Consider the following 57,671-nt stretch of genomic DNA (forward strand, 5'->3'; position numbering starts at 1 on the left):
TGGGCTTCAAGGGCGTTGCGGTTGTGCAGGCGGGTAACAAAATCGTGGGTGGCGAGGTAATTGAGGCGGTCTTGCATGTAGCGCCGCTCGTTGATTTCCTCGCGCAGCTGGCGGTTGGCGATAGTGAGTTCGGCCGTGCGTTCGCGCACCTTACCTTCCAGCTCACGGTTGAACGATTTCAACTCCGCAAGCATAGCCTGCCGCTCAAGTTGATGGCGCACACGCGAGCGCACTTCATCGGCATTAATCGGTTTGGTGATGTAATCCGCTCCACCAACGCGGAAGCCCTGGCTGATATCGTCGGCGCGGGCAGTAACAAAAATAATCGGGATTTCGGTGGTGGCCAGTTCAGCCTTAAGGCGGGTACAAACTTCAAAGCCGTTCATGTCCGGCATCATGACATCAAGCAAGATCAAATCCGGTAGACGCCGTGTAGCCAACTCCAACGCGCGCTCACCCGAGGTCGCCACCATCAATTGGCAATCCAAATCCTCCAGAATGCCACTGAGGACATCCAGATTTTCGGGGGTATCATCAACCAACAAAATGCGCGTCGAACTCGGCATAACCATTTAATCCCTGACTGTCGTTGTCATCGGATAATAGCAGATGGAAAAAGAATAGCTACGCGCCGTTTATGAAGATTTGTTAGGGTAATTCTTGTGCAAAGGGATTGGTGTTCTAAGCATCCAATTCTGCGGCAGGTATTAATGGCTGGGTGACGCCTCACCATCACCAAATGTTTCAATTATGCGTTCGCGCTCTTCTTTTTGTAGCGCATCGATACGAGTGTCGAGAATTAATTCGAGATTATCCAATTGGGTCGTTCCCAAAATGCAGCTGGCGACTGCCGGATTTTGCAACACGTACGCAAACGCAGTCTGCGCGGGGGCTTGCGAGTGAATACGGGCAATTGTGTTGCGCATTGCCGCTGCACCCAACATTAATTTTCGGCTGGACGGTTTAAAAAGTGCACGTGCGAGATACCAAATATCTGCAGTGCGCTTCAGCTGCAACATGCGATTTGTAGACAAATGCCCTTGCGCCAGCACTGTTCCTGCAAGGACACCAATGCCGGCATCGTGCATTGCGCTTATCACTGGCTCGCGATCTTGCTGTAATGCGCTGTAATCAATTAACGCGACATCAAACAGGCCGGGGTGCTTGGCAAGGTGTTGCATAGTTGAGCGCGAATGGGTGTTGATCCCCAAAAAACGAAACATGCCCGCGCGCCGCATTTGCTCAAGCGCGGTAAATAATTCATCGGTAAGTTGATGCTCACCAATTCCATGCAACTGGAAAATATCCAGATAATCGCAATGCAGATTGCGCAATGATTGTGCGCAACACTGCTCGATGTGTGCGGGGGAAAAATCACGTGCTTCGCCGTGAATACCGGCTTGTCCGGTCACTGTACCGGCTTTGCTGGAGATGATGAGGTTTTCGCGTGGCCACTGGCTGAATGCGCGCTGCAGGATGCGCCCCAGCCTGGGTTCAGCATGATAGCCAGAATAATTAATACCGGTATCGAAAAAATTGACGCCACGCTCCAAGGCGCGGCGCACAATTTTCTCTGCCTCAACTTCGGGAAAGCGGCGATTACCCCAAAAACCGGAGCATCCCAAACCTATGTGGGAAACCGCCAATCCGGTGCGACCGAGTTGCCTGCGAGGCACAGCATCACTCATGCTTATCCCGTTAAAACTTGTTCGGCAGGTTAATGATTATTTACGAAATAACAGCGCCGCAATGCCCACAACAGCCAGTGCAATGGTTGAGGGAGAGATATCAGACAGTGCCACATTTTCTACCAGCATCGGAGCTAAATCTTGCCAGAGAAAATATCCGGCAGCCGCAAAGGCGAGCAATGCAATCGCCGTACGGCGTTTTTGTTGCTGCTCATTTGCATTGCGTTTGGCAATGTCATTCGACAGTTGTTCCATGCGCTCAGAAATTTGCGGCAATTGTTGCAGGCTGTTGAAAACCAGATCCGGTACTTGTGGGAATTTTTCCATCCACTCGGGTGCGTAGCGTTTCAGCTCGCCCCACAGGGTTTTGGGATGGAAACGGTTTTTAAGCCAGCGCTCCAGAAACGGATGCGCAGTTACCCATAAATCCAGATCGGGATAAAGTTGGCGACCAAGGCCTTCAATATTGAGCAGGGTTTTCTGCAGCAACACCAACTGTGGCTGCACTTCCATATCAAAGCGGCGCGCGGTGCGGAACAAACTCAGCAGCACATTAGCGAAGGAAATTTCTTTGAGCGGCTTTTCGAAAATCGGCTCGCACACAGTGCGGATTGCCGCTTCCAATTCTTCTACGCGAACAGTCGCTGGCACCCAGCCGCTTTGCACATGCAGCTCGGCTACCTGGCGATAATCGCGGCGGAACATAGCGAGCAGGTTACGCGCTAAATAATATTGGTCTTCGCGCGTGAGCGATCCGACAATCGCCATATCGACGGCAATGTATTGCGGCAGTTGCGGATTTTTTGTGGCGACAAAAATATTGCCGGGATGCATATCAGCGTGGAAAAAATTGTGCTCAAACACCTGGGTGAAAAAAATCTCTACGCCGCGTTCGGCGAGTTTTTTCATATCGGTTTGTTGCGCGCTGAGTGCAGCCACATCGGTCACCGGAATACCGTAGATGCGTTCCATCACCAGCACATTGCTGCGCGTGTAATCCCAGTAAACCTCCGGCACATAGAGCAACGGCGAGTTTAAAAAGTTGCGGCGCAATTGCGAGCCGTTGGCGGCTTCGCGCTGTAAATCCAGCTCATCGAAAATGGTAGTGCGGTAATCCTGCACAATCTCAACTGGATGCAGACGCTTGCCATCGAGCGTATTTTTTTCGACCCAACGCGCAACCAGTAATAACAACTGCACATCTTTGGCGATAATTTTTTCAATGCCGGGGCGAACCACTTTAATAACCACATCGCGACCGTCTTTAAGCACCGCAGTGTGCACTTGCGCTACCGATGCTGATGCAAGTGGCGATGCTTCGTAGCTGGCAAAAACATCACTGACTTTTGCACCCAGTGATGTTTCAACGATGCGCTGGAATTCGTCGTTGGGAAAAGGTGCAACGTTATCTTGTAAGTGATTCAGCTCACGCACTATATCGTCTGGTACCAGATCCGGACGGGTCGATAGCAACTGGCCGAATTTTACAAAGATCGGCCCCAGATCTTCACAGGCGCGACGCAGACATTCGCCGCGCGCCATTTTTTCGCCACTGGCTGTACGCGGTTGAGGAAATAGCTTGAAGAAAAATAATGCAGCGCGCGCGGCAAAGGGCAGGCCTTCGGGCAGCAATTTATCCAGACGGTAACGGGCGAAAACGCGCAGGATTGTTAGTAAACGAAAAAACACCATCACGGATTTGACTTCTCTTTCATAATTTTTTCGACACGCGCAGCGGCGCGATCCACTGCCAAACGCAGGTTATCTACCTGTTGGTAAAAATCATTGAGCTCGGCTTTGCCCGGCACAGTTTTTAATTCTTCGGTGAGGAATTCGCTGGTGAGGCGCTGGCCGTTTTTAGCGCGGTCTTTTGCCCAGCTTAATTTTGCGCGGATCAATTGTGCGGTTTGGTGGCCGATAATATCGCCGGTAAATTGGCTGAGCATTTCTTCCCAATCGATATCGAGATTTTTAACCAGCCGCTGCATATCGGCGAGCAGCGCCAAATCGCCCAGCACCGTTACACCGCTGTCTTTCAGATTGTGGATTTCTGTTTGCGACAATTGCGCAAGTGCAAGCAGCGAGCCGCTGATGCGGGTGTCCACATCGCCGTCCCAATTGCTCATCAAACGCAGTTCATCATCCATCGGCATCATAAAAATGTTGATGCCGGGCGTGGTGATATGCAGGGCGATAATTTTGCCGTCCAACTGCGCAAAGCCGATGCGCGTGGCAGGATCATAACGCAGCGCGGCGTTAATCATTTTTTCCGCGCTGGCGAGCGCAGCGATAGTGAACGTGTTGGCCATCAGGGTTTGATGCCTTTGTGTAGCGCAACAATACCGCCGGTCATATTGTGGAATTCAGTGCGCACAAAACCGGCGTTATCCATCATCTCTTTCAGCGTTTGCTGATCCGGATGCATACGGATGGATTCGGCGAGGTAGCGATAACTTTCCGCATCGTTGGTGACCAACTTGCCCATAAACGGCAGCACTTTGAATGAATAGGTGTCGTAAACCTTGCTGAGAATTTCGCTTTGCGGTTTGGAGAATTCCAGCACCAGCAAACGCCCGCCCGGTTTTAATACGCGCTGCATCGAACGCAGGGCCATGTCTTTGTCGGTGACATTGCGCAGGCCGAAAGCGATGGTAATGCAATCGAAGGTGTTATCAGGGAACGGTAGGAATTGCGCATCGCATTGGGCGAAATTGATATTGCCGGCGATACCGCGATCAGTGAGACGGTCGCGACCTACACCGAGCATAGAGGCGTTGATATCGGCCAACACCACTTGCCCATTGGCGCCGACCAACTTGGCGAATTGATAACTCAGGTCGCCGGTGCCGCCGGCGATATCCAGCACTTTATGACCGGCGCGTACGCCTGAGGCCTCGATAGTAAAGCGCTTCCACAGGCGATGGATGCCGCCCGACATCAAGTCGTTCATCACGTCATATTTGGCAGCGACCGAGTGGAATACTTCGGCAACGCGGTCGGCTTTTTCATCGACCGGAACTTCCTTAAAGCCAAAGTGGGTGGTTTTTTTATCGCTCATAGTGGAATCCAAAGGCAGGCAACCCAAGCGGGCAGGGTGGCGGCATTGTACTGGCATTGCGAGGCCATTGCACAGCCGCAGATCAAGATGAAGGCCAGAGCGGCTGCAGCAAATTTAGATAGTTTTTCGGCGGGCATTGCGTAAAATCCTCGCCCTGAATGCAATCCATCCTCTATTACAGCGCCCCGCGGAAGGAAAAACTTATGCGCGCCCTCGGCTTGATCATTTTCGTGTTGTTGGCGAATTCCAGCGTCGCCAATGAACTCAAACCCTTTACTACCGATGGTTGCTCGCTATGGATGGACGGCACCCTGGAACAACCCAATCTCTGGCGTCACTGCTGTGTCGCCCACGATCTCGACTACTGGCAAGGTGGCAGCGAGGACAAGCGCAAACAATCGGATGAGCGGATTCTCGCCTGTGTCAAAGCGGCGCAGGGTCCGGGCATGGCCAACTATATGTATTCGAATGTGCGCTGGGGCGGCAGCCCTTATTGGATGAACCATTATCGCTGGGGTTATGGCTGGAGTTATTTTGATGGAATCTGGCCGCGCGGCTATAAAGAGCCAACCGCGGAAGAGCAGCAGCAAATCGATAAGCTGATGCCGCAAGCGCTGCAATTAATGGCCGATGACAAGCTGGTTAATCCTGCTCGCCCTACCACCTCTACCAGCATGTCCAGCAGCAGTTCTGCGCAGGCAGTTTCATCCGCCAGATAGTGTCGCTAACAGTTACACGCCCCATACCGCTGTGCAGCAACGCACAAATAATAATCGCCCGGAGTGTTTGAATACACAGGTGCCGGGCGCACCTCCCCGGTAATCCATCTGCCAATTACCGGGGAATTCCCCCCAAGGAATTAACTATGCATAAGATCCATCACTGGGCTGTGCGTTGTTTGGCCGCCTCATCCCTTGCCATTGCACTGCCTGCATCGGCCTACCTGCAATTTACCTACACCAGCCAGCCATTGCCGCTCACGTCTTATTTGATCGAAGGCTATCCACAGGACATCAATGAAGTACCACTGCCACCGCCCGCCTTCAGCATCTCATTTAGTGCGCAGGAACCAGATGCTGCCCGCAGCGCAGCAAATGCCTACTTCGCTAAAGATCTGACCTTTTCGCTGATTTCACCCGATGCCGAGTACATCAACTATCCAATCCTGCTTGACCCTGCCTCTTATGGCCAAGTCACCCTCGGTGCAGATGGCGCCGTAGCTGGCTGGGACTTAATGCTCCAGATCACCGAATTGATTACGCCGGAGACGGATCTACTCTTTCATAAGATGAACGATCATCACGTCAATGTTGTCTCCAATAGTGAGCGCGGCGATCAGGTAGTGAATCGCTTCCATCCCATCACCTGGCATGGTGAGTGGATACAGCTGGCACAGCTTGAGTTCACCTTTGCCGATATGAAAAACCGCGGTAGCTGGACAGTCGAAAAAGTGGAGCTGCCCGAGCCGGGACTAGCATGGCTTTTGGCGACAGGCCTGACAGCGCTGCTCTGGTCGCGCCGGAGGCACAAAAGCGTGTTTGGCCGAGAAAAAATATGTTTGAAATCTGCCAACTAGATTACAATCGCGCTCCCGGTCACCAGGCCGGGAGCAGTTTTGTTGTAACAGCGCCTGGCTATTCTTGGCTTGCCCTTCAGGTTCGCCAGCCAGACGATTCCACCACCCAGAGGCGGTCACGTCGGCAAGTGTTAACTCCAGCCAACTATATATTGGAGACCCCATGAAATTTCGTTTTCCCATCGTCATCATTGATGAAGACTTTCGCTCCGAGAACACCTCGGGTTTAGGCATACGCGCCCTTGCGGACGCTATTGAAAAAGAAAGCTGGGAGGTAGTTGGTGTAACCAGCTACGGTGACCTGTCGCAGTTCGCGCAGCAGCAATCGCGCGCGTCTGCGTTTATTTTGTCAATCGACGACGAAGAGTTCGGCAGCGGCTCGCTTGAAGAGACCGATAACGCGCTCAAATCCCTGCGTGCGTTTGTAGAAGAAATTCGCTACAAAAACGCCGACATCCCGATTTATTTGTACGGTGAAACCCGCACCTCGCGCCATATCCCTAACGATATCCTGCGCGAACTGCACGGCTTCATCCACATGTTTGAAGACACTCCGGAATTTGTGGCGCGCCACATTATCCGCGAAGCCAAATCTTACCTTGACGGTTTGGCTCCACCGTTTTTCCGCGCGCTGGTGCACTACGCGCAGGACGGCTCCTATTCCTGGCACTGCCCCGGCCACTCCGGCGGCGTGGCCTTTTTGAAATCGCCAATCGGCCAAATGTTCCACCAATTTTTTGGTGAAAACATGCTGCGCGCCGATGTGTGTAACGCGGTAGAAGAACTCGGCCAATTGCTCGACCACACCGGCCCTATAGCCGCGTCCGAGCGCAATGCCGCGCGCATCTTTAATGCTGACCACTGCTACTTCGTTACCAACGGCACCTCCACATCGAACAAAATGGTGTGGCACTCAACCGTTGCTCCGGGCGATATCGTGGTCGTTGACCGCAACTGCCACAAGTCGATCCTGCACTCGATCATTATGTGCGGCGCGATCCCGGTATTCCTGATGCCGACGCGCAACAACCTCGGTATTATCGGCCCAATTCCGCTGGAAGAATTTACGCCCGAAAGTATCGCGCGCAAAATCGAAGCGAATCCATTTGCGCGTGAAGCGAAAAACAAAAAGCCGCGCATCTTGACGATTACCCAATCGACTTACGACGGTGTTATCTACAACGTAGAAACATTGAAAACCATGCTCGACGGTAAAATCGATACGCTGCATTTCGATGAAGCCTGGTTGCCGCACGCCACCTTCCACGAGTTCTACAAAGACATGCACGCGATTGGCAAAGATCGCCCGCGCGCCAAAGAGTCGATGATTTTCTCTACGCAATCCACGCACAAATTGCTCGCTGGTTTATCGCAAGCATCGCAAGTGTTGGTGCGCGAATCTGAAAAAGTAAAACTGGATCAGGACGCCTTCAACGAAGCCTATCTGATGCACACCTCTACCTCGCCGCAATACTCAATTATTGCTTCGTGCGATATCGCAGCGGCAATGATGGAAGCACCCGGCGGCCATGCATTGGTAGAAGAATCTATTTTTGAAGCGCTCGATTTCCGTCGCGCGATGAAAAAAGTGGACGAAGAGTGGGGCCAGGATTGGTGGTTCCAAGTGTGGGGCCCGGAAGAATTTGCGGAAGAAGGTGTGGGCACTCGCGACGACTGGATTCTGCGCAGCGACGACAACTGGCATGGCTTCGGCAAACTCGCGCCGAATTTCAACATGCTCGATCCGATCAAAGCGACCATCGTTAACCCGGGCCTGCGTGTGAATGGCCAGTTTGACGAAACCGGTATTCCAGCATCGATCGTAACCAAATATTTGGCCGAGAACGGCGTAATTATCGAGAAGTGTGGTCTTTACTCGTTCTTTATCATGTTCACCATCGGCATCACCAAAGGCCGCTGGAATACCTTGGTAGCCGCACTGCAACAATTTAAAGACGATTACGACAAGAACCAACCCATGTGGCGAATCATGCCGGAATTTGCACAAGCAAATCCGCGCTATGAGCGTATGGGCCTGCGCGATCTTTGCCAGCAAATCCACGATTTCTACAAAGCCTACGACGTTGCACGCCTGACGACAGAAATGTACTTGTCCGATATGCAACCGGCGATGAAACCGTCCGATGCGTTTGCAAAAATGGCGCACCGCGAAATCGAACGCGTACCAATTAACGAATTGGAAGGTCGTATCACCTCGATTTTGTTAACGCCCTATCCACCGGGAATCCCGCTCTTGATTCCGGGCGAGCGCTTTAACAAAACCATCGTGGACTACCTGAAGTTTGCGCGCGATTTCAACGAGCGCTTCCCCGGCTTCGAGACCGATGTACACGGTCTGGTGAAACGCGAAGTAGACGGCAAAAAAGATTATTTTGTCGATTGCGTAAAGCAATAAAGCTCGCATTCATAAAGCTGGTGCTATAAATAACAAGCCATCCTGCACAACAGGGTGGCTTTTTTTATGTCACCTACTTTCTGTACCATAGCGGCTTGGCTGTAATTGAAATGGAGCATCAATGCAAACCACCACTTATATAATGTTTTTTCTACTGACTTTTTTCGCTGCCAACTCGCACGCAGAAATTTACAAATACAAAGATAAAAACGGCAAATGGCAATACACCGATAAGAAGCCTAAGGATGTAGAACCCGATGTGGTTAATTACAAAAGCCAGGAAAAGGAAAAAGCTGGCCTCATATTCGCCGTAGTAGAAAGCAATGGCCTGAATAAATTACAAGTGACCAATCCCTTCTTTGCGCCTGTCGAGCTATTGGTTAAATCACCGCAGTTCAAAAATGGACGTAAAAGAATTGTGGTCGCAGCTCGCGCCAAACTCGGCATCCTCAAAACAGCGGAAAATATCGCCGAGTATAATTATTGGTGGTATCTGGGTGACCCCAAAGCCAATCCCGATCAACAGTTGTATCACTGGCCGGTAGATTCCCGCTCGTGTCCACGCATTACGCAAGGTTTTAACGGCAAGTTTTCGCATACTAAAGAACACTCGCAATATGCAGTCGATATTGCACTCTCAGTCGGAACACCGATTGTTGCCGCCCGCAAAGGTGTAGTGGTACGAGTAAAGGACGATTACCACATGGGTGGCGTTAACGATTTTTTTCTGGATAAGGGCAATTATGTCAGTATCCTGCATGAAGACGGCACCTTCGCGCTCTATGCACATATATTGCTGGGTACTGCTGCAGTCAAGCCGGGCGATAAAGTCGATGTAGGCACTGTGTTGGCAAAATCCGGCTCGTCCGGTTTTTCATCCGGACCACATCTGCATTTTGTGGTCTACAAAAACAAAGGCTTCGCCCAGGCATCGATTCCGTTTCAATTTATCGGGCAAAGTGGCAAGTCTTTTACTCCGGAAGCGGGAACGCGATTGTGTAGCGGATAAAATTCTTTACACCGGTCACAGGCGGTAAAACCCAAAGCAATTAAGATTCACCTTCAGTAAAACGATCAAACAGGGAAATATTATGCGTGCTCATTGGTATTCATGGTGTGTTATTGCGCTGCTGGGTGTTTTGCTCAGTGCTTGTGATAAATCGGCAGAGGAATCAAAACCGGCGGATGACGCGGTAGAGGTTCCGTCGGGATGGGAGGCGCATATTGCGGATTATCCCAAACGCTGGATTGCCGCTGAGGCACCGCTGTACATTCGCTTCACCCATCCGGTGGTGACCGAAGCACAAGTGAATACCGCGTTCGATAAAAAATTGGTTTCGCTCGACACCAAAATACCGGTGAACATCACGTTTATTTCAACCACCGAATTGCGTATCCAACCCGCCGAGCGCTTGCCGAATGATACTGCTATCCATGTGCGCCTGAGCCCGAAAGGATTGGAGGGAATCGAACAATCACTCGATGATTTTGAATTTGATGTACGCACCATCAAACAGGATTTTGATTTGCGTGTGAACAGCTTAAGCGCAGAAGAAAATGACGAGGAGCTTATGCGCCTCAGTGGTGTTATCACCACCGCCGATACCGTTGCACTGGATGATGTGAAGAAAATTCTGCGCGTGACTGTCAATGACCAACCCGTTGATGTGATCTGGACCCAGGAAACTGATGCAAAGACCAACACTTTTTTAATTACCGGCATTATGCGCGGCGAGACTGCCGGAAAAATCCATTTGGAGTGGGACGGCGCATCCATTGGCTCTAGCGATAAAGGCGCGCGCGATCTGGAAATTCCTGCGCAAAAAGAATTCCAGATTACCGGTGTGCAAGTTATCCGCTCCCCCAATACCGCTATTGAAATCCAATTTTCAGAAGCTCTGAATCGCAACCAAAACCTGAGCGGTTTAATTAGTGTGGGCGGCAAAACCGTCAATGCCGTGATTGATGGCAGCGTGATTCGCTACACACCGGATCAAGCCTTGACCGGCGAAGTAGAGCTGATTGTAAACAGCGCCGTCAGTAGCAATAAACAAAAAGCTCTGGGCAGTGAGTATCGCCAGCAATTGGTATTGCAGTTGGTAAAACCATTGGTGCGTTTTGTTGGCAAAACTTCCATCCTGCCACCCGCCAGCCAAATTTCTGTACCCTTTGAAGCGGCCGGTGTTGATTCAGTACAAGTCATCGCCTTTAAAGTATTTGCCAACAATATCGGCCAATATTTGCAGGACTATCAACTCACTGCTGCATACGCCGCTACTGATACCGGCCGTTATTTATGGCGCAAAACCTATCGCTTGCCGGAAATTCCACGCACGGGCGTGCAGCGTTTTAATCTCGACCTCAGTGAATTAATGGCGCAACACCCGGATGGATTAATCCGCCTGGAATTGCGCATTGATCGCAGCAATTCTGTTTACAGTTGTGAACAACAACGTCCAAGCGAGCCGGTTGCAAAAATGCCGGAAGATTCCGACGGTGAAGGCTATTATGAGCGCGAACAGGAACCAGCCTGGTATCAACAATATTACCAATCGGGCGGTTACTACAATTACAGCGAGCGCAATAACCCTTGCGACGATACTTATTATTACTACGGCGATGAAATTGCATCAGCGCGCAATTTTATTGTGTCCAATATTGGTTTGATGGCAAAACGCGGCGACGGCAATCAACTGCATGTTATCAGTACTGAATTAAATTCAGCGAAGCCATTGCAAGGCACCAATATCACCGCCTACAACTTCCAGCGTCAGCCAATCGGCAACGGCACTACCGATAGCTACGGCATGCTGCAAATGACTACCGACGGCATTCCGTTTTATCTTGAAGCAAAACACGATAAACAAGTTGGCTACTTGCGCGTGCGCACCAATGAAGCTTTACCCACCAACCAATTTGATGTGAGCGGTGAGCATATCAAGGGCGGATTAAAAGGTTTTATTTACGGCGAGCGCGATGTATGGCGTCCGGGCGATGATATTTTCCTCACCTTTGTGTTGGAAGATAAAACCCAGCAGCTACCTGCTAACCATCCGGTCACACTCGATCTATTTGATCCGAGCGGCAAAAAAGTGCTCAGTCAAACTAACGTGCAACCAGTAAATGATTTTTATACTTTTAATTTAAAAACCGATGAAACTACACCGACCGGAAATTATCGCGCGGTAGTGCATGTGGGCAACCGTTACTTCGACCAAATTTTAAAAATCGAAATGGTGGTACCTAACCGTATCAAGGTGGATTTAACACCGGCGGAAACGCCGCTGCGCGTTGGCAATATGCCTACGCAGGTGCAATTGTTTGCGCAGTGGTTGCAAGGCGCAACCGCAAAAAATCTCAAAGCAGATTCCGAATTAAAACTCAGCACGCGCAAATCCACCTTCGCCGGATTCGAACAATTTGTATTTGATGATCCGGTGCGCAGCTTCTCCGGTAGCACGCAAAAAGTATTTGATGGCAATCTGGATGAAAAAGGCAACGCGAGCTTCCCGGTCAATGTGAGTTTGTCGTCACCACCGCCAGGGAAACTCACTGCATCTTTTAACACGCGCGTATTTGAAGAGAGCGGTAATTTCAGCACGATTTTGCGCCCCTATGAATTACTGCCGTTTGATAATTGGGTCGGCATTAATATCCCCAAAGGCCAGGGTTATATGGATGCGATTGGCCGCGATGAAGACCATCCGGTGATTATCCAAACGCTGAATGCAGCGGGTAAAGCTGAGCCAAACCGTCATGTTGAAATCAATGTGTACGAAATCGGTTGGCGTTGGTGGTGGGATGAAGAAGATGAAAATCTGGCAGAGTATTTTAATAACTCCACTCGCCGTGCGGTTTATACCGATACGTTAGTGAGCGATGCCAATGGCCGTATTAATTGGAAACTGGAAAAAAATAAATACGATTGGGGCCGTCATATTATTCGCGTGTGCGATACCGATGCCGGTGAAGCAGGCCACTGTTCTGGTGAGGTAGTGTATTTAGGTTGGAGTTACGACTCATCAGCCAGCGCCGATTCTGCAACGCAATTAATGCTCTCTACCGATAAAGAAAAATACAACGTAGGTGATGTTGCCAAAGTTCGCCTGCCAAAAGCGCGCGAAGGCCGCATTTTGCTCAGCATTGAAAATGGCAGTCAGATATTGGAGTCGCGTTGGCTGGATTTAAAACCCGGTCAAACTGAAATAGAAATTCCTGTCACCCAAGCGATGGCACCAAATGTCTACGCCAACATCGCACTCTTGTTACCGCACCAGGAACGTGTTGCCGACGCGCCAATGCGTTTATACGGCATAGTGCCGCTGTTGGTGGAAGATCCGGCAACGCGTTTGCAACCACAATTGGATGTGCCGGAAAAAGTGCGCCCGGAAACAGAATTCACCATTAAAGTCAGCGAGCAAAATAAACGCTCAATGACTTATACCTTGGCGATGGTTGATGAAGGCCTGCTCGGCCTCACCAATTTCCATGCACCCGATGCGCACAATTATTTTTATAAACGCGAAGCATTAGGCGTGCGCACCTGGGATTTGTTTGATCAAGTTGTCGGTGGTTACGGCGCATCACTTGAACGGGTATTGGCAATCGGTGGTTCCGATGCCGCACTTGAAGCTGAGCGCAAACGCCGCGAACGTCGCTTTCCGCCAGTAGTGAAATTCCTCGGCGCGTTTGAATTAAAAGCGGGTGAGACACGCGAACATAAAATTACCCTGCCACCTTATATGGGCGCTGTGCGGGTAATGCTGGTCAGCGGCGACACAGCCAACGGCAAGAAAAAAGATGATGCCATTAGCGCTTACGGTAGCATTGAAAAAACTGTCACTGTGACTCAGCCTGTCACACTGTTTGCCACACTGCCGCGCGTGCTTGGCCCGGGTGAATCGGTAAACTTGCCGGTGAATGTATTTGTCAGCGAAGCCAATATCAAGAAGGTGGATATTACCGTCGAAGCTAACGAAATATTTACCATTGAAACTGGCACTGCATCGCTTAACTTTTCTGAACCGGACGATGCCATCGCCAGTTTAAAACTGAAAGTGAATGATCGTATTGGCAAAGGCCATGTAAAAATTACGGCGCGCTCCGGCAACGAATCAGCGACGCAAGAAATTTACATCGACTCGCGCGCGGCTAACCCGCCGAGCACTGTGTGGGAAAGCAAATTATTGCAACCGGGCGAAACCTGGCAATCACCGCTGCAAGTCAACGGCATGGTCGGTACTAATCAAGCAAGCCTTGAAGTCAGCACTTTACCGCCACTGAATTTGGAAGAGCGCTTGGAGTATTTAATCGGCTATCCACACGGCTGCATTGAACAAACCACCTCGGCGGTATTCCCACAATTGCGTTTGGCGAAATTGATAAACCTGAGCGATGCGCAAAAATCCGAAATTGAAGATAACATCAATGCCGGTGTAAAACGCCTTGCCAGTTTCCAACACGCGAGCGGTGGCTTCTCTTATTGGCCGGGCGATGGTTACGTCAATGAATGGGCATCAAGTTATGCCGGGCATTTCTTACTGGAGGCGAAACGCGCGGGTTACTCAGTGCCAAAAAGTTTGCTCGACAACTGGGTGAAATACCAATCCAGTGCGGCGCGCAATCCGCAAATCAACGGCAACTATTACGATGAAATGGTTTTGTCCTATCGCCTGTACACACTTGCACTAGCGGATAAAGCAGAATTGCCCGCGATGAACCGTTTGCGCGAAAAATTTAAAACCAATTTGGATAATAGCCAGCGAGATTACCGCATGCCTGCACGCTGGTTATTGGCGATGGCATATCAACACGTGGGATTAAAAGATGCCGCGCAAGATGTGTTGGGTCCAGTATCCAATAATGTTCCGGCATACAAAGATGCGGGTTACACCTACGGCTCGGATATGCGCGACCGCGGTTTATTGCTCGCAACACTGGTGAGTTTGGACACAAACAAAGATCTTAGTTGGCAAGTTGCCGAACAGGTCGCGAAAGATTTATCCAGCGGCTCCTGGTATTCCACGCAGAGTATCGCCTGGGCATTACTGGCGATGAGTGATTTCTCTGCAGCAAATACTGGCAGCGACGGAATTAAATTTTCCTACCAACAAAAAGGCGAGAAGAATTGGATTACCCAAAGTAGCGACAAAACCTTCTTCCGCGCAGCCATCAATGATCCACAAGTCAGTGTGCGCAACGATCACGATAAACCTGTGCGTGTGTTAGTCAGCAATCGCGGCATTCCTGCTAACTTGCATGAAGCACCAAGCCACGACGGCCTTGCAATGGATGTGAATTTTTTAACGCTGGATAACAAACCACTCAGCGTTGAAAATTTACCACAAGGACAGGATTTTGTTGCCGAGGTCACTATTTCGGGTGAGTTCGATAAATTGCTCACCAGCAATATCGAAAACATTGCGCTCACCGCTGTAGTCCCTAGCGGCTGGCAAATCCGCAACGAACGCCTTGAAGGTGCGCAAATGCCTAAAGGCATCGACTACATGGATATCCGCGACGACCGCGTACTCGCCTACTTCAGTTTGTGGCGCGACTACTACTGGAACTATCGCTATCAAGACCGCAACCAAACTAGCGTAACCCTGCGCATTATTCTAAACGCGAGCTACGCCGGTAAATTCTATCTACCAGGCTGGCAAACCAGCGCCATGTACAATGAAAAAATACATGCGAAGAGCCAGGGATATTGGGTGGAGGTTGGGGCGAAATAGAGCATGCAAGTTTAAAAAATCACTCTTTAAAATTTTAAGATAATCTTTTAAAGAGTGAACTGAAAATAATGTTGGGGTTCGTTCCTCACCACCAATCTACGAAGCACCCTGTAGGTTGGTGGTGAGCTTGCGAACCTCAACAGTTGTTGCCAATCAACAAATTAAAATCCTTCAAACCCCGTATTTCGTTAGCCTCCATACGGGCTACGCTGAAAATATTATTCCTTCCGCTGCCCTCCGCACAGATTTTAGGCGCCAGTTTGTTTATGATGGCTGCCTGCTTAACGTGCTTCTGTTTAACTGCGTGTATACGGACGTTGTGAATGCATTACCTCTCGCCGGAATTCGGCCTTACCTTTGTTGCGTTTTTGTGGCTCTACTGGTGGGCGGGATCGGCCTATGGGGTGCGGGCGCAGAATTTGTTGTTGCTGGTGGCGAGTTATCTTTTTTATTGCAGCTTTGACTGGCGCTTTGCGCTTTTGCTGCTGAATTTTTCGCTGGTGATTTTAGCGCTTGCGCAGGCGGTGCATGGGCATAACGGCGCACGGCGGCGTTGGCCGATGGTGTTGGGCGTAGTGCTTGCGCTGGTTAACCTTGGGATTTTCAAGTACTACAATTTTTTCCGCGAAGAAGCCTTGGCGTTACTGACACCGTTTTTTAATGGTGCGAGTTTGCCAGTGTTGGAATTTGTATTACCTGTTGGGATTTCGTTTTACACATTCCAGGGCCTCGCCTATTTAATCAGCGTCGGACGCGGTGAATGTAAACCGGCAAAATTGTTCGATGGTTTATTGCATCTCTCTTTTTTCCCGACCTTATTAGCTGGCCCGATTTGCCGGCCGAACGAATTACTGACGCAAATCCAATCGCCGGAAGAACGAAAAATCGGTGCGCCGGAAGTAGCGATTTTATTACTCATCTCAGCGCTGATAAAAAAAGTCTGGCTCTCGGCTTGGCTTGCCGAAGAATGGGTTAATCCGGTATTTGCGAACCCCGATGGTTACCATGCATTGGAATTGCTGTGCGGTTTGATGGCTTACGCCTGGCAATTGTTTTTTGATTTCTCGGGCTACACCGATGTAGTCACAGCGCTTGCACTATTGCTCGGTTTTAGTTTGCCGGTGAATTTCCGCCAACCTTATCTCGCCACCAGTTTGAGTGATTTTTGGCGGCGCTGGCATATTACTTTGTCGCGCTGGATTCGCGATTATGTGTACATCACTCTCGGCGGTAATCGCGGTAGTTGGGGGCGCACACAAACCAATTTATTGATCGCCATGACGCTCTCGGGTTTTTGGCACGGCGCAAGCGCGACCTTTGTAGTTTGGGGTTTGTGGCACGGCTTGGGTTTGATCGCGCAAAATACCTGGCAGAAAGTAACCGAACTGAAATTGCCGGATGCTATTACGCAGTGGCTTACGTTTATTTTTGTCTGCTTTGGTTGGTTATTATTTCGCGCGGAAGATTGGGATGCGGTAACCACTTACACCGCCGGCTTTTTGCGTTGGGACACATTGCCAAGTTTAAATTGGTTGGGATTATTGGCGGCGATGGTGGTGTTTTTTACCCTCGCGCGCCGTGCTGAACCTATGATGGAAAAATCGGCCGCGCTACTGCGCGTGTTGCCTTGGTGGGGACAAAGCCTGGTGCTGGTGATAGCCGCGCTGCTGATTATGGAATTAGCACCGGCGGGCATGCCAGGTTTTATCTATTTTGGTTTTTGATGCTATGGCTGATACTGACGAGATGGAATCGCAACATCACAAAGCCTTACTCGCGATCACTTTCGCCAGCTTGTTGCTGGTGGCAGTGAAGGGCAGCGCTTTGCTGCAATACTGGCAACAGACGCATCATATTTTATTGGAGTTCGGCAGCCTGCCGAGTACCAGTTCGTTTATCCCCGGGCAGCCTATTTTCCGCGAATGGGAACAACGCCTGGATGGCATCATTGCCGATAGCAAACACCGTATGTTGCTCGCCGGACAATTATTGGTGGCGGGCGACAATGCACTGCCGCGTGTGGAAGTGCCGGTAATCAAAACAGCCCAATGTCCGGCAATAGCAACTAACAACAACGTTTGCCCCGAACCTGTAGCTACCACGACTAAACCGGCCGTTGTATCGACTGTATCAACGCCTACGCCGACCACTGCAACTATCAACAACATGCAAGTCTCATCCGTAGGAACGCACTCAGAAATTGCTCCTGTCGAAACATCTGAACAACTTGAGTCTTTACCTGAAGCGACACCTGAAGCTATCGCAGCTGCACAAGGGCCAATAATCCTCTCTACCGGCGAGCGCATATTGTTGATTGGTGATTCATTGATGCAAGGGCTGGCGCCGCATTTGGTCACCGGTCTCAAGCGCAAATTCCATGTTGAATCCATGGATCTGAGCAAGCACAGTACCGGCCTGACTTACCCGGCGTTCTTTGATTGGCCATCGACGGTGGAAGATGCATTTGAGCTGGAAGATTACGCAGTGGTGATTGTTTTCCTCGGCGCGAATGACCCTTGGGACATGACTATCCACGGTGAATATTTGCGCTTCGGCTCCGAGAAATGGACTGCGATTTACCGCGAGCGCGTTGCGCGGATTATCAAAACCGCAGCGGAACACCGCGCCCGCTTGATCTGGTTAGGCGCGCCGCCAATGGGACGCGATGACTTGCTCGGCAAAGTGCCGACCCTCAACACCATCTACGCCGAAGAAACGGCGAAATATCCGCTCTTCGCCCGTTTCGTTTCCACCGATCCAACATTGACGGCGGATGGCAGCAGCTTTACCAAATTCCTGGAGTTGCCCGAGCGTGGCAGCGTGATGGTGCGTACCGATGACGGCGTGCACTTCACTACCCAGGGGCATCGCCTACTGGCAAGCCTCGCACTGACACAATTCGGCGCACCACCCCCACCTGAACCCGAACCTGAAATCGCCCCGACCGAGAGCAAGATTACCCAACGATGAGATATTTGAAACTGAGCCTGTGGCTCATTTGCCTGCTTAAATCCACACCGCTATTCGCGGGCTCCGAGCCCATCCCGATCCTCAATTATGGCGACCCCAAAGCTGCCGTTCTCTGGCAAGCCTTTCAACAAATTGAAAACGGTGCGCGCACTGAACCGCTGCGCATTATGCAGCTGGGCGATTCCCATACCGGCGGCGATTACTTCACCGGCCAATTGCGTCAACGCTTGCAAAACCAATACGGCAATGCCGGTATCGGCTGGTTAACGCCGGGCTACATCACCAACCAGCGCTCGCATCAGGTATTGCTGCGCGGTGGCAACGGCTGGAAGTTAAGCGATGCCAAGCAAAACAAACACACCGGCATATTTCCTTTGGGCGGTTTTATCAATACCGCCACCGGCAACTCGATCCTTGAAATCAAAGCCAAAGAAGCACCCGCAGCCGGACAGTGGCGTTTAGGTATTTGGCAGCAACCGCGCCCGACTCCCTGGAGCCTCGCACTACCCGGCGGCAAGTTGCATAAATTAACTGTGCAAGGCAGCAGCGCCTCGGCCTGGCGATTGAGTACACAGGAACTGTCGGCTGCTAACGTGAATGGTTTGAAATTGCTGGCACCTGCGGGCGGACAATTGGGCGGCGTGGTATTGGACCGTATGGTGCCGGGCATTACGCTCGATGCACTGGGCAACAACGGTTCTGTCGCCAATGTAATTAACCGCTGGAACAGCACCAGCCTGCGCGAGCAATTGCAGTGGCGCAATCCGCAATTGATTATCCTCGCCTACGGCACCAACGAGGCGTTTAGCCCGGATCTAGTACCCGAAACTTACGAAGCGGAATTGCGCCAGGCAATCCGCAATTTGCGCGCTGCTGCACCCGAGGCGGCGATATTGTTGATCGGCGCACCCAGCTCGGCTAAATCGCGCGCGCCCCACGTGAAAGATCGCTGCAAAATTCCACTGCCACCGAGCTTGGTAAAAGTGCAAAACAGCCAGCGTCGTATCGCGCGGCAAGAGCAAACTTTGTATTGGGATTGGGCGGCGATGATGGGCGGGAATTGCGGTGCGCAATTTTGGTTGAAGCAGCATGTGCCGTTAATGCGCCCCGACCTCGTGCATATGAGCGCGGAAGGTTATGCGGCCAGCGCCGATGCACTTTATATCGCGCTGCTGGATCAAATCGATAAAGCGAACAACCCCTAATTCGCGCAAGGAGTTAGATATGGCAAATCCCGTTATGCTGATCACCGGCGCTAGCAGTGGCATAGGCGCAGCCACTGCCATACTCGCCGCTGAGCGCGGTTACGATGTCGTGATTACCTATTTAAGCAATCGCGAACCAGCAGAAGCCGTCGTGCAAAAAATTATTGCGCTCGAGCGACGCGCACTCTGTGTGCAAGCAGACGTGGGAATCGAAACCGATATAGTAAATTTGTTTGCACAACTCGATAATCATTTCGGTCGACTGGATGTTTTAGTAAACAACGCCGCGATTTTGCGTCAAAAATTATTCCGCGATATTCAAGTCGCTGAATTGGAAAAAGTATTTGCGGTAAATGTGATTGGCAGTTTTATCTGCGCACGTGAAGCAATAAAACGCATGAGTAAAAACAATGGCGGTGATGGCGGTTCTATTGTCAATATTTCTTCCATCGCCGCGCGCTTTGGTTCGCCATTTGAATACATCGATTACGCCGCAAGCAAAGGCGCGATTGATACGTTCACTATGGGGCTCGCCAAAGAAGTTGTTGCTGAAGGAATTCGCGTTAATTGCGTACGCCCGGGAATTATCAACACCGACTTGCATGCAAAAGGTGGCGAAGCTGGCAGGATTGCACGCATCGCCCCGACGATCCCAATGCAGCGCGCGGGTGAGGTTGATGAAATCGCAAAAACAGTTTTGTGGCTGGCATCCGACGAAGCGTCTTACATCACCGGATCTTTAGTGGATGTGAGTGGCGGGCGTTAACTAAAAATAACCGCAAAAAAACGGCAGAAAACTCTGCCGTTTTTTATTCTAAAATTTATGTATATCGACAAAAGGACTGTAAATACCATTTTTATCGAAAGCCGCTATTTGAAATATGTAATCTCCTTCAAGCCATTCAAATTTATAATTGTTGGTCCAAGGATCATTAATTGAAACATAGGTATATTTTGAATCGCCTGTTTTTTTATACCTTATCTCATAACCACCCAACTCTGTAACATCCAAGTAGGTGCCATTTTCACGCAAGCCCGGAGCAGTCCAACTTATACCAACAGGGCCTGCGACCTTCTGCGAACTTGGTGCAGAACTTGAAGAACTGGAAACACTGACAGAAGGTGCTGATGAACTGGAAGCTGTCACTTGCGCAGGCGCAGAGGATGCAGCTGAAGATACCGTCGGTGTTGTAGATGGTGCTGATGAACTGGAAGAAGAAACTGTTGGCGAAGTTGAACCTGGTACAGAGCTGGCCGCTGAACTTGTCGTTGCAGATGGAGGAGGAATATTAATCACTTCACCTGCGCTATTTACCGGTTCGAATTTAAACCAATTTATATTAAACGTCCCTTTCGTTGCTTTAATACCAAAACGTTTTTTCCCTTCGGTCAACTGGACCGTACGCTCGGTACTTGCCCATGTTTGCCAACCCGTAGTATTGGGAACAGGAACTGTATCTAAAATGGCTCCCGTATCCAAATCATAAAGCTGGAAATTAACATCCGCTTGCTTGCTTGCTACACGATAGGTAACTTTGTAGCGCCCTGCATTGGGAACCAAGAACTCAGTTTTGTCATACGTCATCCAGTCGCCAGCATCAATAAATCCCGCATTTTTTCCGCCGCCAACATCGGTTGTTGTTTCAGTACCAATACCACTCATTTTTACGTAATCCTCTGCCTGAATAAGCAGGGATGTTGGTATCGCCAAAGGTTCAATTTTGAACCAATTGATATTTGCTCCACCAACCTTGGCTACCAGATTAAATTTATGTTCACCCTCCGCCAATGTCACTTCCCGCTCGATGGTTTGCCATACTTGCCAACCACCAGTTGCAGGGACACTCACAGTATCAATGGTGGAATTGGTCAAAATATTACTCAGGACAAAATTAGCTCCGCCCTTCAAACTTGATACACGATAGGAGATTTTATATTTGCCCGCAAAAGGAGCTTTAAACACTGTGTTTGAATAAGACACCCAATCGCCAGTATCCACATAACCAAGCGCTTGACCACCACCGACATCTGTCGTCGTTTCTTTTCCTACACCATACATGCTGCTGTAGGACTCCGCCTCAACAACAAATGGAAAAGTTGTAGCAGTGGAAGAGGTGCTTGCAGCAGAGGTGGTGGTGCCAGTAGACGCTGCTGCGGGAGTACTTGAGGCTGCGGCAGCAGCGGATGATGAAACCACTGTCCCATCAAGGCTCTCGATTTTAAACCAATTCAAATTGAAGCCACCTACAGCGGCAAGAATAGTGAAGTTCTGTGTTCCACCTTGAAGGGTCACGGTGCGCTCCACATCAACCCATGTTTGCCATCCTCCAGTTTTGGGTAGCGCTGCCGTATCAAGGACTACATTGGTCACTGCATTTTTGAGGACGAGACTCCCACCACCATTTAAACTGGAAATTCGGTAGGTGATCTTATAAGTCCCGGTCGCTGGAATAGCAATGTTGTTATAAGTCATCCAGTCTGCCGATTCGATGTAGGAAACATTCTTTCCGCCACCGACATCTGCGGTATTTTCTATCCCGACACCTTTCATTGATGCATAATTTTCGGCCTCAACAGTAATCGGGGCTGGTCTTACCGTACTCGCTGCGGCACTTGGGCTAAAGATCATAAACGGAGCGCATAGGGCCATGGCTATTGAGGCACGGCGCAGGCGCTGCTGCCAATTCAATCCACGTTTTAATTGCAGTCGATCGATAAAACCCAACTCAATCAATAACTCCCCGATGGGAGCTACTTTTGCGTTGGGATCCAGCGGATCGAGTAATAATTTTCTGCGCGATTGCTCGCGGATTGCCGCATCGAGTTGCTCGGGAGTGATTAATCCTTTGCTAACTAATATGTCCCCTAACCGGGTGAGCTCTTGTTTTTTGAACATGATTCCTCCACAACTAGAACCGCATGAGTTTTGCGTGCCGAGTGATGTATGTCCTGGTGAGTGAGTGGGCGAGTTAACACTTTTTTAGTTTAGAAGATGTTTGATGGATAAGGCGCAAGGCACTTGTGCAGTGGTAACAACATTTTTACATATGGAGACTGGCCGATATTCTTTTGTCTATTTTTCATCAAATAAACGCTTAAACACTACTCAAATTCGATCAAAAGTTATCAAAATCAAGCTGGTTATGATTCATCCACAATCAAATAAACAATCATCAAAAGTTTCACCTGTAAAAATCATTTCTTATACAACAAACTCCTTGCTTATTTACCGCTTCGCCGCCTCCGGCTTTTGTCACCACGAACATCATAAAGGGTAAAGTTTGTTCGTATCTTTACGGCTAACTGCTACCTTTATAAGCGAATACTTTTGCATAAGTGTTTTCGGCTATTGCATATAACCAATATTGATTATCATCGCGCCTTTCTGGTGCGTTGCATCGGCTTGATTTTCTTAGTTCGACAAATAGGTCTCCCTCTATGAACAATAAATTACCCCTACGCTCGTTGGTTTCGGGCGCAGTTTTGCTATCCCTGCTTGTGGGTTGCGATTCCAAAAAGGCAGAAGCCCCGGCTCCCGCTGCTACCGCACCGGCGGCAACGGCAAAAGTCGAGTGGCCACATATTGATAGCGTGATTAAAAAAGACCCTGCGGTTGAAGCGCGTATTGAAGAGCTGCTGGCCAAGATGACCCTGGAAGAAAAAGTCGGCCAGCTGGTACAACCGGAAATCAAAGACCTGACCCCGGAAGACGTTAAGCAGTATCACGTCGGTTCAGTATTGAACGGCGGCGGTAGCACCCCTGGCGGCAACAAATATGCATCGCTGCAGGACTGGGTGAAGATGGCCGATGGCTTCTATAACGCCTCGGTGGATAAATCCAATGGCCGTATTGGTATCCCGATTATGTGGGGTACCGACGCAGTGCACGGTTTGGGTAACGTAGTCGGCGCGACCTTGTTCCCGCACAACATCGCACTGGGTGCGACCAACAACCCTGAATTACTGAAAGAAATCGGCCGCGTAACTGCGCGCGAAATCGCCGTGACCGGTCTCGACTGGGACTTCTCCCCGACTGTTGCTGTTGCGCGCGATGACCGCTGGGGCCGCACCTATGAAAGCTGGTCGGAAGATCCACAAATCGTAGGCGCCTTCGCAGGAAAAATGGTGGAAGGTTTGCAAGGTGAAGCCAGCGCGAACAATTTATTTTCCAACGATCACGTAATCGCAACCGCTAAACATTTTATTGGCGATGGCGGCACCCTGAACGGTGTTGACCGCGGTCCTACACAAGGCGATGAAGCACACCTGCGCGACATCCACGGCGCCGGTTATTTCAGTGCGATTGGCTCCGGTGTACAAGTGGTGATGGCCTCCTTCACCAGCTGGGACGGCACTCGCATGCACGGCCATAAATATCTGCTTACCGATGTACTCAAAGGCCAAATGGGCTTTGATGGTTTGGTAGTGGGTGATTGGAGCGGCCACAGTTTTATTCCTGGTTGTACTGCACTGAACTGTCCGCAATCGCTGATGGCCGGTTTGGATATTTACATGGTGCCGGAAACCAAATGGAAAGAGCTGTACAACAATTTGGTGGCGCAAGCGAAATCCGGTGAAATTACTGCCGAGCGTTTGGACGATGCCGTACGCCGTATTTTGCGTGTGAAAATCCGCGCAGGATTATTTGAAAAAGGCGCACCATCGACTCGCCCATTAGCAGGTAAAAAAGAAGTATTGGGTGCGCCTGAGCATCGCGCGGTTGCGCGTCAAGCGGTACGCGAATCATTGGTGTTGTTGAAAAACAAAAACAATGTATTGCCGCTGAATCGTAAACAAAAAGTATTGGTTGCCGGTGACGGTGCCGACAATATCGGTAAACAAGCGGGCGGTTGGTCTGTTACCTGGCAAGGTACTGGCAATAAAAATTCTGACTTCCCTGGCGCCACTTCAATTTATGCAGGCATCAATGAAGTTGTGAGCGCCGCTGGCGGTAAAGCAACGCTGAGTGTTGATGGCTCATTCAAAGAAAAACCGGATGTTGCTATCGTTGTTTTCGGTGAAGATCCTTACGCGGAAATGCAAGGCGACGTGGGCATGCTCGCGTACAAACCACGCAACCCTGCGGATTTGGAATTGCTGAAAAAATTGCGCAGCCAAGGCATTCCGGTGGTATCGCTGTTTATTTCCGGTCGCCCACTCTGGGTTAACCGCGAGATCAATTCATCTGATGCATTTGTTGCTATCTGGCAGCCAGGTACTGAAGGTGCCGGTGTGGCTGATGTGATTTTCAAAAATGCTGAAGGTGCAGTGAACAATGATTTCAAAGGCCGTTTGAGCTTCTCCTGGCCACGTCACCCGGATCAAACTCCGCTGAATCGCGGCGACAAAAATTATGATCCGCTATTCGCTTACGGTTTTGGTTTGAGTTACGCCGACAAAGATACACTGGCTGATAATTTGTCAGAAGACGGATTAAAAGCAGCAGAAGCTCTGGACGTGCTGGAAATTTTCAACCGCCGCCCAATTGATCCATGGCAGTTGGAAATTATCGGTTTCCAAAATGATCTGGTAGTGATGAACAGTAAAGTAGTTAAGGCATCATCACTCAGCATCGAAGCCGTTGATAAAGAAGTGCAGGAAGATGCGCGCCGCGTGCAGTGGAATGGCACTGGTAGCGGTCAGGTAGCTTTGTCAGTGGCAAACCGCCAAGACTTTATCAACTACTACAACAGCGATTCTGCGCTGGTATTTGATATCAAAGTTGATGCAGTGCCAAGCGCAACCACTTACTTGCGTTTGGGTTGTGGCTCTTACTGCGCATCCGACATTGACCTGACTGAAAAATTAAAAGGTTTCAGCGGACAAGGTTGGCAAACCGTTACCGTACCGTTTAAGTGCTATCCACAATCCGGTGCTAACTTCGGTGTGACTCAACCAGCAGAGGAATACTGGACACAAATCCTGCAACCTTTCTCGTTGATCACCAGCGGCACATTGGATATTACGTTTGCCAAAGTGAGCGTAGTGAAAGGCGCTGGCAAAGATGTGAAATGTCCTTAATTAATTTATCGTCATAAATTAATGCGTGGATAAAAAAATCCCCGTCGGTGCAAACCGGCGGGGATTTTTTATTGGTGTGAAAAAATATAATTAACTAAACGATTGCGGTGTAGTTGGTTCAACCGGATCCGTCGGTTGGATCGGACGCTCCGGATGAATCGGTGGCGGCGGTTGGATTTCCGGCTCGACCGGATTGGCCGGCGATGGATCAACCGGTCTTGGTTCCGGTGGCGTTACTGCATTTTGGCAAAGTCGATTAATGTTCATAACAATTTACCTCGCGTGTAATAATATTTTTATCGATTTATTTGCGTAATTTGAATACCACTATTTGCGCAATTTAAATAACAGTAGAGAGCGATCAGTTACCACAAATTTATGACCAAAGGCGTAGTTTTCCGGGTCGTGTTCTTCCGGGCGATTGGTATCCACCAGACACTGCCAACTTTTTCCCTGAAAAACTTTTGGTAAAGCAAAATCCACCGCTTCCGGATGCGCATTAAAAATTAATAACAAAGTTGCATCGGCACCGCTGCGATGAATACCGGTGGGTTGTGCGCGACCATCGAGCAACATACCGAGACATGCACGCTCTTCATTGCCCCAATCATCGCCGTGCATTTCATGGCCGCTGGGCGACAACCAGGTAACATCTTTCACCCCCAGCTCTTCGTTGTATTCACCGACCAGAAACCGACCCCGACGCAACATCGGATAGGTCTGGCGCAAGTTGATAATGCGCTGGGTAAACGCGAGCATTTTTTTGCCTTGGTCTTTTAAATCCCAATTGATCCAACTGAGTTCGTTATCCTGGCAATAAACGTTGTTATTGCCTTCCTGCGTATGCGCAAATTCATCGCCTGCCAACACCATGGGCGTGCCCTGCGAAAATAATAAAGTGCTCAACATATTGCGCATTTGGCGTTGGCGAATAGCGATAATATTTTCATCGTCGGTGATACCTTCAGCGCCATAGTTGGACGATAAATTATCGTTGGTACCATCGCTGTTGTTATCGCCGTTGGCTTCGTTGTGTTTGTCGTTATAGCTGACCAAATCGTGCAGGGTGAAACCGTCGTGCGCGGTGACAAAATTCACTGAGGCAGAGGGACGACGACCGCGCTGGTTGAACATATCGCCCGAGCCGGTGAGGCGGCTGGCGAGTTCGGGCAGTTTGCCTTTTTCGCCGCGCCAGAATGAGCGCACGGTATTGCGGAAGCGATCATTCCATTCGTGCCAACCGGGCGGAAATGCGCCGACCTGATAACCACCCAAACCACAATCCCAAGGCTCAGCGATTAATTTCAGTTGGCTCAACAGCGGATCTTGGCGGCAGGCAAGGTTGAATCCATGGCGCTCGTTAAAGCCCTCTTTTTCGCGCGCGAGAATTGTCCCCAAATCAAAACGGAAACCGTCCACGCCCATCTCTTGCGTCCAGTAGCGCAGCGAGTCGGTCACCAAACGCAAAACGCACGGATGGCTGAGATCGAGCGTATTGCCGGTGCCCGAATCATTCACGTAATAGCGCTTGTTGTTTTCCACCAGGCGATAGTAGGTGGCGTTGTCGATCCCGCGCATTGAAAGAGTCGGCCCCAATTCGCTGCCTTCGGCGGTGTGGTTGTAAACCACATCGAGGATCAATTCGAGATCGGCGTTGTGCAGGCGCGCCGCCATCTCCTTAAATTCGTTGAGATGACCGTGGGCGGCGTAAGCTGTGTGCGGCGCAAAAAAAGCGATGCTGTTGTAGCCCCAATAATTTTTCAGGCCGCGCTCCAGCAGGTGATTGTCATCGACAAAGGCGTGCACCGGCAGCAGCTCGACACTTGTAACGCCCAGCGCGCGGATATGCTTGAGCACTTCCGGGTGCCCCATACCGGCGAAAGTCCCTTGCAGATCCTTGGGCACCGACGGATGCAACATGCTCATGCCACGCACATGCGCCTCGTAAATGATGGTTTTATCGGTAGGTACACGGAATGAGCGATGGTTGCCCCAGGTAAATGCCGGGTCGACCACCTTGGCCTTGGGCACAAAGTCGGCGCTGTCACGCTCATCAAAACTTAAATCCTTGTCCGGATGGCCGATGGTGTAGCCGAACAAACACTCCGACCATTCCAGCTTGCCCACCAACTGTTTGGCGTAGGGATCGATCAGCAGTTTGTTGTGGTTAAACCTGTGACCGGCGTCCGGTTCGTAGGGGCCGTACACGCGATAACCGTATATTTGGCCGGCGTGCACGTCGGGAAGGTAACCGTGCCAGATTTCATCGGTGTACTCGGGCAGTTCGATCCGCTCCATCTCCACTTCGCCCGTGCTATCGAATAAACACAATTCGACTTTGGTAGCGTGGGCGGAAAAAATGGCGAAGTTCACGCCGACACCATCCCAGGTTGCGCCCAACGGGAAGGGGTTGCCCTCGGTGATCCGCGAGCGCACTCTGCTGTCGGTATTCACCATCACTTTTTCACGTGCATTCATGTTGTTTTCCTTCGGCATTAGTCAGATCGCCCGGGGCACTAACGACCTTGGTGCCCCGGATTTTCAGCAGTCATCACTAGCTCATTTGCGGCGCATCACTTTTGGCTTTCGCCGGTTTGCGCGCAGGCTTGGCCGGTTTGGTTTCCGCTTGCTGCTGATTGGCGACCGCCGCGCCCTTGCTGGTAATGGTGGCCTTACGCGCTTTGGTTTTGGCAGTGGCCGGCACTTCGCTCACTTGCTGGGGGCTATCAAAGCCGGGATTGCCAAACGCAGACTCCACATCCTCGGCGGCCAGCTTGCAGGCGATATCCCAATGGCGTGCAGACTGGCCGTGGGGGCGCCCCTCTGATTCCCAGATTTGGTAGGCCAAGTCGCGGATACGGTGTTCATTCATGTTCATGGTGGAATTCCTCGGAAATAGGGTTGGGGATTGAGTACAAAATGTTTACAGGGAAATCGGTAAGCACACTGGCCAGCTTCAGGCAGCCGTGTTCGGCCGACAGAGGGTGGCGCGAAAAAACAGCGGTAAAGCGCACATCAACAAGCGAGTCAGGCAGGATCAAACGGGTATCGCCCCATTGCTCGGGCGCGATGTAAGGGGTCGGGCTACCAGCCAGCAGATTCACCGCCAGGCGCGGCACCACCACAATCAGGTATTTACCCTGGAAGTGACGGGCGAATGCGATGACCCGCTCGGCCTGCGCACCTTCCACATGCAGCGGCTGGTAATCACCATGCAAAAATAACTTGGGATGGGCTTTGCGGAATGCCAACACTTCGGCGATCAGATGCTGCTTGATCAGGCCATTGCGCCACTGGTTTACCCGCTCATCCGGCTCGGTGAGTTTGTCGGCAAGGGCATTAACGCGAGTCTGGAAATCCACCGGGCGGCGGTTGTCGGGGTCGACCAAACTGAAATCCCAAAACTCATTGCCCTGATACAAATCCGGCACCCCCGGCGTCGTAAGGCGCAGCAGGGTTTGCCCGACGCTGTTCAGCGCACCGGCAGGCGCCAGTGCCAGTGCAGCGGCGGCAATATCCTCGCGCAAATCGCGCGTATCCTCAGCCAGCAACAAGCGGGTTAAGTACTGGCGGCAAGCGGCTTCGTAGTCAGTATTGGGCGTGCTCCAACTGGTGCGCAGCTTGGCCTCGCGCAGCGCCTTTTCCTGCCATTGCACCAAGCGGTCGAGGTAGCGGGTAAGGCCTTGTTGACGCACTTTTTCGCGCGCTGCTTCATCTTCTTCGGTGCGATTATTTTCCAGGTCGGGCGTACTCACCAATTCCAGATCAAGTGGCCAGCTGCCGAGCAGGGTTTGAAACAGGATCAACTCATCGCCCGGCGAGGGCACCTGGGTATCATCCAGCTCGGTGCGTAACGGCCGCGCGCGCTGTTGCCACTGGGCGACTTTTTCCGCGAACCAAACGGCGCGTTCGCTGATCACCGCCAAGCGCGCCCGGGTGTCTTCACCGCGCTTGTGGTCGTGGGTGGCGGTAGCCAGCAGGTTATGCGGAAAACAGCTCGCCCGCTCTTCGCAATCGTGATGAAACTGGGCAACCGAACCGCTAAAACGGGCGGGATCAAAGCCCACATCGTTGCGCGATAACAGCACCGCCGAGCGATAGCAGGCAGTATCTTCCACCGCTTTGGCGGCAATGGGCGAGGTGAGTTGCTGGAAGCGCGCTAGCGTCCGCTGGCGCAAACGGCGGAGCGGGCCGGGCGCCAGTGAGCGGATAGGTTCGCCACCCAGCCACTGGTCAAGGTAATCCAGAATCGGCCAGTCACTCTGTGCCAGGGTGGTGCGCGCATCGGCCAGCGCCGTGCTGAAAAACGCTTGGTCCTGAATCGAGCGATGGCCGGAATTGGCGTAGGTGCGATACACCGGAAAATGCACCACCAACTCAAACAGCGCGCGCTGGATTGCGCCGAGGGTGAGGTCGCGGGTGGCGATATTGCCGCGCGCGATGGCGAGCAAGCCCTGGGCGACAGCGGCAAAATCCCCTGCCAGCGACGACGAGAGCACCAGCCGCCGCGCCTCTTTTTCTTCCTCTTTAAATGACTGGTGGCGGCCGCTGGTGTTGTGCCAGAGATCATACAGCTGCAGGGCGCCGACCGGATCGTGCTGGATCAGCGATATCTGGTTCATAAACTCGTAGCCGGTGGTGCCTTCCACCTGCCAATTGGCCGGTAGCACTTCACCATCGCCGAGGATTTTTTCCACGTAAATCGGGAAATGCGCGCGGTTCAAAGGCGCCGCGCGACGGCTGATTTGCGTGTTAACCGAGCGGCGCAATTTGCGGCAATAGGCGCGCGGGTTGAGCAAGCCATCGATATGGTCGATACGCAAACCGTCGATCAAGCCGCGCCCGACCAGCTCCAGGATTTTGCCGTGCACCGCACTAAAGACATCGGCGCGCTCCATACAGAGCGCACCCAGTTCGTTGATATCAAAAAAGCGCCGCCAGTTGATATCGTCCACCGCCGTGCGCCAGCTGGCGAGACGGTAGTGCTGGCACTCCAACAGTTGATGCAGCCGCTGCACAGTTTCGTCCTGATACACCCGCTGCTGCCAATCGCTGTCGCCGTCATTGCTGGCGGACTCAACGGTAAATTGCGCCAGCGCATGCTGGATAACATCGTCCAGATTCTCTGCCCGCACCTGTTCACTCAGTTCCCGGCGCAAAGCGCGCGCGTGTTGCAGGTAATCCGCCGTTTTCTCCAGCGCCTCAAAGCGGCGGCCGAAGGCCTGCAACGCAGGGTGGTCAGTCTTGCCCAACAGCTCGCGATAACTGGGTGGATAGAGCGGAAAAACATGGTCGTAATGCTTGGCATAAAACGATCCCTGCTCCCCATCAAAGTGCAGGGTGATCTCACCCGAGGCGAGCACTTCGCCGTAATCGGCGCGCAAAAATGGCAAGAGTATCTGGCCTTTGAGCAGCGGGTCGGGTGAATTCCACTGGATATCAAAAAAGTGCGCGCGCGGGCTGCGCGTCCCCCACTCCAACACATCCAACCACCAGGGATTGGCATCACCGCCGACCGCCATATGGTTGGGCACAAAATCCACGATCAACCCCATTTGTTCAGCGCGCAATGCGGCGACCAAACGCTCCAAACCCGCCTCACCACCCAACTCGGGGTTGACGCAGGTGGGGTCGACCATGTCGTAACCGTAGGTTGAACCGGGGCGCGCCTTGAGGATCGGCGATGAGTAGAGATGGCTGATACCCAGCCGGGCAAAATAAGGGACTAGCCGCACCGCATCGTCGAAGGTGAATTCGCGATGGAATTGCAAACGCGCGGTGGCGCGGACCATTGGCACACTGACTTCTGTCATTACTCGTTTCTCGCTCACAGGCTCCGGTTGCCTGCCAAATGTTTAAAGATCCTTGTTTTACTGCAATCCCGATTTGATCTTGTAGATACCACCCTCAAGAGATACCGCCATCAAGAGATTCCACTATCAATGCTCGCCAGCGCACTCAGCGGCGGCAGCACACCTTGGGTGTAACTCGCGTTATCCACGCGGTGGTTAAACAGCACCCGCACTTTCTCCCAAGGGGCTTTTACGTCGACGGCCGACTTGCCCAGATTGAGGTCAATGCGCAGCAAGCGCTCATCGCCCATACGCCAAAAAGCCGAGATCGCACCTTCGCCCAAAATAGTCACCCCCGCCGAATAGGCGCCGACCAGACGTGGAGTAATGTCTGCCGCGCGGATCGCCAACAACCGGCGATAGCTATCCAGGCACTGCTGCTGGGCGGTGGTTTTTGGCATTGCGTAGCCGGGGTTGGAATCATCAAAAGTGCCGACGGCATTGGGGTCGGGAATCTCGTCGCGCTGGTGGTGACCGAACTCGGCAAACTCGTTGCGGCGGCCTTCGCATACCGCCTTGGCCAGCTCGGGCGAGTGATCAGTGAAAAACAGAAACGGTTGTTCTGAGCCCCATTCCTCGCCCATAAACAGCAGCGGCACCATGGGCGATAACAGCAACAACACGCGCGCGGCACCGAGGGCAGATTCGTCAGCCAACTGGCTCAAGCGCTCGCCAAAGGCGCGGTTGCCGGTTTGATCGTGGTTTTGCAGAAAGAGGATAAAACTGGTCGGCGGCAAATGGCCACTGGGTGCGCCACGGCGATGACCACGCCGATCCTGCTCGCCCTGAAAGATAAATCCCTCACTTAAGCAGCGCGCCAGTTTTACCGTGGGCGCATCGGCAAAATCCTGGTAATAACCTTCCTGCTCGCCAGTCAGCAGGTGATGCAGAACGTTGTGACCATCGTCATTCCACTGCGCATCAAAACCCTGTTGCAGCAGAGCGGGGTCGTTTTCCTCGTTCTCCAACATCAAATGCACATGGCGCTCACGGGGGATTGCTCCGCGCACCCGCATCGCCAGCTCGACCAGAAAATCCTTTTCGCTAATCGCATGCACCGCATCAAAGCGCAGTCCATCAACGCGATAATCCAGCACCCACATAAGCGCGTTTTCGATAAAAAAGTCGCGTACTTCGCGGCGACGGAAATCGATGGCGGCACCCCAAGGGGTTTGGATGTCCTCGCGGAAAAATGATTTGGCGTAATGGCCGAGATAATTGCCGTCGGGGCCGAAGTGGTTGTAGACCACATCGATAAACACCATCAGCCCGAGTTCGTGGGCGGTATCAATCAAGGCTTTCAAATCGTCGGGTGAACCGTAGGCGGAATCGGGCGCAAACGGCAGTACCCCGTCATAACCCCAATTGCGCGCGCCGGGGAATTCGCCCAGCGGCATCAGCTCAATCGCCGTCACGCCCAATTCGGACAGCGCCAGCAATTGCTGACGCACACCGGCAAAGCCACCCAGCAAACCTACATGCAGTTCGTAGATCACCGTCTCCTGCCAGGGGCGGCCATTCCAGCGATGGGTCTGCCACTGGTAGCTGCTGTGATCGAGCACCCGGCTCCAACCGGTGGGATCATCCACTTGCCCGCGCGCCGCGGGATCGGGCACTTGCAGCTCACCGTTGATCACAAAGCGGTAATCCATGCCGTTGCCACAGGCATGCTCCAGCTCATACCAACCATCACCGGTTGCATGCATTGCCAGTGAATCGCCGCTCCACAACAGCAGCGACACCTTGCGTGCATCCGGTGCCCAGAGGGAAAACCGCGTACCGCCGTTAGGTAGTACCTGCGCGCCATGCCTTGGTGCGGGATGCTCCATTAACAGCGACCTCCGTAGATCGGCAAAAACGCCAATTTGCGCTGCGCTTCCTGAACCGTGTGCTGATACAACTGGGCGTAGGGCTTGATCGATTCGCGCCAGTATCGCGGCGAGGCCATGGCGCAGCAGCGCATGGCATTCATCAGCGCTGGGCGCGCAAATACTTTCAGCGCGCGATCAATCGCCGCGCGATAACTGTTGGCGATGGCATCTTGAAACAGAAAGCCGTTAAGACCGTCTTCGATAGTGTCGGCCAAGCCGCCTGTGCGCGTGGCAATCGGCAGGGAGCCGAAGCGCTGGGCATACATCTGCGTCAACCCGCAGGGCTCAAACCGCGAGGGCATTAACAGGAAATCGCTGCCCGCAAAAATACGGCGTGACTCGGCCTCGTTAAAGCCGATATGCACCCCGACTTTGCCGGGATAACGCCGCGCCAATTGCACCGCCTGTGATTCCAGTTGCGACTCACCGCAACCCATAATCACCATGCGGCCACCGGCTTCAATTACCGATGAAGCGACGTTGAACGTCAGATCCACACCTTTTTGCTGCGCCAGTCGCGAGACCACGGCAAATAAAGGACCATCACCACTCGGTAGATCAAACAGGCGCTCGACATGGCGGGTATTGGCGCGCTTGGCTGCCCACTCGCGCGAACTGAAACTCTCCACCAAGTGCGGATCGCTGCCCGGCTCCCAACTCTCATCGATACCGTTAGTGATACCGTGCAACAGCCCCTGGTCGTATTTCCATTTGAGCAAGCCATCCAGCCCGCAACCAAAATGCGGCTGGGTAATTTCGCGCGCGTAGGTCTGGCTCACGGTGGTGATTTGGTTTGCGTAGACAATGCCCGCTTTCAGGAAAGATAACTTGCCGTAAAACTCCATCCCTTCCACGCGAAATGCTTCGGGCGGCAAGCCGAGGTCAGCGCCGCACTCAGGGCCAAACAATCCCTGATGCGCGAGGTTGTGAATAGTGAATACTGTCGGGGTCGCCTGACCGTGCCAGGCCATATACGCGGGCGTTAATGCCGCAGGCCAATCGTGGGCATGCACCAACTCCGGCCGCCACCCCAAATGGCCTTTACCCATTGCCAAATCAGCCGCCGCGAGCGCAAAACGTGCGAAGCGGATATGGTTGTCATGCCAATCGCGACCACTGGCATCGCCATAAGGAGAACCTTCGCGCTCATACAACTCAGGGCAGATCACCACATAAATAGTGCAGCCATCATCCATGGTCAGCTCGCCGATTTTGCACGGCGGTAATCCCGCAAATCCCTCAAGCCGCGCCACAATACTGATCGGGTATTCGCTATTCATAATTTGGCGATAACCCGGAATCAGCACACGCACATCGTGTCGTGCAGAAAGCGCTTTTGGTAAAGCGGCAGACACATCACCCAAGCCGCCCGCTTTAATTAATCCCGTATATTCCGGCGTGACGAATAATATTTTTTTGCGCTGCAATTCTTTTTTATCGCAGACTGTCGTCATTTGTCGCCGCTCTGAAATCGGCAGCGCATTGGCATTCGCAATTAGCATTTCAGATTTTAAGGCTGGTTCGCCCATGATATTCACCTGATTGAGATAGTGGTTTTTAGTACGCCGGCGATTCCAGTTCACGCGACAACTTGATTTCAAAAAAACTATTTAAAAAGAACAGTTTCAACTCAAAAAATTAATTCAAAACTAAACGGGTGGTTGCGGATCAGGCGCCACCACTTTTTTTGCCTCGGGAGCAACTTCCGGGCGCACTTCGCGAAAATTGGTACGGTTTTGCGGGAAGTGATCCGGGTAGTTCACCGAAATAAAATTGATCAGGTTTTCACGCAGGTAACAGCGCAAATCAAAATTGCGTGATGAATCGGCAGAGCTGACCAAAATCCGCAATTGAATTGCGTTTTCTTTTGTCTCTACCACTTGAATACCTTTTACCCGGCCATCCCATAAGTCAGGCACTTTCTCACAAAGCTCATCCAATTTTGCGCGCAGCGGTTCCAGTGGCAGTGCATAGTCCACCCACAGCATCACCGAGCCGAGCAACGAGGAAGTTTTGCGAGTCCAATTCTGGAACGGATTTTCAATAAACCATTGCAGCGGAACGATTAAGCGGCGGTCATCCCAAATGCGGATAACAATGTAGGTGCTGGTAATTTCTTCTACACGCCCCCATTCACCTTCGACGATCACCACATCATCCAACCGAATCGGTTGCGTGAACGCCAATTGCAATCCGGCAATTAAATTTCCCAATACCGGTTTCGCGGCAAAACCAACTGCCAGACCAGCAAGACCAGCAGAAGCCAAAATACTGGTACCGAATTGCCGCGCCATAGGGAAGGTCATCAGCATCGCCGAGATGCCAAATAAAATAATTATCAGGCTGAGAGTCTGCTCAAGCACTTTGGTTTGCGTTTGAATTCGGCGCGCCGAAAGGTTATCGCTAACGTTGGTAGGATTGCGTCGCGTAATTAATTGATGCAATGCATCCACAATGCGCAAACCCAACCAGGTAACGCTACCGATAATAAACAGCGTGGTTGCGTGGCGCAGCGGAGAAATAAAAAGCGTTTTATCATCTGCAGTGCCCCATACCGCTTGCAAACCAATAAGGGGAACCAATAATTGCAGCGGTGCGGCGATGTTAATAAAAATATCGCGCGCAAATGAAAGAGGGGTGACGATGCGGATTAAAATTCGTGCGACCCAGCGGGCCAATAACATTAAAAAGAGAAAGACACCAACTGCAATCGCAAGCAGTTGTATTTCGCCTATATATGCTTCCCAATTTATTGCCATAGTTACCCGATCTCCGCACAACGTAATTACTACAGTTAAATTACAGCGGTTTAACTCGTTGACGCTTCCCGCCGTAGTGCCAGAATCAACTCCGGCTTGTTCATTGATGAGCGACCAGCAATATGCAGTGCCCGCGCCCGCTGCAATAAATATTCTTTGGTATGCGACTCAAGCGAATTGCTACTCGCTTTTTCTTTCCTTGTTGCAACGGCATTTTTTGCTGAATCCTTACGTGCCGCTTTTTTCTCTCTGGCCGACGTATGAGTTCCAGACCCTGAGCGCTCACCGCCACCCGATTGTTTGTTCACCGTTGCCCATGCAATTTCCGCTGCCTTTTCCGGAGAAATTCCTTTCTGCTCGTAACTTTCTTCAATGTGGCGAGCTTTGCGTTTTTGCGCTGCGGTGTATTTTGCTTTACTGCCTATGGCCATGATTTCATCTCCTCAATCACAATGTTTGATTTGATTTTCAAGCCATCTGGCGGGGAGTGCCCACCAGATTTATTTCTGGAAAATTAATGATGATCAGCTTTACCATCATCTACTTTGATGTTGTTGCTGCCACGGGCAAGCACGCCAACCAAAGCTTCTGCTTCAGTCAAGTGATGCTCCAATTTAGGCAGTGAGGTTGCAGCCAAACGGCGTACATCTTCATCAGTAGAAGAGGACGCATCTTTGTACAATTTGATGGTGGCTTTATGCGCATCAATTTGGTTGTTAACGTAAGCTGCATCAAAAGATTCACCATCGCGTTGTTTTAGCACATAGGCTTTAGCGCGGGACAGCAATTCAGCATCATCCGCTACTTTCACATTCTTTTTGGTTGCCAATGCGCGCAGCTCTTTATTAGCGGTTGCATGGTCTTCAATCATTTTTTTTGCATAGGCTTTTACTTCAGGAAAGGTCGACTTTTGAATCGCCAGTTTCCCTGCCTCAATCTCGGCAATACCTTTTGCGGATGCCTCATCAATAAAATCGTCAGTGTCCACACCCGCAGCGAAAGCTTGGGCGCCAATCAAACTAAAAGCAGCAAAGAACATCCCGGCAAAGAAGGTGTTAGCAAATTTGAAAGTTGAAGTTTTCATAATTTATTACCTCGTCCAATAATTGATATTGCGTAAACGTTAAAATGATCGTGCATTTTAAAGTAAGGGTAATTACGCAATATCAAGGCCAATTTGACGAAGCGCCGCACAATAAAAAAATAATCGCGCGTTAAGTGTGTTGCCGCACAGAGGGGGATGATTTAGATGAAGCTATTTAAAAATTAAGTGCAGTGGCGCACCGAGCGAAAATTATTAAGGTTCTATTAAGAAATCTATTTACAACGCTATGGCTTATAAACAGCAGCTGATTTGTAATTTTTTCAAGTACACATATTCAATAGCAATGTAATTTTTGCGCCTGCCACTTAAGCGTGCACAACCATCATTTTCAATCTGGACTATCCTGAACTTGTTGACTGGCGCGGCTGTACTGATCTTTTAATAATGAAAATTCCTGTAGCTATGTAAAGCCATTACAGGAATACGGCGCCACACTGGTCTGCTATTTGCAATTTCAATCAAATTTGGTGCGCGGTTAACTAACCGAATCTCGCACTCAAGGTGATTTTCACGGAAAGAGCGAGACAGCTTATGGCAAAAAAATCCGCGCACCATGCATTTTTAAATGATCCCAGCTGGTATAAAGATGCCGTCATTTACCAAGTGCATGTGAAATCCTATTTCGATTCCAATAATGATGGGATTGGTGATTTTGTCGGGCTGATTGAAAAATTAGATCACATCGCCGAATTGGGCGTGAATGCAATTTGGCTGCTGCCGTTTTATCCGTCACCCATGCGCGACGACGGTTATGATATTGCAGAGTACCGCGCCATTTATCCCGCTTACGGCACCATGGCAGATGCGCGCCGTTTTATTAAAGAAGCACACAAGCGCGGATTGCGCGTCATTACCGAATTGGTAATCAACCACACTTCTGACCAACATCCCTGGTTCCAAAAAGCGCGCAGCGCGAAAAAAGATTCCAAAGCACGTAACTTTTATGTGTGGTCTGATACCAATCAAAAATACGAAGGCACACGGATTATTTTTTCTGATACCGAGAGTTCCAATTGGACCTGGGACCCGGTCGCTGGCCAATATTTTTGGCATCGCTTTTACAGCAACCAACCCGATTTGAATTTTGATAATCCAGAAGTGCTCAAAGAAGTATTGAGCATTATGCGTTTCTGGTTTGATATAGGTGTTGATGGTTTACGCCTGGATGCAATTCCCTACCTGATTGAACGCGAGGGCACGCTCAACGAAAACTTGCCCGAGACTCACGCGGTGCTCAAACAAATTCGCGCCTATCTTGATGCGCAATATCCCGACCGCATGTTATTGGCGGAAGCGAATTTATGGCCGGAAGATATCCAGCAATATTTTGGCAATGGCGACGAATGCCATATGGCATTTCATTTTCCACTAATGCCACGCATGTATATGGCAATTGCACAGGAAGATCGTTTTCCGATTATCGATATACTGCGGCAGATGCCCGACATTCCTGAAAATTGTCAGTGGGCAATATTTTTGCGCAACCACGATGAATTAACGCTGGAGATGGTGACCGATAGCGAGCGGGATTATTTGTGGAATCATTATGCGGTTGATAAACGCGCGCGATTAAATTTAGGCATTCGCCGTCGCCTTGCGCCGCTGGTTGAGCGCGACCGTCGCCGCATCGAATTACTCAATAGTTTGCTGTTGTCCATGCCCGGTACACCGACGATTTATTACGGCGATGAAATCGGCATGGGCGATAATATTTTTCTCGGCGACCGTCACGGCGTGCGCACACCAATGCAATGGTCAAACGACCGCAACGGTGGCTTCTCGCGCGCAGATCCGGCGAGCCTGACCTTGCCCGCGATTATGGACCCGCTCTACGGTTTCCAAACCATTAATGTGGAAGCGCAAGCGCGCGATACTCACTCGCTGTTAAATTGGACGCGCCGCATGCTCGCGGTGCGCAAACAACAAAAAGCGTTTGGTCGCGGCAGTTTAAAAATTCTCACTCCCGTTAACCGGCGCATACTGGCGTATATCCGCGAATACACTAACGCCGATGGCACCACTGAAATTATTTTGTGCGTCGCCAATATGTCGCGCGCTGCCCAAGCGGCTGAATTGGATCTTTCTCTCTACGCAGGCAAAGCGCCAGTAGAAATGATCGGCGGAACCTTATTTCCACCCATCACTAAATTAAATTATTTGCTGACCTTACCACCCTATGGTTTTTATTGGTTTTTGCTCGCCGATGAAACACAAATGCCCGCGTGGTATGTTGCACCGATTGAGACCATGCCGGAACTGCCCACGTTGATTATCAAACAGGGGCTCATCGATTTATTGCAATTGCCTGCGCGCGATACACTCGAACAAGAATCCCTACCAGCCTATTTCCCTAAACGCCCTTGGGTTTGTCGCCCCGGCGAACCGGCTAATGAAGTGAGCATATTGCATGCAAATACCTTTGGCGATGAAGCCAACCCTTATTTATTAATGGAGGTGGAATTAAATTGCCGCGCAACGCCTGAATATTATTATTTGCCTCTCGCATTTGTGCCGGATAGCCAGGCGGGAACTTTATCGCAACAATTAGCCATCGCACGTCTGCGCCAGAAACGCACGGTGGGATTATTGACCGATGCCTTTACCTTGCCCGATTTTAGCCGCAAAGTGATCCGCAAATTGCGCGACCGTGTAGTGGAGCATTGGGAAGACGGCGAAGTGCATTACATTCCTGCGCAAAGTTTGTTGGATATTGATGAGCACACTGATGAAGAAATTAATCTTGTCGCCACCAAACAAGCGAATTGCGCCGTTGTTGTCGGTGAAGCCATGGTACTTAAACCGGTGCGCCGCTTAGTGGATGGATTGCATCCGGAAATTGAAATCAGCAATTATTTAATTGCCCACAACTTTAATCACATTCCACCCATACTGGGTGAAGTGCGCCGCGTTGATAAGCAGGATAAAGCGCACACACTAATGATTCTGCAAGGCTACGAAACTAATCAGGGCGATGCATGGCAGTGGGCACAAAGTATTCTTGACCGCGCCTTCCGCGACCTGACCAGCAGCGGCAGCTCCTCAATGGATAGCCAAAGCCCACCTTTGGATGAGCTGTGCAATTTTGCGCGCATCCTCGGCAAGCGCTTGGGCGAGATGCACATGATTCTGTCTCAGAAGAGCAACAACCCTCGCTTCGGCACCAAAAAATTTAGCAGAGCAGATGCAGTCGCTTGGGGAAAAAATGTAATTGAAAATTTCAACCACGCACTGCAATTGTTGGACGAATGCCGAACGGTAGCGGGTGTCGATGCTGTTGATGGCTTGCGTGCAAATAGCAAAGCGATTGAAAAACTAATCAGCACACTTGCCAGCCGCGCAACCGGTGCCCTCTGTATTCGCATTCACGGCAATCTGCATTTGGCGCGCGTGCTAGTGGTGCGCGACGATGCCTACTTTGCCAACTTCGAAGAGGAGAGCACCGGCCACAGCACCGCCGGCGAATTACACAGCAGCCCGTTTAATGATGTTGCCGATATGCTCTGTTCGTTTGATGATGCGGCTGCAGTCGCCATCCGCAATATCACCACCACTGATGTGCTAGCCGAAACGGACAAATGCAGTGCGCTTGCCATCCGCTATCTCAAATTATCGCGCACCGCCTTTTACGACGCCTACCGCAACACTGCCAAATCGATCATCACGGCTGAAGCAAAACAACAGAACGAAGCCATGCTCGCACTGTGTAGTATTGATAACCGCATCAATACCATTTTTAAAGCACACTACGATGTGAATTGGTTAAGTTTACCGACGCAGGGGTTGTGGGAGTTGGTGAGCGGTTTATTGGATAAATAAAATCGCATCACCATCAATATGGCTTTACTGGATAATGTTGTTAATCATTTTCCAGTAATTGCATCTCAGCGCTGCGCTTTGCAATACTGATTTACAAATTCCTGATGGTTCGGAATTTTGCTTAGGGTGTTGGCGATAGTGTTGCGGGTATTGGTCAGATGACTAACCAGCTCTTCGTCCGACATAGTTTTAAATATCGAATGATAATGTTTGGGCATGATGCCTTGCCCCAACATGACGTGTAGCCAGGAATCAAGCCTGAACAATTCTCTGTCGCCTTGATAATAGAGACCATTCTCCCTGAACAGTTCAAGCCGATGGGACAGCGAATCAGGGACACTCATATTTTTACAGTAACGCCAAAACTCACTGTCTTCACGCGAAGTAGCGTGATAATGCAAAATAATAAAATCGCGGATATTTTCCAGTTCAGCAATAGATTGTTGATTGTATTCGTCGATGGAAGATTGAGTTACACCATTAAATGGAAATAGCCGCATCAGCCTAACAATTCCCATCATAAACATGTAAATACTGGTTGATTCCAGAGGCTCAACAAATCCGCTGGAAAGTCCCAAAGCAACACAATTGCGATTCCAGAAAACTTTACGTCGCCCCGTTTTGTATTTAATGACTCTGGGTTCAGTTAATACTTTGCCTTGAACATTTTCTAGCAGGTGTTGTTTGGCTTGCTCGTCAGACATAAACGCATCGCAAAAAACATTGCCATTACCCACCCGATGCTGCAAAGGTATATGCCATTGCCATCCCGCCTTGTGAGCAGTGCAAGTAACATAGGGTTTAGCAGGCTCAATCGATTCAGTTTGTACAGGAACAGCACTGTTACAGGGAAGCCAGTGCGACCAATCCTCATAAGGCGTTTTTAAAGTTTTATCGATTAACAGACCAGCAAAGCCTGTGCAATCGATAAAAAAATCCGCCGCAATAATTTCCCCGGATTCCAGATGCAGCGCTTTAATATCGCCGTCGGGATGTTGCTGTACTTGCTGGATCTTTCCCTCGATGCGCTTAACGCCTAACTTTTCACTAAACTTCCGTAGAAATTGCGCGTAACGGGTAGCATCCAGATGATAGGCATAATTGAGAATATTATTTTTTGATGTGGCAAATTTATTTGCTTTAGCAGCCTGGACTTCCAAGCTGTATGCTCCGAACTCTTCATTGATGCCTTTGCTTTTACCGTGCAGCCATAAATGCTGGAAGTCGGCCAGATAACTACCTTGCCCGGTGCTACCAAACGGATGGATATACTGATCGCCAATCTGGCCCCAATTTTTAAAAGAAATACCGAGTTTAAAAACGGACTCGGTAGCGCGCATAAACTCTTGCTCATCAATCCCTAATAATGAATGGAATGTGCGCATTGGCGGAATGGTCGCCTCACCCACACCAACAGTACCAATTTGATCAGATTCAACCAGTACAACATCCAATAATTTACCGAGTTGTTTAACCAAGGCTGCTGCCGCTACCCAACCAGCAGTGCCACCACCAGCGATCACTACTTTTTTTACATTATTATTTTTCAAGGCTAATCACTCACATCTCATCAATGGATTATTCAATACCGATAATTTTTCTAGCGGTTAAGTTTATTCAATAGTAATGCGCGCAACATTTTATTTTTTGCTGCATCAATTTCGCCAAGATATCCGTGCGCTTCATCAGGCAAGTGTTTGCCAGCCTGTTCCGGGTCATCAAAAATGTAGTAATCAAAAATATGTTTCCAAGCCTGCCGTTCATGCTCTGGTTTATCGCGCAAGCTTAATAGTGCGTGATACAAAACATTCATTGCTGAGCCCATGTACCTGGCCGAATTACTCCACCAATAATTGACCAACACATTAAATGGATTTAGGGATTCAACCTGATGCCACCACATACTCGGCAAATACAAAGCATCGCCCGCTTCCAGCTCGGCGATTTGCCCATGCGTTATTGCCTCAGCAAACCTGGGATATTTACTGAAATCAGGATTGGCAAAATCAACCATGCTTAACGCCTGTCCACCGGGAGTGGGTGATAAAGGCCCAGGATAGAGATTAGCAATTTGATCCGGCGGAAACAGGGTAAAGCGGCGCTTGCCTACCACGCAGCAAGCTAAATTATCCGAAGCATCATAATGACAGCAGGCGGTGGTACGGTTTCCAATCCAAATACTTACGCGAAGATCTTCCTGCGCGACATTTGCTTCTGGCCTTGGAATAACAATATCGTTCTCCCGTCTGAAACCAGGAAAATGTGTATCAATAACATTCGATGCAATGTAATAAGAAGTGGGATTTTTTTCAGAAAATCCCGCTTGTATGAGATCCAAAAGCTCATCAATTTTCATTTGCTGAGTTTGGTAATTTAGCTGCGTACCATCAGCACTATAAAAAAATCGTCCTTGTATTTCAGGTGAGCCAATACAAGCTACGGAAGGGCGACCGTTGTAATGGGATTTTAAATAATCAATGGCATTCCTATCTGATTGGCGCCCTTGCTCTACAAGCGCCCAATGCTTAACCAAGCCTTTAATAATGACCGGTTGTTTGGATGACAAAATGCGCTCATCCAAGGTTTCAGATGTGCAATCAGTAATAACGGTAGTGGACGCTGTAATCATGGACATGATGTAATTTTTTACGTTTGGTCATCGCTATTTTGACAGCATTACTTATGGCTCTTTTTGATGTCTGTCAACCTGCGGATATTAGTCATTGAGGTGATGACAGCAAAAGCTAGCGATAAAAATCCGAGTTTATTAAGCCGTTCTAATTGATCGCCGCCCAGCTCCATGAGTTTTTCTTCATGAATAGTGAAGTTGCCCAACAAGCGACGCTTCTCACCATTATGTAAATCAATGTCGATATCAATGGGTTCAATTAAATCCAACTCTGAAAATAGGGTGAACATTGCATCTTGTATTGCAATTCCTTGATGAATTGTTTTTAACACATTCGCAATATATTCCAGGTAAGGACTATTACCGCCATGTTCCAGAAATAAAGGATAACCGTTTTCATTATTTACTTTCAGATGATCCATATCGATGTGAATTACCGGAATATTGCTATTACCTGAATCCTGATGCTGCATACCAATTAAAAACGGTCCTTTGGCAACAGTAGCGGGAATGTAATGTGCTGCCCATCCCGATGGTGCTGAAGAATTTAAAAAGAGATTCTCATTTTGGCTTAGACCTAATAACACCGTAGCCTGATACTTTTTAGTCTCTGGATGCTGCCTGAATAAAATCGGATATTCTTTTTGTAACTCAATAAACTCTGTCGGGAAAACCAGAGCGCTGCTTATGCTATCACCAAATTCGGCACCGAAACGGGTGATGACTTTTAATTGATGGTGCGTTACGTTATTCAATAATGCTGTGTTTGCCATACTTGATTTCCAGACCTTGAGAGACCTTTGGATTTATAAAAATTATTTGTATTGCGGGGATGCATATAAATACAGCATACCTGAGAAATTAAACCCCTTCAGAAGAAGTTAAAAAGCCGCTAAATCAGCGGCTTTTTAACTTATCAGAGATAAGATGCTTAATTAAATGGAACTATTTAATTAGAACGTGTAACGAGCACCTAACTGATAACGAGCACCCAAGTCCCACAAGTCCCACATCATCGCTTCATTACGGCCATGTGAACGGCTGTTTTCGCCAGTGACGTTAAGACCTTCGAAAGACAAGGTTAATGCATCTGTCACTGAGTAACTTACGTTGACGTCAACTTGTGAATAAGCCTCAATGTAACGAGGGTTATTAAAGGCGCCTCTGCTGGTCTCGTTCAAGTACTCATCGCGCCAGTTGTACGCAATACGCGCCTGAAGACGATCGTTCTCATACATAACCACGAGGTTGGCTGTATCACTCAAACCAATCAATGCGAATTGGGATACGTCCGGAGAGCCCAGATTATTAAAGCCTACATCACCGCGAACGAGAGTGTAGTTAGCCTGGACACCAAAGCCAGTCTCACCAAAGAAGTGCTGCACCGCAAATTCAATACCATGAATTTTGGCTTCACGTCCATTGTTGGGCGTATTGGTTCTGAAGACTGCGTATGGATCATCTGCGTCATCGAAGAGGTTCCAGAGTCCGCCCTCTCTACTACCGAGAAACTGGTTTTGCGCATTGGTTGCTGTATATGGCACATTACCAAACTCAGCAATCCAGTCAGGATGGTATCCGCTAGGTAGATCAACAAACTCGGTGAAAACGGCCTGTCCATGCAAGTTATCATCGTTGAGTGCGTAACCTCCCGCAACCAATGCCGCGGCTGCAGCCTGTATTCTAGGACCACCGGTTGTATCACGAATGCCCAGTAATTCACGGGTTACTTGCTCTGAACCAATGAAGTTTTGCACGTTTTTCTCAAACAGACCGACAGACACATAGCTGGCATCGTCGTAATACCATTCTGCCGAAATATCAAAGTTGGTTGATTCAAGCGGTAATAAACCAGGGTTGGAAGCATTGGCTGTAGGTCTTGCACCCAAGAAGGTAGATCCACCGCCGCCACCAAAGTTGGATGCCGATACACCCAAGCTGCCTAATCCCGCTCTGGCGATAGTTTTGCTGGTAGAGAAACGACCAATTACCGTATCTGTAATATGGAGAGTCAAGTCTATGCTGGGCAGTAAGTTATCATAACTGGCTGAAGCTGACTGAAGGCTGGACGGCTTGTTTGGGTCAACCCGGATAGAAACATCGTTGTTATCTTCCCAAATGTAAGCGTAACCAGCAGCCAATGACGTTGAATCCACATCGGTAGTTTCGTAACGCAAACCAGTTAAGATATTGAACGGCATATCACCCAGATTGCCTTCCAGAGCCACTTGGAAATAGGCTGCTTGAGTTTCTTCTACTACCAGGTTATTAGCCGCCTGGTTCATTGCTGCAGGTAGAATCGCAGGTAGGGTTTCACCATTAACAACACGTGGCTGACCATAGCGAGGAATCTGCATTGCTGCAGTATATAAATCGGCAGCGTTAGCGATGAAGCCATAACCACCTGCTTTCGGTGAGAAATCATCAAACTCGCCTTGCAGATCAAACGGCTTAATCAGGTCACCAAACTCACCGGGATAGTTTGCATCCCAGTTACCCAAGGCAACGTTGCCTGATTCATATCTCAGCGTATGGGATTCCATATCGCGAGTTTCTACACCAAAATCAAAGCGACCATTGTCAAACTCATAGATACCATCAATCTTAACTTGAGTAATAGAGGATTTCTGATCCGCCTGGTTCAGGTTCAGCATGGTAGAACCCACGTCACCAGCGTCAACCTGGCCGTTTGCGTTTGCTCCACGCCCCGCGATAGCATCATTGTATTGGTTGAGAACGGTTGGGAATTCACCACCAAACCACCATTCACGAGAAGTCACGATGGGCGCTCCCAACGCCATACGCACAGCTCCGGTACCAAAAGGACCTGTACCACGGCTATGCACTTCTGAATCATGTACGTCCAGCATCAACTTCAGCTCATCGTTCACTTGATACTCAAAGTTGGCACCGAAAGAATTCAACGTGTTAGTTTGCTCTCTCCAGTTCTGCTCAAAACCTTCATCAATCGCATTCGGGTAAGCCTCCCGAGCATAGATCATGGTAGCGATTGCCTGGTTATCAAATTCAACCGCTTGGATTCTATCGCCCTGTTGCATCCAGTTACCGGTTTGACCAGCCGCTTCCAGAATTTCATTTTCAGCGAAGGTGTAATCCACAGTCGCTTTAAATTCTTCAGTAGGTGCAAATTGGAGGGTTAACTGAGCGTTATCGCGCGTACGCTCGGTATTAGTAAACTCATAACGTAAATCAAAAAAGCGTGAATAGAGCTGCCCTTGGTCCGGTTCATTCGCCACTGCAACATTAGGATTGTTCCATGCTCTTCTTGGCGCATTGATGTCATCCCAAGTGTAGATGCCCCAATCATTAACGGTAGCACCGGTGGAGCCTGAATCACGCTCCTGATGGCTAAGGCTCAAGCCCACACCAAAAGTAGATGCATCATTCGACCAGCTAAACAGTGAGGACAACTCCGGCGTTACATCATCACCGGTGCGATTAGTGGTATCCACTACCGCTTTAGCGCCGATACTGGCAACGAAGCCTTCTTTATCCAACGGCTTGGCAGTCAAAATATTAATAGTTGCGCCGATACCACCAGTGGTGATGTCTGCTTTACCGGTTTTATAAACTTGTACGCCACTTACACCTTCTGATGCAATGTTAGCGAAATCGAAGGCTCTTGAATCACCACCACCACCATTAAACGTTGATGCAGAAGGCATAGTACGACCATTCAACGTCACCATATTGTTGCCCGCGCCAAAACCACGCACGGTAACCTCCGAACCTTCACCATTGCTGCGGCTAATCGATACACCCGTAATACGCTGCAGCGATTCCGCCAAGTTGGTATCAGGGAACTTACCCATATCTTCCGCACTAATGGCATCAACCACACCCACTGCATCGCGCTTAACATCCATTGAACGTTCCAACGACGCACGAATACCGGTTACCGTAACCTCTTCGACAACATCGTCTTGCGCGGATGCGTAACCGCTGAAGCCAGTGACCGCCGACGAAGCGATCACCGTCGCTATGAGTTTCTTTTTGAATTTTGCTGTTTTATACATGGAGCTCTCCTTAATTGGATTAATTATCATCAGGATCTTGCCGCATATTGCTGTTGTACTTGGTCGAACAGGGCATCTAGTAAACTGCGCCTGAACGGAGTGTCACCTGTTAGCTCATGAATTCTGAAAGCCGTGCTGGAGGGATGACCTCAGTTACTATTACCGCAGTTATTGTTAGATGCAGTGATAGCGTCAAAAAGACTGCCAGAGACATGCATACAAGTAGCATATGTTCATATTGACCACAACATGCTAAATGACACAGCGGTATAAAAAGTGGGGAACTGTTACGACACGCCACACATTGGCGCGGCACCTAAGTTTAGGTAGCACTTTTAAGATGTTTTTTAATTAGTAAAAAGTATGATTTATAAGGTCAATGCCGCATAAATTGCGGGCTTATAGAATGAAAATAGGCGGATAGCGAAATCGTTTTTATCAATAAAAAATAATTTATTAGCGATTTTTATTTCGGATATTGATAAGAAGGATAAAGCGATAAAAAGCCCGATCTAGTGATCAGGCTTTTTAAAAGGAAGGATATTTATAACTTGTATGGCGTCTCTTTTTTCTTCTTCAGTTTGGTTCACGCGCGTTTCTAATTCGCGTGTCACCGGTTTAAAGTGCATCTCCTCTTTGTAACCGCAGGCGACGCATTCGCGATAATCTTTTCCAGATTCGTTGTAAACAACAAGTTTGTCCATCTCTGAGCAGCGCGGGCATACTGCGCCCGCAACAAAACGGCGTGTAGTGCTGTAGGCCATCAGGCTGCCTCCCCCGAAACATCGGCAATTCCCGAATGGCGCAAGAGCGCATCAATATTCGGTTCACGACCACGGAATTTTTTAAATAATTCCATCGGTGCTTGGCTACCACCTTGCTGCAAAATTTCGTTCAGGAAACTTTCGCCCGTGTGCTGATTAAAAATACCTTCTTCTTCAAAACGCGAGTAGGCATCCGCTGATAACACTTCTGCCCATTTGTAACTGTAATAACCCGCGGCATAACCGCCGGCAAAAATATGGCTGAAACTATTTTCAAAACGGTTAAACGCCGGTGGTTTAATCACTGCAACCTGTGCGCGCACTTCGTTTAATACATCTTGCGCTGATTTTGGTGCAGCCGGGTCATATTCGGCATGCAAACGGAAATCAAATAACGAAAATTCAATCTGGCGAATCATTTGCAGACCGGATTGGAAATTTTTCGCCGCGAGCATTTTATCGAGCAATGATTGCGGCAGCGGCTCGCCTGTTTGGTAGTGGCCGGAAATAAGCGGAATCGCCTCCGGCTCCCAACACCAGTTCTCCATAAATTGGCTGGGTAATTCAACCGCATCCCAAGCCACGCCGTTAATTCCGCTCACTGCCGCAACATCAATTTGCGTCAACATATGATGCAAGCCGTGGCCAAATTCGTGGAACAGTGTCGTCACTTCATCGTGCGTGAGCAGCGACGGAGTTTCGCCTACTGGCGGAGTGAAATTACAAGTGAGAAATGCTACGGGCAGTTGCACACCGGATTCGGTTTTGCGACGCACACGGCAATCGGCCATCCAGGCACCGCCGCGTTTTTTATCGCGCGCAAATAAATCGAGATAAAAACTGGCGACCTGCTGGTTATTTTTGAAAATATGATAGAAGCGTACATCCGGGTGATAGGTATCAAATTCGGCAACTTGTTTTACCTGGATTCCGAATAAACGCTGCACTACTTCAAACATACCGGCGATGACTTTCTCCGCCGGAAAATACGGGCGCAATTCTTCTTGCGATACCGAATATTTTTCTACGCGCAATTTTTCGCTGAAATAAGTTGTGTCCCATGCCTGCAAATCAGCGCAGTTATGGCGCGCAGCAAACTCACGCAACTCGGCGTAATCGCGCTCGGCATAAGGTTTCGATTTCTGTGAGAGTTCATTTAAAAACTGCACCACTTGCGCCGGTGTCTCCGCCATTTTGCTTGCGAGCGAACGCTCGGCGTAATTGGCAAAACCGAGCAATTGCGCTAACTCATGACGCAGCGCTAATGTTTCAGCGATGATACTTGTGTTATCAAATTCAGCCGCCGAACTGCCATCGGATTTTTTTGCTTGCGCCGATGCGCGGGTGACATAAGCGGTGTAAATTTCTTCGCGCAGTGCGCGATTGTCGGCATACATGATGACTGCATAGTAGGACGGAAAATCGAGGGTGATTACATAGCCCTGCAATTCTTTTTGTGCAGCAGCTTGCGCTGCTTGTGCAAGTGCCGATTCGGGTAAACCGGCAAGTGCATCGGCGGTTTCAAAATGTTTAAACCATGCCTGAGTTGCATCAAGCACGTTGTTGGAAAATTGCGTGGACAACTCTGACAAGCGCTTCTGGATTTCGCCAAAACGTTTTTTATCCGCCGCATTTAATGCAACGCCGCCCAAGCGAAAATCGCGCAATGCATTGTTGATGGTTTGTTGTTGCGCTTGAGTCAACTGCGCAAATTCTTCGCTATCAGCCAGTTGTTGATACGCCTTGTAGAGCGCTTCGTTCTGGCTAAATTCGGTGCTGTAATCGGTCAGCAACGCCACACTTTCGGTATAGGCTTTGCGCAATTCATCGCTATTGGCGACCGAATTCAAATGGCTCACCGGCGACCAGGCCTGATCCAACTTATCACCCTGTGCCTCCAGCGGAGCAATTAGGCTCGCCCAGCTTGGGTTGGGCAAATTGGCGAGCAATTGTTCAAGCTGCGCGCGCCCCTGATCGATCAACTCACTGATCGCAGGCGTTACCTGCTCAGCGGAAATGGCAGAAAAAGGCGGCAAGGTATGGCTTGCGAGTAAAGGATTGGTCATGCGTTGACTCCGTAAGGCGAAAAACGGGCGGGGTTTGACGTATCATACACCCATCAATGAGCGGGTTTTCAGGAGCATATCTATGGGCGCAATTAGAAATTACCAAGGTCATTCGCCGCAATTAGGTGCGCGGGTTTTTGTCGATGAATCGGCAGTCGTGATTGGCGATGTGGTATTAGGCGATGACGCCTCCGTCTGGCCCTGTGTGGTGATCCGCGGCGATATGCACAAAATCCGCATAGGCGCGCGCACCAGCGTGCAAGACGGCTCGGTTCTGCACATCACCCACGCCAGCGATTACAACCCGGCCGGCCACCCGCTGATTATTGGCGATGACGTGACCGTCGGCCATTCCGTTTGCCTACACGGTTGTGCAATTGGCAACCGCGTACTGATCGGTATTGGCACCACCGTGCTCGATGGTGCAGTGGTAGAAGATGAAGTGATTATCGGCGCTGGTTCACTCGTGCCGCCCGGCAAGCGACTTGAATCCGGGTTTTTGTATGTCGGCTCGCCGGTAAAACAAGCGCGTCCGCTTAAAGAGAGCGAGCGTCGCTTTTTTACTTATTCCGCTGGCAATTATGTGAAATTAAAAGATAACTACATCGCCGAAAATAACGCCTCGCTCGATGCGGCGAGCCTCGACTAATTTTTCGTTTATTTTCATTTTTTTTGCGTGGATTTATTATGGCGAATTATTCTCTACCGATTATTGGCAACAGCGATGCGCGCTTTGCAGTCAATAAAATTATTTGCATCGGCCGCAACTACGCCGAGCACGCGCGCGAAATGGGACACGACCCTGAGCGCGAGCCGCCGTTTTTCTTTTTTAAACCGCAAAGTTCGCTGGCACAAAATGGCGACGACTTTATCCATCCGGATTTTTCGCAACAGGTTGAACACGAAATTGAGTTAGTTATCGCGATTGGCAAATCCGGCCATAAAATTGCGCGCGAACACGCGGCCGATTATGTCAGTGGTTTTGCGGTAGGTTTGGATATGACCTGCCGCGACATCCAAAAGGAAGCAAAAAAATTGGGCCGCCCTTGGGAACTCGCCAAAGGTTTTGATGGCTCAGCACCTTGCACCGCCATCCAAACCGGCACGCTCGCCGATCTCGAACAATTCGGCGATTTGGTCTTAACGCGCAACAGCGAAGAAGTACAGCGCGGCAACTGGCGTGATATGATCTGGTCAGTTCCGGAATTAATTGTAGAAGTATCGCGCTATATAAAACTGGAAGCGGGCGATTTGATTTTTACCGGCACACCGGCGGGTGTTGGGAAAGTAAATCCCGGCGACAAATTGTGTGCAGCACTGGAGGGCTTCCCTCAAGAGCTTATTCTTAATGTTCACCCTATGAATTAATAGCATTAAAAAATCAGCTACAAACTATAAAATTTCAAGAGAACCAAAAAATGAAATTAACGATTCTATTAATGTTTATGACAATCCTACAGGGTTGCGCATACAGTGTTTACACTAAAAAACTCGAAAATCCTGTAGAAAGAAAAGAAAGGCCTGAGGCAAAATCAGAAGAAAAATATCTATCTATTATCGATTGCACCACTGGAGCAAAGTGCACTGCAAGTATTGGGGATACCATTTTCGTAGTAAATAGATACATATATAAAAACGAAGTTGGCGGACAGGAAAAGATTGTTCCTAGATCGCCAACCTCGCAACAATTCCCTGAAAATTCTTTGTGGATGGGAACTCATTTATATAATGATGGAAAATCTGGTGATTTAATCGTCTTTACCACACCAGATTATCATCACGGGGGAATCGGTATAATTTTAGATAGCAATGAAAAGATGGCTACCACAGAAGCACTTGTTCAGGTTGATGGTAGAAAAATAGGAAGACGCTGGAATATAAATCAACGAGGCGACTTTTTTGCCACCCCTTCCAATAGCAACAGCACAAACATTGATAGCTGGGCGTTACGATATGGTGGAACGGATAATAAAAATCTGATCTTTGAAATCATTAAAAGCAATGAATCAAAGGTTACAGAAATTCTTCAAAGAATAAACATCACTGAAAACGATTTTTCACAAGGAATCACAATTAGAGATGTGAAAATTAAAGGAAGACAAACCAAGGAAATTGGAGTTATAGAATATACAGTAACCGACACCTTATTAAAATAAGGGTCGGCACAAGACAATTAAACCAATCAAGTATTGTAAATAAAAGCGGCTATTGCCGCTTTTATAATATCAAGGCAAATCAAACACCAATGCCTTTACCGCCTCTTGCCGCGCAACCATCGTCAATACGGTGATATCTTCGATTTTTGCACCATCACCCGGCTTAACTACTTTGCCTTCAATTTCCAGTTCGCCATTGATGACATGTACGTAATATTTGCGCTGTGCTGACGCTGGCAATTCAGCACTGGTATTTACATCAAGCAAGAGTTGGTATAAACGCGCATCTTGTTTGATTACCAAACTACCTGCTTCACCATCCGGGCTTACCGCAAGCGTTAAACCTTTGTTACTACCGAAATCTTTTTGCTGATAACCCGGCGTTTGGCCGTACACATTTGGTTGAATCCAGATTTGCAAAAAGTGCAGTGACTTGGTTGGCGACGGATTAAATTCGCTGTGACGAATTCCGCTACCCGCTGACATCAATTGGAATTCACCCGGCGGTAAAGTCGCAACATTGCCCTCGCTATCTTTGTGTGCAATTTCACCGTCGAGCACATAACTGATAATTTCCATATCGCGGTGACCATGAGTAGCAAAACCGGAATCCGCCGCAACACGATCATCGTTTATCACGCGCAGGGCAGAAAATCCCATGTGTTGCTCGTCGTAATAATTGCCGAATGAAAAAGTATGTTTGCTATCCAACCAACCGAAGTTGGCGCTGCCACGTTGCTTACTTTGTCTAATGCTGATCATAGGTCACCTCATTTTTTTGCGGCGCGTTAATAAGGCGCCGCGTGCTAATTTTTAATCCATTCAATCTGTTCAGGTTTAGATTTTGTTGACGATCACACTGTCGGCACTTGCACGACCACCACCGGAAATCAGCAGGGAAACCGCACCGGCCAGCAGCGCCAAGCCAAACTCATAACCGTTGTTGCTCATAAACAAACCGTTGCTGATATGTACGCTGAAAATTGCAACCAGCATGGTCACAGCCAGCACCAACGCGGTAGGGCGAGTCAGCAAACCGAGGATCAAAAACAGGCCGCCGAAAAATTCCGCCGAACCCGACAGCGCCGCCATCAACACGCCTGGCTCAAGGCCGATAGATGCCATCCACTGACCGGTGCCTTCCAGGCCGTAGCCGCCAAACCAGCCAAACAACTTTTGTGCGCCGTGGGCCGCGAAGATGATCCCTAAAGGTAAACGCAGAGCTAAGGCTGAATAACTGTTGTTGGTAGCGATGATGTTTTTGATTGTGCTCATGATGTTGCTCCGAAAAATTTGATGTTGGGTTAGTTGGTTTGGCGCCGCGCTAACTGCTTGTTCGCCTCACTTGTTGCTAGATTAGGCTTGCAGACGGCAACAAAAAAGCGGAACATTTTGAGCCATTAGTTCAAATTTTTTGAACAATCAGAAAAGGCCAGTATTTATGCACCACGCCATCACCCTGGATGCCCTCAGAGTCCTTGATGCCATTGAGCGCAAGGGCAGTTTCGGCGCGGCAGCCGAGGCCTTGTTCAAGGTGCCATCAGCCCTGTCCTACACCGTACAAAAACTGGAATCCGACCTAGGCATCAGTCTTTTTGATCGCACTAAACAGCGCGCCCAGCTAACGGCGGCGGGGCGGCTGTTGCTGGAACAGGGACGCCAGCTATTACAAGCGGCCAATGCGATAGAAGAGGCGGTGCAACAGTTGGAATCCGGCTGGGAGACACAACTGCGCATCGCCAAAGACACAGTGCTGCCGCTCGCACCGCTACTGCAGCAGATCAATGCGTTTAACCTGTTGGATAAGCGCGTTGCCATCACTATCAGCGAGGAGGTATTGGGTGGTACCTGGGATGCATTGATTGCCGAGCGCTGCGATCTTGCACTTGGCGCCAGCGGCGATCTGCCCAAAGGCATTTTTGAATATCGCTTAATGGGTGAAGTGGAATTTGTATTTGCAGTCGCCAAAGAACATCCCCTGTGTTTGCACAAAGGGCCAGTGGATGCCGCCGCCATCAGCGCCTTTCCCACCATCATCATCGCCGATTCATCCGTTAGCTCACCGGGGCGATCATCGGGCTTGCTGGAGAGCCGACAAATTATTCGTGTCGCCAATGCGAGCGCAAAAATCCAGGCCCATATCATGGGCACCGGTGTAGGTTTTTTACCAAAGCATTTGATTCAGAGCGAAATTGCAAACGGTGAATTAGTGGTATTGGATTGTTCCGTGCCGCGCCCGAATATTCCATTGTATTTGGCGTGGCGCAAAGGCAGCAGCGGGAAAGCATTGGGATGGTTTGTGGATGCGTGTTTGAAATCGAATTGGTTTAACTCATATTAATTCAGCGCCTGTAGCGTGATATATATCACCAATGCATAGCGAAGCGATTTGCCGAGTGCCACCAACAGCAAAAACTTCCAAAAAGAAACACGCATCACACCTGCAATCAACGTGAGCGGATCACCTATCAACGGCAGCCAGGCAAACAATAGTGAAAATAATCCGTAGCGCTGAAAATGGTGTTGCGCGCGCTCCAGCTGCGCGGGTTTGACGGGGAACCATTTTTTATCCTGCCAATGCAAACACTGTTTACCCAAATACCAATTCAAACAGGAACCCAATGTGTTACCACTCGTTGCAGCCAACCATAACAACACCGGCGAATAATCCTGATACAAAAGCGTGGCAAGCAGTGCTTCTGAGGAAAGTGGAAACAGTGTGGCCGCGACAAATGCGGTGATAAAAAGACTGAGATAAACCATAGATACAGCGCTCAATAAAATTTACGCCGCAGCGATGACTGGCACTAATTAAAGATTGGGAATGGAGCGAATAACAAGAACACGTCGGTTGGAGTTTTGCAAAATGTCGTGGCCATATTTAAACATTGCCATCTGCAAAAATAATTTGTCGAAGCTTCTGTCAGCCTGCGCGGCTATCAGGCCACGTTCGACTCTTTCTGCAAGCTTCTCATTGCTCTTGTTAACAAAAAAGCAGTAGCGGATGGGAATGTCATACTTAAGCAGCAGACTTTGCTCTTGCATCAAACCCAGATCGCCAAATGCAGCCAAATCATTGCCTATTTCATGTAAGCCGCGCGATAGAAAATCATAGCGATTCATGCTTAGCATTTTAAACAGGCCATTGTAATTAGCCCCGTAAACAACACTGAAACCGTTGTAATCCAATATCCTGCCATCAGTCCAATAGGTGCCTGATCCTGCTTTAAACTTTTTAAGATCGGACAGTGTGGTTACTTTTTCAAAATCAGGTTGGGATTTTTTATTGATCAGTAACACCCGATAATTATTCAAGCCTTTCAGTAAATCAATATTGATTATCCGCACTTCTTCTGCACGAGCACGAGTAACTGAACCCCACATAAGATCGATGCCCGTACCGCTCGCCAGCATGGTGCGATCGCGCTCGATTCCACCTTTGTGATCAAGGAAATCAATTTTAAAATCGCCATCACTCGCGCGCGTTTTTTCCAGCGCGAGTGTCAGCATCTGGACAAAATAATAGTAGGGTTCGTTGGGATTGGTTTTGCCAGTGCCGGAGAGAGTAACTGTTAAGGGTTCTGCAGCAACAGCCTGACCCAATAATAACGCCCCCATAACACACCAGTGCGCAAACCAAGTGCGAACAGGATGATAGTGGGGGCGATCAGGTTTTATCACAGAACACCTCAATAACCATGGCATCTACACATTAGCCATGTGAAGCGAGTTTAAAATTTATTATTTTTTCTCGGCAATCTGCCGACGCATTGCAGTAATTACCGGAATTACTTCCGGACGAATTTGTCGCCACAAATAAAAAGCTTCTGCAGCCTGGCCAATCAACATGCCCAAACCGTCAGCAGATTGTGTCGCACCGCGCTCTATAGCCCAACGCAAAAAAATCGTTGGCTCGGCACCGTACATCATGTCGTAACAACACGCGTTGGCTGCGAGCAAATTGTCCGGCAGCGGCGGCAATTCACCCTGCATGCTCGCCGATGTGCCATTGATAACAATATCAAACACTTCACCGGTCAATTGCTCAAATGCTTTTGCCTGCACATTGCCCAGGTCGTGAAAATTTTTTGCCAGCTCGTCCGCTTTGCTTTTGGTGCGATTAGCGATCACCACTTGCGCCGGATTTTCTTCCAGCAAGGGCTGCAATATTCCGCGCACTGCACCGCCCGCGCCGAGAATAAGCACACGCTTGCCTTCAATTTCCCAGCCGAGGTTGTGCATATCGTGGACCATGCCTATACCGTCGGTATTGTCCCCCAAGATAGTGCCGTCGGCCAAACGTGCGAGCGTATTTACCGCACCGGCACGCTCGGCGCGCGCGGTGCGTTTTTGCGCAAATTCAAACGCATTTAATTTAAAAGGTACGGTGATATTTAAACCTTTGCCACCTTGCGCAAAAAAATCCTGCGCTGCCTGCTCGAACTCACCTTCATTTACCAACTGCTTGGTGTAGTGCATATCCTGACCCGTTTGCTCGGCAAACTGGCGGTGGATATGGGGCGACTTGCTGTGGTTAATCGGGTTGCCGAACACGGCATATAAATCGGTCATGAATCATCCAAATAAAATCAAATCGGTTTAAAGACTAGCAAAAATTTATTTCAGCCAGTCGCGGTGCGGTAAGAATTTTTCGTACAACTCCGCTTCTGCACTGCCAGCTTCGGGATGCCAGTCATACTCCCAACGCACCAATGGCGGCAGGGACATTAAAATTGACTCGGTACGGCCACCAGTCTGCAAGCCAAACAAAGTGCCGCGATCATACACAAGATTGAACTCTACATAGCGTCCGCGACGGTAGAGTTGGAAATCCCGCTCGCGTTCCGTAAAAGACGTAGCTTTACGTGCATTTACGATTGGCTGGTAGGCAGGAACATAGCTGTCGCCCACGGCTTGCATCAACGCAAAACTGTGCTCGAAGCTCTCT

43 protein-coding genes (1 of these 43 running past the window's edge) are annotated in these 57,671 nt (G+C 49.8%); 16 read left to right on the forward strand and 27 right to left on the reverse strand.

Annotation, left to right across the window (positions count from 1 at the left end):
• From AAGC78_RS15845 to ubiE, 5 genes are all read right to left on the reverse strand, one after another.
• Positions 1-566: response regulator (locus tag AAGC78_RS15845; protein WP_435785073.1), on the reverse strand; the 566-nt coding region annotated here is incomplete at its 3' end.
• 141 nt (positions 567-707) lie between these two features.
• Positions 708-1,688 (reverse strand): aldo/keto reductase, encoded by a 981-nt coding sequence (locus AAGC78_RS15850; protein ID WP_435785074.1) that lies wholly within the window; start codon positions 1,686-1,688, stop codon positions 708-710.
• 36 nt (positions 1,689-1,724) lie between these two features.
• Positions 1,725-3,380 (reverse strand): ubiquinone biosynthesis regulatory protein kinase UbiB, encoded by a 1,656-nt coding sequence (ubiB, locus tag AAGC78_RS15855; RefSeq protein ID WP_435785120.1) that lies wholly within the window; start codon positions 3,378-3,380, stop codon positions 1,725-1,727.
• Positions 3,380-3,997, reverse strand: coding sequence for a ubiquinone biosynthesis accessory factor UbiJ (locus AAGC78_RS15860; RefSeq protein WP_435785075.1), 618 nt, complete (start codon positions 3,995-3,997; stop codon positions 3,380-3,382). Before AAGC78_RS15860 ends, ubiB begins: the two co-directional genes overlap by 1 nt.
• A complete protein-coding gene (ubiE, locus tag AAGC78_RS15865) occupies positions 3,997-4,746 on the reverse strand; it encodes a bifunctional demethylmenaquinone methyltransferase/2-methoxy-6-polyprenyl-1,4-benzoquinol methylase UbiE (protein WP_435785076.1) in 750 nt (249 codons plus the stop codon). Before ubiE ends, AAGC78_RS15860 begins: the two co-directional genes overlap by 1 nt.
• Positions 4,747-4,949: 203 nt before the next feature.
• Here ubiE and AAGC78_RS15870 point away from each other — a divergent pair, with 203 nt between their 5' ends.
• From AAGC78_RS15870 to AAGC78_RS15910, 9 genes are all read left to right on the forward strand, one after another.
• Positions 4,950-5,465: a helicase gene (locus AAGC78_RS15870; RefSeq protein WP_435785077.1), complete on the forward strand. Its 516-nt coding sequence runs from the start codon at positions 4,950-4,952 to the stop codon at positions 5,463-5,465.
• A 146-nt stretch (positions 5,466-5,611) separates the two neighbouring features.
• Entirely contained in the window at positions 5,612-6,322 is a 711-nt protein-coding gene (locus AAGC78_RS15875; RefSeq protein WP_435785078.1) for a hypothetical protein, read from the forward strand.
• A 163-nt stretch (positions 6,323-6,485) separates the two neighbouring features.
• Entirely contained in the window at positions 6,486-8,738 is a 2,253-nt protein-coding gene (locus tag AAGC78_RS15880; RefSeq protein ID WP_435785079.1) for an Orn/Lys/Arg decarboxylase N-terminal domain-containing protein, read from the forward strand.
• Positions 8,739-8,859: 121 nt separating this feature from the next.
• Positions 8,860-9,747, forward strand: a complete 888-nt coding sequence (locus AAGC78_RS15885) for a peptidoglycan DD-metalloendopeptidase family protein (protein ID WP_435785080.1) — start codon at positions 8,860-8,862, stop codon at positions 9,745-9,747.
• A gap of 82 nt (positions 9,748-9,829) precedes the next feature.
• On the forward strand, positions 9,830-15,472 hold the full coding sequence (locus AAGC78_RS15890; RefSeq protein ID WP_435785081.1) for an alpha-2-macroglobulin family protein: 5,643 nt from the start codon (positions 9,830-9,832) through the stop codon (positions 15,470-15,472).
• Between the two features lie 323 nt (positions 15,473-15,795).
• Positions 15,796-17,196 (forward strand): MBOAT family O-acyltransferase, encoded by a 1,401-nt coding sequence (locus AAGC78_RS15895; protein ID WP_435785082.1) that lies wholly within the window; start codon positions 15,796-15,798, stop codon positions 17,194-17,196.
• 4 nt (positions 17,197-17,200) lie between these two features.
• Entirely contained in the window at positions 17,201-18,442 is a 1,242-nt protein-coding gene (locus AAGC78_RS15900) for an SGNH/GDSL hydrolase family protein (RefSeq protein ID WP_435785083.1), read from the forward strand.
• Positions 18,439-19,647, forward strand: coding sequence for a GDSL-type esterase/lipase family protein (locus AAGC78_RS15905; protein ID WP_435785084.1), 1,209 nt, complete (start codon positions 18,439-18,441; stop codon positions 19,645-19,647). The genes AAGC78_RS15900 and AAGC78_RS15905 overlap by 4 nt, the downstream gene beginning before the upstream one ends.
• Positions 19,648-19,666: 19 nt before the next feature.
• Positions 19,667-20,413, forward strand: coding sequence for an SDR family oxidoreductase (locus AAGC78_RS15910; protein ID WP_435785085.1), 747 nt, complete (start codon positions 19,667-19,669; stop codon positions 20,411-20,413).
• 48 nt (positions 20,414-20,461) lie between these two features.
• On the opposite strand, the gene AAGC78_RS15915 is transcribed toward AAGC78_RS15910, so the two are convergent.
• A complete protein-coding gene (locus tag AAGC78_RS15915; RefSeq protein WP_435785086.1) occupies positions 20,462-22,543 on the reverse strand; it encodes a carbohydrate-binding protein in 2,082 nt (693 codons plus the stop codon).
• A gap of 103 nt (positions 22,544-22,646) precedes the next feature.
• Here AAGC78_RS15915 and AAGC78_RS15920 point away from each other — a divergent pair, with 103 nt between their 5' ends.
• Together AAGC78_RS15920 and AAGC78_RS15925 are read left to right on the forward strand one after the other, a co-directional pair.
• The gene (locus tag AAGC78_RS15920) at positions 22,647-22,925 is read left to right on the forward strand and encodes a hypothetical protein (RefSeq protein ID WP_435785087.1); all 279 of its coding nucleotides are present in this window, start codon (positions 22,647-22,649) and stop codon (positions 22,923-22,925) included.
• 160 nt (positions 22,926-23,085) lie between these two features.
• Positions 23,086-25,668 (forward strand): glycoside hydrolase family 3 protein, encoded by a 2,583-nt coding sequence (locus AAGC78_RS15925; RefSeq protein ID WP_435785088.1) that lies wholly within the window; start codon positions 23,086-23,088, stop codon positions 25,666-25,668.
• A gap of 90 nt (positions 25,669-25,758) precedes the next feature.
• On the opposite strand, the gene AAGC78_RS15930 is transcribed toward AAGC78_RS15925, so the two are convergent.
• The 9 genes from AAGC78_RS15930 to AAGC78_RS15970 form a co-directional block, all read right to left on the reverse strand.
• Positions 25,759-25,935, reverse strand: a complete 177-nt coding sequence (locus AAGC78_RS15930; RefSeq protein WP_435785089.1) for a hypothetical protein — start codon at positions 25,933-25,935, stop codon at positions 25,759-25,761.
• Between the two features lie 60 nt (positions 25,936-25,995).
• Positions 25,996-28,146 carry a glycogen debranching protein GlgX gene (gene glgX, locus AAGC78_RS15935; protein ID WP_435785090.1) on the reverse strand — a complete coding sequence of 717 codons (2,151 nt, stop codon included), beginning with the start codon at positions 28,144-28,146 and terminating at the stop codon, positions 25,996-25,998.
• A 76-nt stretch (positions 28,147-28,222) separates the two neighbouring features.
• Complete coding sequence (locus tag AAGC78_RS15940) at positions 28,223-28,546, reverse strand: DUF2934 domain-containing protein (RefSeq protein WP_435785091.1); 324 nt, start codon at positions 28,544-28,546, stop codon at positions 28,223-28,225.
• Positions 28,533-31,481, reverse strand: a complete 2,949-nt coding sequence (locus AAGC78_RS15945; RefSeq protein ID WP_435785092.1) for a malto-oligosyltrehalose synthase — start codon at positions 31,479-31,481, stop codon at positions 28,533-28,535. The genes AAGC78_RS15940 and AAGC78_RS15945 overlap by 14 nt, the downstream gene beginning before the upstream one ends.
• Before the next feature lie 110 nt (positions 31,482-31,591).
• On the reverse strand, positions 31,592-33,349 hold the full coding sequence (treZ, locus tag AAGC78_RS15950) for a malto-oligosyltrehalose trehalohydrolase (RefSeq protein ID WP_435785093.1): 1,758 nt from the start codon (positions 33,347-33,349) through the stop codon (positions 31,592-31,594).
• Positions 33,349-34,920 (reverse strand): glycogen synthase GlgA, encoded by a 1,572-nt coding sequence (glgA, locus tag AAGC78_RS15955; protein WP_435785094.1) that lies wholly within the window; start codon positions 34,918-34,920, stop codon positions 33,349-33,351. Before glgA ends, treZ begins: the two co-directional genes overlap by 1 nt.
• A gap of 120 nt (positions 34,921-35,040) precedes the next feature.
• Positions 35,041-36,150, reverse strand: a complete 1,110-nt coding sequence (locus AAGC78_RS15960) for a mechanosensitive ion channel family protein (protein WP_435785095.1) — start codon at positions 36,148-36,150, stop codon at positions 35,041-35,043.
• Positions 36,151-36,200: 50 nt separating this feature from the next.
• Positions 36,201-36,581: a termination factor Rho gene (locus tag AAGC78_RS15965; RefSeq protein ID WP_435785096.1), complete on the reverse strand. Its 381-nt coding sequence runs from the start codon at positions 36,579-36,581 to the stop codon at positions 36,201-36,203.
• Between the two features lie 83 nt (positions 36,582-36,664).
• Positions 36,665-37,234 carry a DUF4142 domain-containing protein gene (locus AAGC78_RS15970; RefSeq protein ID WP_435785097.1) on the reverse strand — a complete coding sequence of 190 codons (570 nt, stop codon included), beginning with the start codon at positions 37,232-37,234 and terminating at the stop codon, positions 36,665-36,667.
• A 552-nt stretch (positions 37,235-37,786) separates the two neighbouring features.
• On the opposite strand from AAGC78_RS15970, the gene treS reads away from it, so the two are divergent.
• Entirely contained in the window at positions 37,787-41,071 is a 3,285-nt protein-coding gene (treS, locus tag AAGC78_RS15975) for a maltose alpha-D-glucosyltransferase (RefSeq protein WP_435785098.1), read from the forward strand.
• Positions 41,072-41,136: 65 nt separating this feature from the next.
• Here the strand turns inward: treS and AAGC78_RS15980 are convergent, their stop codons facing one another.
• From AAGC78_RS15980 to prlC, 6 genes are all read right to left on the reverse strand, one after another.
• Complete coding sequence (locus AAGC78_RS15980) at positions 41,137-42,621, reverse strand: tryptophan halogenase family protein (RefSeq protein ID WP_435785099.1); 1,485 nt, start codon at positions 42,619-42,621, stop codon at positions 41,137-41,139.
• A gap of 50 nt (positions 42,622-42,671) precedes the next feature.
• Positions 42,672-43,706: a cupin-like domain-containing protein gene (locus AAGC78_RS15985; RefSeq protein WP_435785100.1), complete on the reverse strand. Its 1,035-nt coding sequence runs from the start codon at positions 43,704-43,706 to the stop codon at positions 42,672-42,674.
• 41 nt (positions 43,707-43,747) lie between these two features.
• Positions 43,748-44,473: a SapC family protein gene (locus AAGC78_RS15990; RefSeq protein ID WP_435785101.1), complete on the reverse strand. Its 726-nt coding sequence runs from the start codon at positions 44,471-44,473 to the stop codon at positions 43,748-43,750.
• A gap of 180 nt (positions 44,474-44,653) precedes the next feature.
• Positions 44,654-47,737 (reverse strand): TonB-dependent receptor, encoded by a 3,084-nt coding sequence (locus AAGC78_RS15995; RefSeq protein ID WP_435785102.1) that lies wholly within the window; start codon positions 47,735-47,737, stop codon positions 44,654-44,656.
• Positions 47,738-48,249: 512 nt separating this feature from the next.
• Positions 48,250-48,501 (reverse strand): YheV family putative zinc ribbon protein, encoded by a 252-nt coding sequence (locus AAGC78_RS16000; RefSeq protein WP_435785103.1) that lies wholly within the window; start codon positions 48,499-48,501, stop codon positions 48,250-48,252.
• Positions 48,501-50,567 carry an oligopeptidase A gene (prlC, locus tag AAGC78_RS16005; protein ID WP_435785104.1) on the reverse strand — a complete coding sequence of 689 codons (2,067 nt, stop codon included), beginning with the start codon at positions 50,565-50,567 and terminating at the stop codon, positions 48,501-48,503. Before prlC ends, AAGC78_RS16000 begins: the two co-directional genes overlap by 1 nt.
• An 82-nt stretch (positions 50,568-50,649) precedes the next feature.
• Between prlC and AAGC78_RS16010 the strand changes: the two genes are divergently transcribed.
• The 3 genes from AAGC78_RS16010 to AAGC78_RS16020 are packed head-to-tail and all read left to right on the forward strand — an operon-like array spanning position 50,650 to position 52,723.
• On the forward strand, positions 50,650-51,216 hold the full coding sequence (locus AAGC78_RS16010) for a gamma carbonic anhydrase family protein (RefSeq protein ID WP_435785105.1): 567 nt from the start codon (positions 50,650-50,652) through the stop codon (positions 51,214-51,216).
• A 38-nt stretch (positions 51,217-51,254) separates the two neighbouring features.
• Entirely contained in the window at positions 51,255-51,935 is a 681-nt protein-coding gene (locus AAGC78_RS16015) for a fumarylacetoacetate hydrolase family protein (protein WP_435785106.1), read from the forward strand.
• Positions 51,936-51,985: 50 nt separating this feature from the next.
• Positions 51,986-52,723, forward strand: a complete 738-nt coding sequence (locus AAGC78_RS16020) for a hypothetical protein (protein ID WP_435785107.1) — start codon at positions 51,986-51,988, stop codon at positions 52,721-52,723.
• A gap of 69 nt (positions 52,724-52,792) precedes the next feature.
• Here AAGC78_RS16020 and AAGC78_RS16025 read toward each other — a convergent pair whose 3' ends face one another.
• On the reverse strand, positions 52,793-53,485 hold the full coding sequence (locus AAGC78_RS16025; RefSeq protein ID WP_435785108.1) for a pirin family protein: 693 nt from the start codon (positions 53,483-53,485) through the stop codon (positions 52,793-52,795).
• A gap of 75 nt (positions 53,486-53,560) precedes the next feature.
• Positions 53,561-53,998, reverse strand: a complete 438-nt coding sequence (locus AAGC78_RS16030; RefSeq protein WP_435785109.1) for a DoxX family protein — start codon at positions 53,996-53,998, stop codon at positions 53,561-53,563.
• Between the two features lie 166 nt (positions 53,999-54,164).
• On the opposite strand from AAGC78_RS16030, the gene AAGC78_RS16035 reads away from it, so the two are divergent.
• On the forward strand, positions 54,165-55,064 hold the full coding sequence (locus tag AAGC78_RS16035; RefSeq protein ID WP_435785110.1) for a LysR family transcriptional regulator: 900 nt from the start codon (positions 54,165-54,167) through the stop codon (positions 55,062-55,064).
• On the opposite strand, the gene AAGC78_RS16040 is transcribed toward AAGC78_RS16035, so the two are convergent.
• The 4 genes from AAGC78_RS16040 to hemF all read right to left on the reverse strand — a co-directional run.
• Positions 55,061-55,501 (reverse strand): YqaA family protein, encoded by a 441-nt coding sequence (locus AAGC78_RS16040; protein WP_435785111.1) that lies wholly within the window; start codon positions 55,499-55,501, stop codon positions 55,061-55,063. The two genes, AAGC78_RS16035 and AAGC78_RS16040, sit on opposite strands and share 4 nt — an antisense overlap.
• A gap of 33 nt (positions 55,502-55,534) precedes the next feature.
• A complete protein-coding gene (locus AAGC78_RS16045; RefSeq protein WP_435785112.1) occupies positions 55,535-56,341 on the reverse strand; it encodes a hypothetical protein in 807 nt (268 codons plus the stop codon).
• A 123-nt stretch (positions 56,342-56,464) separates the two neighbouring features.
• Positions 56,465-57,295 (reverse strand): shikimate dehydrogenase, encoded by an 831-nt coding sequence (gene aroE / locus AAGC78_RS16050; RefSeq protein WP_435785113.1) that lies wholly within the window; start codon positions 57,293-57,295, stop codon positions 56,465-56,467.
• 45 nt (positions 57,296-57,340) lie between these two features.
• Positions 57,341-57,671, reverse strand: the 3' portion of a protein-coding gene (gene hemF, locus AAGC78_RS16055) for an oxygen-dependent coproporphyrinogen oxidase (protein ID WP_435785114.1). The gene runs 590 nt beyond the window's last position; 331 of the gene's 921 nt are visible here — the last part of the coding sequence; its start codon lies off the right edge, out of view — the gene reads right to left on this strand; the stop codon is at positions 57,341-57,343.

The organism is Cellvibrio sp. (assembly GCF_039207905.1).
Classification (GTDB): Bacteria; Pseudomonadota; Gammaproteobacteria; order Pseudomonadales; family Cellvibrionaceae; genus Cellvibrio.

Excerpts from the sequence above, each read along its gene's own strand:
- AAGC78_RS15965 (WP_435785096.1), bottom strand. The coding sequence starts at position 36,581 with ATGGCCATAGGCAGTAAAGCAAAATACACCGCAGCGCAAAAACGCAAA.
- AAGC78_RS15860 (WP_435785075.1), bottom strand. The coding sequence starts at position 3,997 with ATGGCCAACACGTTCACTATCGCTGCGCTCGCCAGCGCGGAAAAAATG.
- AAGC78_RS16010 (WP_435785105.1), top strand. The coding sequence starts at position 50,650 with ATGGGCGCAATTAGAAATTACCAAGGTCATTCGCCGCAATTAGGTGCG.
- AAGC78_RS15885 (WP_435785080.1), top strand. The coding sequence starts at position 8,860 with ATGCAAACCACCACTTATATAATGTTTTTTCTACTGACTTTTTTCGCT.
- AAGC78_RS15910 (WP_435785085.1), top strand. The coding sequence starts at position 19,667 with ATGGCAAATCCCGTTATGCTGATCACCGGCGCTAGCAGTGGCATAGGC.
- AAGC78_RS15850 (WP_435785074.1), bottom strand. The coding sequence starts at position 1,688 with ATGAGTGATGCTGTGCCTCGCAGGCAACTCGGTCGCACCGGATTGGCG.
- AAGC78_RS15970 (WP_435785097.1), bottom strand. The coding sequence starts at position 37,234 with ATGAAAACTTCAACTTTCAAATTTGCTAACACCTTCTTTGCCGGGATG.
- prlC (WP_435785104.1), bottom strand. The coding sequence starts at position 50,567 with ATGACCAATCCTTTACTCGCAAGCCATACCTTGCCGCCTTTTTCTGCC.
- AAGC78_RS15915 (WP_435785086.1), bottom strand. The coding sequence starts at position 22,543 with ATGTTCAAAAAACAAGAGCTCACCCGGTTAGGGGACATATTAGTTAGC.
- AAGC78_RS15960 (WP_435785095.1), bottom strand. The coding sequence starts at position 36,150 with ATGGCAATAAATTGGGAAGCATATATAGGCGAAATACAACTGCTTGCG.
- AAGC78_RS15990 (WP_435785101.1), bottom strand. The coding sequence starts at position 44,473 with ATGGCAAACACAGCATTATTGAATAACGTAACGCACCATCAATTAAAA.
- AAGC78_RS15880 (WP_435785079.1), top strand. The coding sequence starts at position 6,486 with ATGAAATTTCGTTTTCCCATCGTCATCATTGATGAAGACTTTCGCTCC.
- treS (WP_435785098.1), top strand. The coding sequence starts at position 37,787 with ATGGCAAAAAAATCCGCGCACCATGCATTTTTAAATGATCCCAGCTGG.
- AAGC78_RS15995 (WP_435785102.1), bottom strand. The coding sequence starts at position 47,737 with ATGTATAAAACAGCAAAATTCAAAAAGAAACTCATAGCGACGGTGATC.
- AAGC78_RS16015 (WP_435785106.1), top strand. The coding sequence starts at position 51,255 with ATGGCGAATTATTCTCTACCGATTATTGGCAACAGCGATGCGCGCTTT.
- AAGC78_RS16030 (WP_435785109.1), bottom strand. The coding sequence starts at position 53,998 with ATGAGCACAATCAAAAACATCATCGCTACCAACAACAGTTATTCAGCC.
- AAGC78_RS15900 (WP_435785083.1), top strand. The coding sequence starts at position 17,201 with ATGGCTGATACTGACGAGATGGAATCGCAACATCACAAAGCCTTACTC.
- ubiB (WP_435785120.1), bottom strand. The coding sequence starts at position 3,380 with ATGGTGTTTTTTCGTTTACTAACAATCCTGCGCGTTTTCGCCCGTTAC.
- AAGC78_RS15945 (WP_435785092.1), bottom strand. The coding sequence starts at position 31,481 with ATGACAGAAGTCAGTGTGCCAATGGTCCGCGCCACCGCGCGTTTGCAA.
- AAGC78_RS15890 (WP_435785081.1), top strand. The coding sequence starts at position 9,830 with ATGCGTGCTCATTGGTATTCATGGTGTGTTATTGCGCTGCTGGGTGTT.
- AAGC78_RS16025 (WP_435785108.1), bottom strand. The coding sequence starts at position 53,485 with ATGATCAGCATTAGACAAAGTAAGCAACGTGGCAGCGCCAACTTCGGT.
- AAGC78_RS15905 (WP_435785084.1), top strand. The coding sequence starts at position 18,439 with ATGAGATATTTGAAACTGAGCCTGTGGCTCATTTGCCTGCTTAAATCC.
- AAGC78_RS15895 (WP_435785082.1), top strand. The coding sequence starts at position 15,796 with ATGCATTACCTCTCGCCGGAATTCGGCCTTACCTTTGTTGCGTTTTTG.
- AAGC78_RS16045 (WP_435785112.1), bottom strand. The coding sequence starts at position 56,341 with ATGGGGGCGTTATTATTGGGTCAGGCTGTTGCTGCAGAACCCTTAACA.
- AAGC78_RS15940 (WP_435785091.1), bottom strand. The coding sequence starts at position 28,546 with ATGAACATGAATGAACACCGTATCCGCGACTTGGCCTACCAAATCTGG.
- aroE (WP_435785113.1), bottom strand. The coding sequence starts at position 57,295 with ATGACCGATTTATATGCCGTGTTCGGCAACCCGATTAACCACAGCAAG.
- AAGC78_RS15875 (WP_435785078.1), top strand. The coding sequence starts at position 5,612 with ATGCATAAGATCCATCACTGGGCTGTGCGTTGTTTGGCCGCCTCATCC.
- ubiE (WP_435785076.1), bottom strand. The coding sequence starts at position 4,746 with ATGAGCGATAAAAAAACCACCCACTTTGGCTTTAAGGAAGTTCCGGTC.
- AAGC78_RS15930 (WP_435785089.1), bottom strand. The coding sequence starts at position 25,935 with ATGAACATTAATCGACTTTGCCAAAATGCAGTAACGCCACCGGAACCA.
- glgA (WP_435785094.1), bottom strand. The coding sequence starts at position 34,920 with ATGGGCGAACCAGCCTTAAAATCTGAAATGCTAATTGCGAATGCCAAT.
- AAGC78_RS16035 (WP_435785110.1), top strand. The coding sequence starts at position 54,165 with ATGCACCACGCCATCACCCTGGATGCCCTCAGAGTCCTTGATGCCATT.
- treZ (WP_435785093.1), bottom strand. The coding sequence starts at position 33,349 with ATGGAGCATCCCGCACCAAGGCATGGCGCGCAGGTACTACCTAACGGC.
- AAGC78_RS15985 (WP_435785100.1), bottom strand. The coding sequence starts at position 43,706 with ATGTCCATGATTACAGCGTCCACTACCGTTATTACTGATTGCACATCT.
- AAGC78_RS15920 (WP_435785087.1), top strand. The coding sequence starts at position 22,647 with ATGGATAAGGCGCAAGGCACTTGTGCAGTGGTAACAACATTTTTACAT.
- AAGC78_RS16000 (WP_435785103.1), bottom strand. The coding sequence starts at position 48,501 with ATGGCCTACAGCACTACACGCCGTTTTGTTGCGGGCGCAGTATGCCCG.
- AAGC78_RS15925 (WP_435785088.1), top strand. The coding sequence starts at position 23,086 with ATGAACAATAAATTACCCCTACGCTCGTTGGTTTCGGGCGCAGTTTTG.
- AAGC78_RS16020 (WP_435785107.1), top strand. The coding sequence starts at position 51,986 with ATGAAATTAACGATTCTATTAATGTTTATGACAATCCTACAGGGTTGC.
- glgX (WP_435785090.1), bottom strand. The coding sequence starts at position 28,146 with ATGAATGCACGTGAAAAAGTGATGGTGAATACCGACAGCAGAGTGCGC.
- AAGC78_RS15870 (WP_435785077.1), top strand. The coding sequence starts at position 4,950 with ATGCGCGCCCTCGGCTTGATCATTTTCGTGTTGTTGGCGAATTCCAGC.